The organism is Frederiksenia canicola, from assembly GCF_011455495.1.
Classification (GTDB): Bacteria; Pseudomonadota; Gammaproteobacteria; order Enterobacterales; family Pasteurellaceae; genus Frederiksenia; species Frederiksenia canicola.
The window spans coordinates 57,672-115,342 of sequence record NZ_CP015029.1 but is presented as its reverse complement, the minus strand read 5'-3'; the positions used below and the strand labels follow the sequence as shown (position 1 = coordinate 115,342).

The window sequence follows — 57,671 nt, the reverse complement described above, 5'->3', positions numbered from 1 at the left end:
GGCGATTTAACCCTAACTGCAGTCCCTGCCAAACATAATACTGCACGAGGGGTATTTGATAAGAATAAAACCCTATGGGCAGGCTATGTTTTCCAAACTGCTCACGAGCAAATTTACTATTCGGGCGATAGTGCATTCGGTGATGGATCTCATTTTCGCCACATTGCCGAGCGTTTTGGCGGCTTTGATTTAGCTTTTGTCGAAAATGGACAATACAATATTGATTGGATTGATAACCATATGTTGCCGGAACAAACAGCCAAAGCTGTTGAATTGCTCAATACTAAGCGTTTTATGCCGGTTCATTGGGGGGCTTATCCACTTTCTATTCATGGTTGGCATGATCCAGTATTATGTTCAATTCCGCTTGTGGAACAAATAGGAGTAACACCAGTCACACCATTGCTAGGCGAGGTTTTTAATAAAGAAACGGTAACTACGTATTGGTGGAATCATCTTGACGGATCATAAGTGTAAAATAATTGTAATGATTGACTAGGCAAAACTCAACTAAATCGGTACAATCAAACGCTTGTATTTTTTTGTAAAAAAGATGCGTAAATAGATTTTCTTGGAGAGAATTATGTCGTGGAATGAATCAGGCAATCAGCAAGATCCTTGGGGTAGACCTGGGCAGAAAAAGCCTGAACAGCAACAAGGCTCATCAAATTCAGAGCAAGAGCCTAAGCATAAACAAAATGATCAGCAACCGCCTGATCTAGAAGAAATTTTTAATAATTTGCTCAAAAAAATGGGTGGTGGAAACAAGGGAAATGGTTCAAGTTCTAACCGTAATTCGCCTTCGTTTCCAATAAATAAACTACTGCCAGTTGCCCTTGTGTTAGGTGCTATTGTATGGGGTGCTTCTGGTTTTTATACCGTACAAGAAGCAGAGCGTGGAGTGGTGACACGCTTTGGGAAATTGAATGATATTGTTCAACCGGGCTTGAACTGGAAACCAACGTTTATTGATAGTGTGATCCCTGTGAATATTGAGCGGATTTCGGAACTCAATACTAGTGGTTCGATGCTAACCAAAGATGAAAACATGGTTCGTGTTGAGATGACAGTACAATATCGTGTAGAAGATCCAGCTAAATATCTGTTTAACGTGAGCAAACCCGACGAAAGCCTGAAACAAGCAACAGATAGTGCTTTACGCTATGTGATCGGTCATATGACGATGGACGATATTTTAACTACAGGACGTGCCGTTGTGCGTGAAAAAACGTGGAGTGCGTTGCGGGATATTATTAAAACCTACGATATGGGGTTATTAGTAACAGACGTGAACTTCCAGTATGCTCGCCCACCAGAAGAGGTGAAAGCGGCATTTGATGATGCGATTAAAGCTCAAGAAGACGAACAGCGTTTAATTCGTGAGGCGGAAGCCTATGCCCGTGGTCAAGAGCCAATTGCTCGTGGTCAAGCACAACGTATTTTAGAGCAAGCTAATGCCTATAAAGAGCAAGTGGTATTAAATGCACAAGGGGAAGTAGAACGTTTCATCAAACTTCTTCCTGAATACAAAGCAGCACCTGAAATTATGCGTGAGCGTTTGTATATTCAAACGATGGAAAAAGTGATGAAAAACACGCCAAAAGTGATGATGGACGGGGCAAATAGCAATAACTTGACTGTGTTGCCAATAGACAAACTTTTGCAAAATAATCCATCAAACCAACCGCTTGTTACGGAGCAACCAAGAGTTACCGTGCCAGTTTATCAACAGCCAACACAATCTGTTCCAACCATTACAAATGGTTCAACAAATGTTGTCGAAGAAGTTGTCGTGCCAGCACGTAAAGGGAGATTTTAACAATGCGTAAACTGTTATTTCCAATTTTAGCTGTGGTGGCGTTTGTCCTGTTTCAGTCGATTATCGTAGTGCAAGAAGGGCAACGTGGCATAATGTTACGTTTTAATAAAGTGCATCGTGACGCAGACAATAAAGTGGTGGTTTATGAGCCAGGTTTGCACTTCAAAGTGCCAATGATTGATCAGCTGAAAACCTTAAGTGCCCGTATTCAAACGCTCGATGGTCAAGAAGACCGCTTCGTCACTGTTGAGAAAAAAGACTTGTTGGTAGATTCCTATGTGAAATGGAAAATCAGTGATTTTGGTCAATTTTACACCGCAACGGGTGGAGATTATCAAAAAGCCTCTGATTTGTTACGCCGTAAAGTCAACGACCGTTTGCGTTCTGAAATCGGTTCTCGCACCATTAAAGACATCGTGTCAGGCTCTCGTGGCGAATTGATGGCAGGTGCGCAAAAAGCCTTGAATGCAGGCGAAGATGGTGCAGAAAAACTGGGTATCGAAGTGGTCGATGTACGAGTGAAGCAGATCAACTTACCGAACGAAGTGTCTTCTTCTATCTACCAACGGATGCAAGCTGAACGTGCTGCGGTGGCTCGTGAACACCGTTCCCAAGGCGAAGAAAAGGCCGAATTTATTCGTGCAGATGTCGATAGAAAAGTGGTCCTAATTTTAGCCAATGCAAATAAAACTTCCGAGGAATTAAAGGGTCAAGGTGATGCTCAAGCAGCGAAAATCTACGCCGATGCTTTTAACCAAGAGCCAGAGTTTTATCGCTTTATTCGTAGTCTAAAAGCCTATGAAGAGAGCTTCGCCGAAGGCAAAAATAATATGATGCTACTTAAACCGGACAGTCAATTCTTCCGCTTTATGCAAGCACCAACAAAATAGTTGTATCCAAGACCCGAGTAATCGGGTCTTTTTATCTTGAATTTACGCTATCTTCGTAGGGTGGGTTTGACCTACCATTCGTACGTTAATTATTGGGTGGGTCTTGATCCACTCTACCTAATCTGACAAGTGGTCATTTTCCGCAAATATTTTGCAAATGACCAACATTTTCAAACAAGAGGCATTTTATTATGGGTAAAAGTGTAGCGATCCTTGGGGCACAATGGGGTGACGAAGGGAAAGGCAAAATAGTTGATCTCTTAACCGATCGCGTGAAATATGTCGTGCGTTATCAGGGCGGACATAACGCAGGACATACGTTAATTATCAACGGCGAGAAAACGGTTCTCCGTTTAATTCCGTCTGGCATTTTGCGTGATAACGTGACCTGCTTAATCGGTAACGGTGTGGTGCTTTCACCTGTGGCATTAATGCAAGAAATGGGCGAGTTGGAGTCTCGTGGTATCAACGTACGTGAGCGTTTGAAAATCTCTGAAGCTTGCCCGTTGATTTTACCTTACCACGTAGCGATGGATCATGCACGTGAAATGGCTCTCGGTAAAAATAAAATCGGTACAACGGGGCGTGGTATCGGCCCTGCTTACGAAGACAAAGTCGCTCGTCGTGGCTTACGTGTTAGCGATTTATTCAATCGAGAAGCCTTTGCGGAAAAATTGAAAAACATTTTGGATTATTACAACTTCCAATTAGTTCACTATTACAAAGCGGATCCGGTTGATTTCCAAAAAACGTTAGATGAAGTATTTGCCGTAGCCGACATTATTACTGGTATGGTTGCTGACATCACCACAATGTTGCACAACGCTCGTGAAAAGGGTGACAACATTTTATTCGAGGGAGCACAAGGTACGATGTTAGACATCGACCATGGTACTTACCCATTCGTCACCAGTTCCAACACTACCGCAGGTGGTGTGGCGACAGGTTCTGGCTTTGGTCCACGGAACTTGGACTATGTGTTAGGTATCATCAAAGCCTACTGTACTCGTGTCGGCTCAGGTCCATTCACCACAGAATTATTCGACGAAGTAGGGGCTGAAATCGCCCGCAAAGGTAACGAATTTGGGGCGGTAACTGGGCGTCCACGCCGTTGTGGTTGGTTTGATGCAGTAGCGGTTCGCCGAGCGATTCAAATCAACTCAATTTCAGGCTTCTGTATGACCAAATTAGACGTATTAGATGGCTTTGATGAGTTAAAAATCTGTGTCGCATACAAAATGCCAAACGGCGAAATTGTGAAATACGCCCCAATGGCGGCGGCAGACTGGGAGGGTGTTGAGCCAATTTACGAAACCTTACCAGGTTGGTCAGAAAATACCTTCCGTGTGACCAAAATGGAAGATTTACCGCAAAATGCGATCAACTACATCAAACGTGTGGAAGAAGTACTGGGCGTACCTGTCGATATTCTTTCAACGGGTCCAGATCGTGTTGAAACGATGATCTTGCGTGATCCATTCGCCGCGTAATTAAATAAGTCAAACGCATCGAAAAGGTGCGTTTTATTCATCAAAATGGGTAAAAAACAGCTCGGATCTGACCGCTTGCTTGCATTTAGCGGTTCAGGCTTGGCTTGAAAGCGTGTAGAATGTCCCCGTTTTTAATCTAGATTCAGAGGAAAAGAATGAAAAGAGTTGTGATCACCGGTTTAGGTATTATCTCAAGCATCGGGAATAATAAAGAAGAAGTATTGGCTTCGCTACGTGAAGGCAAATCAGGTATTGAGTTTATGCCAGAATTCAAAGAAATGGGTATGCGTAGCCAAATTGCAGGAACAATCAAGTTAAATCCCGCGGAATTGATTGATCGTAAAATTTACCGCTTTATGGGTGATGCAGCAGCCTATGCCTATCTTTCAATGAAAGAAGCAATTGAAGATTCGGGGTTAAGCGAAGATCAAGTCTCAAATGATCGTACAGGTTTAGTCATTGGAGCAGGAACAGGATCGGCTCGTAGCCAACTCATTGCTTGTGATGCAGTGCGTGGTCCACGTGGTGTAAAAGGGGTTGGTCCTTATGCGGTGACCAAAACCATGGCGTCAAGTGTTTCTGCCTGTTTAGCAACGCCATATAAAATTCGTGGAGTAAACTACTCAATCAGTTCTGCTTGTGCGACTTCTGCTCACTGTATCGGTCACGCAATGGAGTTGATCCAATTGGGTAAACAAGATGTGGTTTTCGCTGGCGGAGCGGAAGAACTTTCTTGGGAATGTGCAACCGAATTTGATGCGATGGGAGCGGTTTCAACCAAATATAACGACACACCAACTAAAGCAAGCCGTGCTTATGATGCTAACCGTGATGGCTTTGTTATCGCAGGTGGCGGTGCGGTGGTCGTGGTTGAAGAACTTGAACATGCACTAAAACGTGGTGCGAAAATCTATGCAGAAATCGTGGGTTATGGAGCAACCTCTGATGGCTACGATATGGTGGCTCCAAGCGGTGAAGGTGCGGTGCGTTGTATGAAGCAAGCCCTTGCCACCGTAAATGGCGAAGTTGAATATATCAACGTACACGGCACATCAACGCCAGTGGGCGATGTGAAAGAACTTGGTGCGATTCGTGAAGTGTTTGGTGATAAATCTCCAGCGATTTCATCAACTAAATCAATGACGGGACACTCATTGGGCGCAGCAGGTGGACATGAGGCGATCTACTCATTATTGATGTTAGATAATGATTTCATTGCACCAAGCATCAACATTGAAACTTTAGACGAGCAAGCTGAGGGCTTAAATATCGTTACCGAACGTCAAGACAAAGCCTTAACCACAGTGATGTCAAACAGCTTTGGTTTTGGCGGAACTAACGCATGTTTAGTGTTTCAAAAATATAACGGTTAATTGATTTTTATTTGAACGTGGGGCGGGTCGTTCCACGTTTTTTTGTCTTTGTGAAATGGAGTAACTCTATGAAAATTAAAGCTTTATTTTCTGTTTTATTACTGGCTTTTTCCACCATCTCAACGGCGAATGTCATGATGGAAATGTTTCAAATGCAGCGTGAAATGGGGACGTTATTGCGTGCAGAGTCGGCTGAAAAATTCCAACAAGGTGCGGAAAACTTTTTAGTTGCGGCGAAAAAAGCCCAGCAAACGATGCCTATGAGCCTCGATGAAGACCAAGAAAAATTCAAAGGCTACCAAGCGGGTATGCAAGATGTGATTGATGTGGTAGAACAAGCCAAGGAACTTGCTGCAGCTGGCAAGTTAGATGAAGCAAAAACCACGGTGAGTAAGCTCAATAAAATGAAAGCAAGCTATCACGCCGAGTATAAATAATGTTTACAAGCGATCAGATCTGCAAAATTTTTTGCAAATCTGACCGCTTGTATAAGGAATCTTATGCAACAATCTCCTTCGATTGCACGTATTTTGGTGACGATGGCAGCAATAGTGATTATTTTAGCAGGTGTGAAGCTAGCCGCTGAAATAGTTATTCCATTTTTGCTGTCGCTGTTTATTGCCATTATCTGCTCACCGCTAATTAAATTCATGACAGGTCGGAAAATACCGTTATGGCTAGCGATTACGTTGCTTTTTGGGCTTTTTATGGTCGGATCATTTTTTCTCGTTGGTCTGATTAACAGTACGGTAAAAGAATTTACGGCTTCAATTCCAACGTATAAAGTTTTACTTGGTCAGCGAATGGCGTTGATCTTGCATTATTTGGATAAATGGCAAATTCCTATTCCACAGGATTTAGTCACAAATAATTTCGATCCAGGTCGAATTATGAATTTAGTCAGTAATTTATTATTGAGTTTCTCGGGTGTAGTCACAGACACTTTTGTGCTGATTTTGGTGGTGGTATTTATGCTGTTGGAAGCCCCAACGGCTAAGCATCGTTTTGCGATGATTTTAAGCCCAAATAAAAGCGAAATTCATAGCACAGAAATGCAGCTAAACCGAGTTTTACAAGGGGTCATTAGCTATTTAGGTGTTAAGACAATTACCAGTTTGATAACAGGGTTTTGCGTTTGGCTGTTACTTGAAGTAACAGGTGTGCAATATGCGGTATTGTGGGCCACATTGAGTTTCTTGTTAAACTATATTCCAAACATCGGTTCCATTCTAGCCAGTGTGCCAATCATTGTTCAAGCGTTGCTGCTCAATGGATTTTCAGTCGGTTTTGGTGTCGCAATTGGGGTGATTGGAATCAATATGGTAATCGGCAATGTGCTTGAACCGAAAATGATGGGGAGAACCTTAGGGCTTTCGACCTTGGTGGTGTTCTTGTCGTTACTCTTTTGGGGATGGATTTTAGGTACCGTTGGAATGTTACTGTCAGTGCCACTTACCATGGCGTTAAAAATTGCATTGGAGTCTAGCCCGAGAACGGTACGGTATGCACTGTTACTTGGTGATGTACCAGAAGAAAAATTGGTGTAGTTGGATAAAAAAATCAGGGCATTGCCCTGATTTTTTTTGTTTGGATTAAAGATTACGTAACGCTTCAATACGTTTTTCTAACGGCGGGTGACTCATAAAGAGTTCTTTGCGTGGACCGTTGATCATAAAGGCTGCCAGTGAACCTTGCATTTCTTCTGGCTGGTGAACACGCTGTAGGCGTTGTAATGCAGCAATCATTTTCTCTTTACCGACTAAGTTTGCTGAACCTTCATCAGCACGGAACTCACGGTAGCGAGAGAACCACATCGCAATAATGGTTGCCAACACACCAAATAATATTTCCAACACCATTGACACTAGGAAGTAAATGCCAGAACTCTGGCTTTCTCCGCCGTTATCATTACGGGTGCTCGAAACGGCCGTTGCAATCATTCGAGATAAGAAAATCACAAAGGTATTCAGCACGCCTTGTAATAACGTCATCGTGACCATATCGCCGTTGGCAATGTGGGCCACTTCGTGAGCGACTACTGCTTCGGCTTCATCTTGGGTCATGGTATTGAGTAAGCCAGTACTTACCGCAACTAACGAGTTATTTTTCGTCGCACCGGTTGCAAAGGCATTTACGTCAGCCGAGTGGTAAATTGCCACATCTGGCATTGGAATACCGGCTTGTTGTGATTGGCGTTTAACGGTTTCCACTAGCCAACGCTCTGCATGATTGCGTGGTTCAGTGATAATTTCTGCCCCTACTGAACGCAATGCCATCGTTTTGGATAAAAAGAGTGAAATCAATGAGCCAGCAAAACCAAATAGCAACGACATAATCAAAATGCCGCCAGTACTATTGCCGGCAATGCCGGTTACGCTCAAAATAATTCCCAAGACGAACATCACTGCAAAGTTAGTCGCAAGGAAAAGGACAATTCGCATCATAATAGGTTATTCTCCTAAGATAGAAATAAAAATGTTGTGTTAAAAAAACGGTGAATAAAGTGGCGACAATTTACCAAATTTCAAGACTTCGACAATAGCTTTGACAAATTATTCCCATAAATTTAACTGTTTTGTCACTTTTTTCTCGGGAAAGTGAACATTTAGTCCAATAAGTCGTACTTTTCGCCCATTTCTACGTATCCAAATTTGTTCGAGCAACGCGAGAAAACAGCCGATTTTCAAGCCTTCGCCGTTGCGTTCTAGGGTAGTTTGGCTGAAATCGTCAAATTTGAGCTTAATCCCCACTTTTTTAAACGCTTTGAGTGGGGTATCGCCCCAGTTACGTTGCAGGCGAAACAGCAATTTTTGAAACTGTTCTTGTACAACAATTTCGGCATCGCTTAATTCGCTAATATCTTTGAGTAAGGTATTTTCAACGGCTAACGACTTGCGTGGACGATTGACTTCGACTTTTCTCGGATCCAGACCGTGTGCAAAATCCCACAGTCGCAGTCCAAATTTGCCGAATTGCTGAAAAATCTGTGATTTGTCCGCTTGTTGCAGATCGCCACAGGTTTCAAAACCAAGCTGTTTGAGCTTCTCATTGGTTACTTTACCCACCCCTGGAATTTTTTTGAGTGGTAAATCAGCAATAAAAGCGGTCACTTTTTCAGGGGAAATCACAAATTGCCCGTTTGGTTTATGTTGATCAGAGGCGATTTTGGCAAGAAATTTCAGCGGTGCTACACCTGCAGAGGCAGTTAAATGCAGTTCATTCCAAATTGCTTGACGAATTTCTTCGGCAATCCAAGTGGCTGAACCAAAACAGTGCGTACACTCGCTCACATCTAAATAGGCTTCGTCTAACGAAAGGGGTTCGATGATGTCGGTATAACGGCGGAAAATTTGATGAATTTGAGCCGACACACTTTTGTATAACGGCATATTAACAGGTAATAAAATCAAGTGGGGGCAGCGTTTTAACGCTTGAGCAGTTGGCATTGCACTGTGCAAACCGAATTTGCGGGCTTCGTAATTGCAAGTCGTCAGCACCCCCCGTTGCGATGGACTGCCGCCCACTGCCACAGGTTTGCCTTTTAGAGCTGGATTTTCCCGCATCTCAACTGCTGCGTAGAAACAATCCATATCAATATGAATGATTTTTTGCTGTGTTGCCATTTGCAAAACTTTCTTAGGAACTGACCGCTTGTATTGAAGAGAATAACATATTTTACTGTATATAAAAACAGTTTATTTGCGTTGGTTTGTTGTTAAAATTTCGCCTTAATGAAAAAAGGAGAAATTATGCTTTATGGATTGATGATTGCGTTTGTGCCGCTATTTTTAGGCTATTTATTTCGTCTTTCAAATCAAAAGATTTTACTGTGGAATAACCGTATTGTGACTTATTGCCTTTATTTGATCTTGTTTGCAATGGGGATCGCAATCGGTCAGTTGGATGATCTCACGGAAAAGCTACCGCAAATTGGCTCTATCGCATTAGGAATGAGTGTGATTTTGCATCTGTGTAACATTAGCTTTTTGATGATATATGACAAGCTCTATCCAATGAAACGTCAAATTTGTGCAGAAAATAAGCCGATGTCTCGCTGGAAAATGTTACTTGACTCATTATTGTTATGCGTCACTGTTTTTGCGGGGGGGCTGTTCGGCTATGTGATCAAAGGAACGCTGAATTTTCCATTGCATACAAGTACGTATGTGTTAGTGGTGATGATTTTTTGTGTTGGTGTACAGCTTCGCAACAGTGGGATTCCAATCCGAGACGTTTTTTTGAATAAACGGGGGATTATTGTGTCTCTCATCTTTATGGCAAGCGGTCTCTTTGGGGGCGTAGTTTGCAGCTATTTACTTGATTTACCGATGATTCGCTCGCTTGCTTTGGCTTCGGGCTTTGGTTGGTATTCTTTATCGAGTGTGCTGCTTAATGATGCGTGGGGAGCCGTTTACGGCAGTATTGCCTTTTTTAACGATCTTTCTCGTGAGATTTTCTGCTTGTTTTCTATTCCATTTTTTATGCGAATGTTTCCTTCCACCGCGGTCAGTTTAGGCGGTGCTACCTCCCTGGATTGTACTTTGCCGATTATCCAAAAATCGGGTGGAATTCAAGTCGTGCCGTTAGCGATTAGTTTTGGGTTTATCATCAATTTAGCGGTACCTGTTTTATTAGCATTTTTCATCGGATTGAGTTAAAACAAGAAAACACTATCTATTTACGGAGTGGCTTTTTTTGTCTCTGACAAGCGGTTAGAATAGCTGAGTTTTTTACAATTTTATGGATTGAAAATGTGGGTTGAGCTCGGCTATTTTTGTTTGATTTTACTTGTGGGAACTTCAGCAATACAAGTACTGGTTTCGCTGTGGGGCGAAGTGGTGCAACAGCCGAAATGGCTATCGCTCAATCCTTTTTTAACCGCCGTTCAAACGCTGCTCGCACTCGGGGCATTTGGGGTGCTTGCTAATGCCTTTATTCAAGACGATTTTAGCGTGAGCTATGTCGCCGCTCATTCCAATAGCCAGCTTCCTCCTTTTTTCAAGTTTGCCGCCACCTGGGGCGGGCACGAAGGATCAATGCTGTTTTGGCTTGCCGCTCTTGCTTTGTGGACAGGCGTTTTTTGCATTTTTTCTCGCGGAACTGACCGCTTGTTTGCCAACCGAACCCTTGCGGTGCTTTCCTTAACGATTTTCGGCTTCGCTTTGTTTATTGCGTGGGTGTCGAACCCCTTTGAGCGAGCTTTTCCTGCCCCTCCTGAAGGGCGAGATCTTAACCCGATGTTGCAAGATATTGGGCTGATTTTTCACCCACCGTTGCTTTATTTAGGTTATGTTGGATTTGCGGTGAGCTTTGCGATGACGGTTGCAATGCTGCTCGGTGGCGTGTTTGATTATGCGATTGCCCGCTGGATTCGCCCTTGGACGATGATCGCTTGGGGCTTTCTCACTGCAGGCATTATGCTTGGTGCGTGGTGGGCATATTACGAACTCGGCTGGGGCGGTTGGTGGTTTTGGGACCCTGTGGAAAATGCGTCCCTAATGCCTTGGCTGCTTGGCACGGCGTTGCTACATAGTCTGATTGTGAGTGAACAGCGGGGTATTTTTAATTACTGGACGATCTTACTCGCCATTTTTGCTTTTGCGTTGAGTTTGCTCGGCACATTTATCGTCCGTTCGGGCGTGCTGACCTCCGTTCACGCCTTTGCGGTGGATGCTGATCGAGGCATTGCCTTGCTGATGTTATTCTTCAGCCTAAGTTTTATCGCCTTGGCCTTGTTTGCCCTGCGTGTGAATTTATGGGCTGGTGAGGTACGTTTCCGCTTGTTTTCCAAAGAGACCGCTTTTTTATTCATCAACGGCTTATTTGTGTTGGCATGTTGCGTGGTCGTGCTTGGCACTTTTTACCCAATGATTTTCTCCGCCATGGAATGGGGTTCAATTTCTGTCGGGGCACCTTATTTCAACTTCGTATTCACCCCGTTGGGGTTGCTATTGTTGAGCTTGATGGGCTTTGCCGTGGTGTTACGTTGGAAACAGTTGCCACGGAAGAAAATATTAGGGCAGTTAGCGTGGTTGCCGATTGCGGTGGGGGTAAGCTTCGCCATTGTGCTGCATACCCTTGAACGCAGCACCGCCTATCAAATTCAGTGGCTGCCAACGGTGTTCATCAGCTTTGCGGTGTGGATCATTCTCACCCATTTGCCTTATCGCAAATTTATGTGGCAAATCCGACCGCTTGCAATGCGGCTCGCCCATATTGGCTTTGCTGTTTGTGTGATCGGGGCGATGATGAACAGCTATTATGGCGATGAAGTTGGCGTGCGAATGAAGCCGAGCGAGCGAGCCGAATTGGCAGGATTTTGGTTTGAATATGCCGCATTCGACCACGAAATTGGGCAGAACTATACGGCTGAGCGAGCCACTTTTCATTTGTATGATGAGCAAGATCGCCTTATCGACACCCTTCACCCTGAACGCCGTTATTATGATGTCCGCACAATGACGATGGCGGAAGTCGGTTTGGCACACAACGGCTTGGACGATATTTACATCGTAATGGGCGACAAACTCGCCCGCCACGAATACGCCTTTCGTCTTCACTATAAACCTTACATCCGAGCCTTATGGCTTGGCGGCATTGTAATGGTCTTCGCCGCCCTGTTGGCAGTGGTTGGACATAGACGCAAAAAGGTTAATCATCGTGAATAAACTGGAGCAAAAATGAAGAAAGCCTTACTTTTTTTACCGCTTACGGTGCTTTTAGCCGTGGTGTTTTTCTTGGTGATGCAGTTGAAAAATCCTGATGCGGTTTCGCCGAGCGAAGATTGGCGGGGCAAGCCGTTTCCAGAATTTAGCGGGCGGAATTTGTTGGATGCTCACGTTACCTTAAGTAAACAAAGTTTGCCGAAAGAGCCGTTTATTGTGAATGTATGGGCGAGCTGGTGTACTTGGTGCATTAAAGAGTTTCCGCAATTGCTTGAATTAAAAGCAAAAGGCGTAAAAATTGTCGGGCTGACTTATGTGGATAAACCCGATGATGCTCGTGCAGCATTGAAAAAATGGGGCAATCCGTTTGAGCTGATAATTGACGATGCACAGCACGATTTTTTGACACAGACACTGAAAATTAATTCTGCCCCGACAACCTATCTAGTTGATCATAAAGGTATTATTCGTTATCAACAAAAAGGTTACAATCCAAATCTTATCCAAGATTTTAAATTTCGTTTAGATGATCTACGAAAGGAAATACGATGAAACTTGTCAAACAAGCGGTCATTTTAGGGCTATTTTTTGCGATGTCGGCTCAAGCGGAAATGGTTGATACGTTCCAATTTCACTCTGATGCGGAGCGGGTACGGGCGGTGGCGTTGGCGAGATCCTTGCGTTGCCCGCAATGCCAAAATCAGAATTTGGTCGAGTCGAATGCGACCCAAGCCTACAAGCTGCGGTTGGAGGTGTATGAAATGGTCAATCAAGGCAAAAGCAACGAGGAAATTGTGCAGATGATGACCACTCGTTTTGGTGATTTCGTCAATTATCAACCGCCAGTGAATCCGCACACGTGGCTGCTGTGGGGCTTGCCGTTTGGGTTGTTGGCGGTGTTGTTGGCGGCGATTGGCTGGCGTGTAGCAAGGAAAAAACGATGAAACGAGAACAATTAAACGCCTATTTCTATCAGCAAGCGGTCAGATTTGCCGACAATTTTGCAGATCCCGAGCGGGAGGAGTTTCTTTCGGAAACCGCAGACCGACAAGCCTTTGAGCAGGAGCTATTGGCAAAACATCATGTGCAAAATGTTTCGCTAAAACGACCGCTTGTTGCAGGCAGTTTATTGTTGGCGGCAGTGCTGGCAGCGGGCTCCGCATTTTATTGGCAGACGGGGCGTTATCAACAAGTGCAACAAGGCGAGCAAGCATTACAGTCATTTTTGGAACAGAAAGCCGAAGAAAGTAGTGAGCAACGCAACGATCGCTACATTATCAATCTGCAAAATCAGCTCCGCCAAAACGCCAACAATGGTGATTTATGGTTTGAGTTAGGGCAAGCCTATTCACTGAATAACGATTTTGATGCGGCTATGATTTGCTACAACAACGCCTTGAGGGTACTCGGGCGAAAAGCCGCGGTAATCGGAGCGATGGCAACTGCCGAGTATTATCGCAATAAACAGATGCTCTCTCCCCAAGCGAAAGCGTGGATTGACGAAGCTTTGCAGCTTGATCCGAAAGAGAGCTCTAGTTTACTGCTACTCGCCTCCGATGCATTTTTGAATAACAATCCACAGCAGGCTCGTGAGTATTGGTTGCAAGTTTTAGACGGAGAGAACCAAGCTATTGATCGCCGTGAGATTATTCAAAGTATTAAAATGGCAGAGCAAATGAGCCGAGCATTGGATAAGTAAACGATTGCGTTAATGATCCAAATAACAATGCTGCTGAATGCCAAGAGGTAAATTCACTTTTAAATGGGCTAATTTACTTGTGCTAGTGCGATAAATATAAAAGTTTTCGCGATCTTGTTTCACATCTTTCGACAAAATAATGGCGTCATCATATTTCGCTAACACATAATACATTTTGTGATTGACTTCGAGCATATCAAAGTGATAAGTAAAATGGGGTTTAGCGTAACCAAGCAAGAATGCAATAAGCACAAAATAACTATATAAAAAAATCATAATATAGTTTTGCATACGGTTTAAATAACGAGTAATCGTGCGGTAATTTGCATTTTCAAAATAGTTTTCAAGAGCATCTTCAATATATTCTTTAAAGATAACGGTGAAAACAATCACGAGAATGGCATAACTAATAATGAATGAAGAGTGCAGTTTACCAATTAAAATAAAACTGCTCATAACAATAGGTAGCCATAAAATGGCACTAAGCACAAAGGCTCTGAATAGATTTAAGTAGAACTTATTGAGAAAGGGTTTAATTTTACGAACAAGAAATAGACTGAAAACAGAAAAGAGTAATAACGTGAGTGTTGCAAATAAGACATAGCCAATACTTCGAGCAATATTTCCTGTATTAATTTCTACATACCACCATGGATAGCCATAATAATAAGATCGTCCCCATTCATATGCATAGGCAATAGACCAACTGAGAATGACCATAAATGCCATCGAGACGGAAGAAATAATCATATTTCCAACATTTTTTAACATCGCAGCTCCTTCTATAAAAAATTGGGGCGGCAATTGTAATTATTTTTATTTGTTGGCTGGTACGATCTGTTTAAGAAATAAAGTTAAGTGATAAAAAGATAGACGTATTGTTAATTTTTTAGCCAATTTCGCAGGATTTGTTCTCCATATTCAGTAATAAAGGATTCAGGGTGAAATTGTACGCCATAAATGCGTAAAGACGGATGTTTCACTGCCATTAGCACATTTTGATCACAAAATGCGGTGGCAACAAGCGGGGTGTTCAGCAGAGAGTTTTGCGAAATGGCCCATGAATGATAAAGCCCGATATTAAAGGTTTGAGGCAGTGCATCAAACAGTGGGTTAGCACTCGTTTGGGTGAGTAAACGTTGTTGTCCATGGCGAACATTGTTCAAATTATATAATTCCCCACCAAAAAATTCGCAAATGGTTTGATGCCCTAAGCAAACCCCCAAAATAGATTTGGTTTGATGATAACGTTCCAACATTTCAAACAGTTGTGGGTAAGCTCTCGGTACATCCGGCCCCGGGGAAATCATAATGTGGCTGAAGTTTTCTACGGCATCAAGATCTAAATTCTCAACGGATATTACTTCCGTTTTCACACCGATTTTCCGCAGTAAATCGACTAAATTGAAAGTAAAGGAATCGTGATTATCAATCAGCAGTAACATCTTGTTGCTCCTGTTCTGTTGGTTTTTCGGCAATCAATTGTAAACGGTTCGTATCCCAATCGGTTTCAAGCAGTTCCACTCGCGGGAGTACTTGGCTTGCTTTATTTGATAGTTGCTGGAACCGTTCTACTTTACCAACTAGCCCTTGGCGTCCAACTAAGGCGGTGACCGTTTGATTATATTGGTTGCTTGCGGTACTCAGTGTACTGCCCAATTTTGCCAGCCGTTCGGCTATCATACAAACTTGGTTGTAAATATCGCCCGCTTTTTCACTGATTTCTCTGGCTTCTGCATGGCCTCGCTCAATTCGCCATAGGTTCGCCACGGTGCGTAAAATTGGCATTAGTGTGGTATGCGAGACCATAATCACATTGCGTTCATAGCCGTAATTGAACAGTTGTGGATCGTGTTTCATCGCCTCAATATAGGCAGGTTCAATCGGGATAAACATCAATACAAAATCAGGACTTTTAATGCCTATTAGACGGCTATAATTTTTCTTAGACAGCCCATCAATATGGGTTTTTAATGATCGGCAGTGTTCATCAAGCGCTTTTTGAATTGCAAAATGTTCATCGGATCTGACCGCTTGATCATAGGCTAATAGAGAGACTTTACTGTCTAAAATCAAATGTTTTTGGTCAGGAAGTTTCACCACAAAATCAGGTGCAAAGCGTTTACCCTCATCATCACGATAGCTTTCTTGTGCAACATAGTGGTCACCAGCTAGCAATCCCGCCATTTGCAACGCACTTTCTAACTGAATTTCGCCCCAGTTACCTGCGACTTTATTGTTACCTTTTAGGGCAGTAGTCAGATTTTGTGCTTCTTGTGACATCGATAAGCCAATCTCCAGTACGCGTTTAATTTCAGCTTCTAAGTTGGCATTGCCTTTAATCGCTTCTGAATGGACTTCATTCACCCGCTTTTGGAACCCTTCAATCTGTTCTTTGAACGGTTTTAGCAATAAATCCAATGCCGATTGATTGGTTTGAGCAAAGGATTTGCTTTTCTCGTCCAAAATTTGTTGAGCTAAATGTTGAAATTCCACATTGAGTTGCTGGCGAACCTCAACAAAATTCTGCTGTTGCTGCTCAAAATTTGCCTGTTTTTCCGCAAGAGTCGTGCGAAGTTCCGCAACATCTTGTTGCACTTTAGAAAGCTGTTGTTGTAGCGTTTGATTTTCTTTTTCTTTTAAATTCAACTGGTTATTTTTAGTGTGCAGCTGCTCATCTAAACTCTCGGCTTTTGCCTGAGCCGCACCTACTCGTTCTTTCAACTCATTGATGTAACCTTCTAACTGGTTTTCTTGATTTTCTGCGAGTGTGATCTTTTGCTGTAGTTGAGCAATGGTGGAATCACGTTCATTTAACCGCTCTAAAGTCGATTCCGCTCGAGTTTGCTGTTGAATGGCAAATTGTTCAATTTGCCTGTTTTCTGCAGAAAGTTGTTCATATCTGTGCTGAACGTGCTGCCAATTTTGCTGATGTTTTGATTGCAGAAAAAACAGAAAAATAACTAAGCAACTCAATATTGCTAACGTCACATAGAACCAAATGTCTTCAATAACCATAGTCTAAATATACTGTAAAAAATTATAGGTATTTTACACATTTCAACTCAGTGAGAGAAGTGCAAGCGGTCAGTTCCGCCGAATTTTTTGCGAATGAAAAGGCTGAATGGGTGAACATTCAGCCTTGTTGGTATATAACCAGCCTTGACTATAAGGAGGAGTTCATCTTGCTATTTTTATTACGCTTTCGGTTTAATTATCGCATAACATACGCCAGTCACCAGTGAGCCAACGGCAATCACGCCTAAGTAAAGCAACGGATCTGACACAAATGGAATGACGAATAAACCACCATGTGGAGCCTGTAGGCTGATACCTAGACCAAGTGAAAGTGCACCTGCGGTTGCACCGCCTAGGATCGACGAGGCAATCACACGCACTGGATCAGCCGCCACGAACGGCAACGCCCCTTCAGAGATAAAGCACAGACCAAGCACGAACGATGCTTTTCCTGCGTCACGTTGGTTGGTGGTAAATTTTTTGCGAGCGATCCAAGTGGCAATTGCCATGCCAATCGGTGGCACCATACCAGCCGCCATTGCCGCAGCCATCGGGGTATTTACGCTTGATGCTAACATGCCTACCGAGAAGGTGTACGCCGCTTTGTTCACGGGGCCGCCCATATCAGTACACATCATTACGCCTAAAATAATACCAAGTACAACTGCATTTATGTCGCTCATGGATTTCAACCAGCTCGACAAGGATTCCATAATCGCTGCCACAGGCGGGTTGATGATATAAACCATTGCCAAACCAACGATTAAGCTGCCAAATAGCGGTAAAATCAAAATCGGTTTAAGTGAGGCGAGACTTGGCGAGAGCTGGATTTTGTCGTTCAAAAATTTCACCACATAACCAGCGAGAAAACCCGCGATAATACCACCTAAAATCCCTGCACCAGCGTTCGTTGCCAACATACCGCCAATCAAGCCAACGGCTAACCCTGGGCGATCGGCAATAGAGAACGCCACATAACCCGCAAAGACTGCAATCATCAAGTGGAACGCCGCACCGCCACCGATGTCCATCAAGGCTTTCGGTAAGCCACCTGCGATAGTATCGTCTTTGAAGGCTTCAATACCGAACATAAAGGACATGGCGATCAGTAATCCACCAGCTACCACCAGCGGCAACATATGCGATACGCCCGTCATCAAGTGCTTATAGATGCCTTTGCGTTCGCCTTTCGTGTTTTCCACTGCGGCTTTGCTTTCACTCTTACCGCCCGTGTAAACAGTGGCTTGTTTGAAGGCTTTATCAAACTCTTGAGCCGTTTTCTTCAGGGCTAAACCTGTGGACGTGCGGTACATCGGCTTGCCTTCAAATTTGCTCAAATCTACATCAATATCGGCTGCCACGAAGACTAAATCAGCCGCTGCCACCTCTTCAGGCGTGATCAAATTGCCCACGCCCACTTGCCCACGGGTTTCCACTTTCACGTTCCAGCCCTGCGTTTGTGCGTAAGTGGCAATCGCTTCGGCAGACATAAAGGTGTGTGCCACGCCTGTTGGACAAGCGGTGACCGCCACGATATTTTTTACGCCAGCGTCTTTACTCGCCGCCACGGTGGTGGCATTTGCAAATGTTTTGCTGGAACTGACCGCTTGTTGTAGCACTGCTTCTGGCTGGGTAAAGGCGTGCTCAAGGCTCACCACCGCTCCTTGCTTACCTACCACATTTGCTGGCACTTGCTCATCAAACAGCACGACAAAATCCGCTTGCTCAATGGCAACGACGTGATGCCCTTGCTGTTTGGCGGCGGCGGTTAGCACTTCATTCACAAGGAAAGCTCTCGCTTTGCCAAGCTGTGCTGGGAAGATAAATGACATGTTCATTGTTGGTTCCTATATAAAATGGTTGTTTGGTATTGTTTTGTGTAAGGACATACAGGTTTGCCCTACAAATCTTTTGGAAATCAAGCGATTATCTTGATCTGAACGTGATCCAAAATATGTGCTAATGCCGCCCGATCACTCACGCCCACATTACTTTGTGAAACGGCAAGGGCGGAGATGGCACTGGCGAATTTGAGGGTGTTCGCTTTGTTCCAGCCTTGCGAGAGGCCGTAGATCAACCCCGCAACCATAGAATCGCCAGCCCCTACGGTGCTGACTACATTCTCGCAACGGGGTGGCTGAGCTTGGAGTACGCCTTCGCTATTGAGCCAGAGCGAGCCTTTTTCCCCCATTGAGACGATCACATTTTCAATTCCTTTTTCTCGTAATTGTTGAGCGGCGGCGATGATCTCGTCTAGCGTTTCCAATGGGCGACCCGCCCAAACTTCAAGTTCTCGGCGGTTAGGTTTTACTAACCAAGGCTGTGCTTTTAAGCCGTAAGTGAGTGCTGCGTTGCTGCTGTCGAGTACTACTTTCAAACCTTGATCTTTTAAGGATTGCAACCAGTCGGCGAACTGTTCAGGAGTGACACCACGAGGCAATGAGCCGCATACAGCGACTAAATCAAACTGGGTATGCCAACGCTGAGACAGTGCAGTGAATTTTCGCCAACTGTTTGTACAGACCTCAAAACCCAAAAAGTTGAGATCCGTTACGTCCGCTTCAGTTTCGGTGATTTTGACGTTGATCCGCGTTTTGCCGTCAATGCGATAAAACTGATCGTCTAAGCCATTCTTTTGGAAGGCTTGCACAAAGTCTCCTTGATTTTGCTCGCCTAAAAAGCCTGTTACGCTCAAATGTACGCCCAAATCTGCCAATACTTTGGCGACATTGATGCCCTTGCCCGCAGGATAAATGCCGAGCGTTTCCACTGTGTTCACTTCACCGATTTCAATCCGAGCGAGCCGCCCGACCAAATCAAAGGCTGGGTTGAGCGTCACGGTGGCGATGCGTAATTGTTGTGCCATTGCTATTCCCCTAAGCCATTCGCAATCGCTGCACCAATGCCGTCCAAGGCTTGTTGGGCTTGTTCGCCCGTTGCCACGAAACGAAGACGATGCCCTTTTTGCACGCCCAACGCCACAATTTTCATCAAACTTTTGGCACTCACAAGTGGACTTTCTCGGTCTACATTTTGCACTTGAATGGTGGCGTTGTATTTCTTCACTTCATTGACCAACACCGCACTTGGACGGGCATGCAAGCCGTGTTCATTTTTTATTGTGAAGGTCGCTTCGAATTCGCCCGTCACTTCAGGCGAAGCATTTGCAAAATGTTGCTCAGAACTGACCGCTTGTGCCGCTGCTTCGCCTTGGAGAAGAGTGAGGATTTTTTCGGTTGGTGCGATAGTGAGCTGTTGACGGAATGCTGTTTTGGTGAGTTTGGCAAGTTGTGGTTGCAAACTATTGTCCGTTGCCGCCACAGTGATCAGGGTTTTGCCTTGCGGATTACGAGCGACCGCAATACCGTTGGCTAGGTTGCCTTTGGCACTGTCGATAACATAGAGATTATTGCCGAGAGAAAGCGGAGCATGACTGATAACATCACTCACAAAAGTTTGATTAGCATAGCCTTTCTCCTGCAAAGCCGCGGCGTTAATCGCAGAAAGTGTGAGTAAGCTGTCGCTTTGAATATTGAGAGAAATGAGGTCTTGAGAAAGGGGAGGAAGTTGTGATTTGCCACTGAGTAGGGTGATAAACTGGTCGAGATCTTGCGTCTTAGCGAGAGTTTCTACTACCTGCTCATCGCCTAAAATCGCCGTGAGCTGACGCAATAAATCCAAATGTTCATCGGATTTCGCTGCAATGCCAATCACCACATAAGCGGTATTGCCTTCACCCCATTCTACACCGTTCGGGAATTGCAGCACTTGCACACCAGTATTTTGCACTAAATGGCGAGTGTCTAGTGTACCGTGGGGAATCGCAATGCCATTACCTAAAAAGGTTGAGGTCTGCGTTTCACGAGCTAACATGCCAGTTTCGTAACCTGCCGCCACATTGCCATTTGCTACTAAGCCTTCTGCCACAAGGCGAATTGCCTGATGCTTATCGCTAGCCGAGACATTTAACCGAACATTTTGAGACGATAAATTTAGCATTTAAACTCCTTATGAATTTAATTTGAGAAATAAAGTAATTGTATGAATTGTACTCTATTTTGTTGCTAAAACGATCTAGCAACTCCAAAAAATATAAAAAAAATCCCATTTTGTGATCAATCTCACAAAATGGGATTTAAAAAGAGAGAAATTGGTTATTTCATAATGTCACTTGGGCTGAAAAAATAGGCAATTTCTCGTTTTGCTGAGTTTTCTGAATCAGAACCATGCACCGAATTTTCTCGATAACTCAACGCATAGCGGTCACGAATAGTGCCTTTTTCGCGTTTTTCAGGATCCGTCGCACCCATCAATGTGCGATAGCGTTCAATCGCGTTTTCTCCTTCAATCACTGTCACCACGATAGGTCCAGACATCATAAATTCGACCAATGGTTCAAAAAATGGCTTACCTTGATGCTCCGCATAAAACCCTTCCGCTTGGGCTTGGTTTAATTGCACCATTTTTAACCCTTTGATTTTGAAATTATTCTGTTCAAGAACCGCTAAAATTTCCCCCACCAGATTGCGTTTAGTCGCATCGGGTTTAATGATTGAAAGTGTTTGTTGGATCATAATTTTTCCTTAGTTTTTATTCTTTCGATGGCATCACGACTAATTTGACGATCTTCACTCTTGGTCATCGCAAAGCTTTTCTTGCCTAACTCTTTGAGCGAAGCACCCATGTGAAAAACCATTGTCCACTTATTTCACCTGCATTCCAGCAGTCACACCTGCATCTGCAGAGAGCAAGAACAAGTCGCTACCGCCGGTGCCTGCGGATAAAATCATACCTTCCGACATACCGAACGACATTTTGCGTGGGACGAGGTTGGCGATCATGATCACAAAGCGGCCTTCTAAGTCTTCAGGTTGATTGTAAGCGGCTTTGATGCCTGAGAACACTTGGCGGGTATGATCGCCTAAATCGAGTTCAAAGCGGAGCAATTTGTCTGATTTCGGCACCGCTTCGCATTTCAAGACTTTGGCGACACGCAAATCGAGTTTGGCAAAGTCGTCAATGGTGATTTCAGGGGCGATTGGTTCAACTTTGGTTTCGCAAGCGGTCATTTCCTTTCCTTTTTTTGCAATTTCAGCTTTGTTCGCTTCAGCAAACAAGGCTTTGGTTTCGTCAATCACGGCATCGATCTGTTTTTTATCTAAGCGTGAGAACAACGCTTTGAACGGAGCAATGTTGTGGTTAAATAATGGTGTATCGATATTATCCCAACGCAATTCGGTTTGTAAGAAGCTTTCCGTTTTGGTGGCAAGATGTGGCATAACGGGTTTCAAATAGCTCATTAACACACGGAACATTTCCAAGCCCATTGAGCAAACCGCTTGTAATTCAGCATCTTTACCTGCTTCTTTGGCGATCACCCACGGGGCTTTATCGTCAATGTATTTGTTAGCTTTGTCGGCTAACGCCATGATTTCACGGATCGCTTTGTTAAATTCACGGCTTTCGTAATAAGCGGCGATTTGCTCCGATTGTGCGGTAAATTCGCCGAAAAGCTGCGGATCATCGAGTTCAGCCGCCAATTTTCCTTCAAAGCGTTTATTGATGAAACCTGCGGTACGAGAGGCAAGATTCACCAGTTTATTTACGATGTCACTGTTCACTCGTTGTACGAAATCTTCAAGGCTGAAGTCGAGATCTTCAATGCGGTTATTCAATTTTGCCGTATAGTAGTAACGCAAACATTCGGGATCGAGATGTTTGAGATAGGTGCTGGCTTGGATGAAGGTACCACGGGACTTCGACATTTTTTGACCATCCACAGTCACATAACCATGGGCGAAGACATTGGTTGGTTTGCGGTAGCCGCTGCCTTCCAACATCGCTGGCCAGAACAAGCTGTGGAAATAAACGATGTCTTTGCCGATGAAGTGGTAAAGTTCGGTTTTGGAATCTTTGTGCCAGAACTCATCAAAATTCAGCCCTGTGCGATCGCATAGATTTTTGAACGACGCCATATAGCCGATCGGTGCATCAAGCCATACATAGAAGAATTTATTTTCCGCGTCAGGAATTTCAAAACCGAAGTAAGGTGCATCACGGCTGATGTCCCATTGTTGCAAGCCACTTTCAAACCACTCTTGCATTTTGTTGGCGATTTCTGGCTGTAATGAGCCTGAACGTGTCCATTCTTTTAACATCCCTTCAAAACTAGGTAAGTCAAAGAAGAAATGTTCTGATTCTTTCACCACGGGTGTTGCCCCCGAAACGGCTGAACGTGGATTGATTAAATCCATTGGGCTGTAAGTGGAAGCACACACTTCACAGTTGTCGCCATATTGATCTTCTGCTTTACATTTCGGGCAAGTGCCTTTTACAAAACGATCTGGCAAAAACATGTTTTTTTCAGGATCGAACAGTTGTGAAATGACTTTACTTTTAATAAAACCGTTTGATTTCAAAGTGTTGTAAATGCTACGTGTGATTTCACGATTTTCTTCGCTGTGGGTGGAGTGGTAGTTATCAAAACTGATATTAAATCCCGCAAAGTCGGCAATGTGGTCGGCTTTGGCTTTTTCGATTAACTGTTCTGGTGTGATGCCAAGTTTGTCGGCATTGAGCATAATCGGCGTGCCGTGGGCATCATCGGCACAAACAAAATGTACTTGGTTACCACGCATCCGCTGAAAACGTACCCAAATATCCGCTTGAATATGTTCGAGCATATGCCCTAAATGGATTGCCCCGTTTGCATATGGTAGGGCACAAGTCACTAAAATTTTACGTTGTTGATTCGACATTTTTTATTCCGTTCATCAAAGCTAAAATGGCTGAATTGTAACGGAAATGGCAGGGATTGTGTAGGGAAAGCGGCAACAAGCGGTGAGATTTATAGAAAGTTTTGCAAATTTGCAAAACTTTCTACGGAAGTGACCGCTTGTAGGGGGGATTAGCGGAACAGATTGCGTCCTTTTGTAGCACGATTGCGTTTGAACTGGCTTATGGCGACAACAATCAAAATCACAAGGTAAGTCGCAAAAATGCCAATCAACCATTGCGGCATACTTAGCTCAAAGAGTTTCCAAGTGATTTTGGCACAATCCACACTTGTGGCTTCAAAGAGGTTTGGAAACCATTTATTTAGCGGTAATGTTTCGGGGAATTCTACAAACGGTGAACATTGGTTCCACGGTGCGGGATGCAGCTGGTAATCAGTATGTTTGAGGGCTAAATTTAACCCTTTAATGGCACCGAACAGACCGATCAAAATGGCAATCCAACGCACCAATGCAGAACGGGGAGCAAGAAAGCCTATCAGCCCTGAAACGAGAATAGCAAACAGTGCTAAACGTTCATAAATGCACATCACACAAGGGTTTAACCCCATTCCATGTTGGAAATAAAGTGCAATGCCTTCTAAAACAGCACAACTTAACGCAAGCAATAACCATGCCCCACGACGAAGAGAAAGTGCTTTAAAAAAGTGCAACATAGTGATCCTTAGCGGAGAATAATCCAGCCCCAATCAAGTAATAGATGCGTAATTGGTGTAAGTAAGAATTCCATTGTGACAAAGCCAACCACGGATAAGACGATGGTGTAAGGCAACGCCATATAAACCATTCTGCCATAAGATAAGCGAATCAATGGAGCAAATGAGGACGTGAGTAAGAACAAGAATGCAGCTTGTCCGTTTGGCGTAGCAACAGAAGGCAAGTTTGTTCCTGTATTGATTGCAACCGCAATGAGATCGAACTGACTACGATCAATCGCACTTGATGCCAGGGCTTCTTTGGCTTCGTTGATGTAAACAGTACCGACGAAGACGTTATCTGAAATGGCAGAGAGTAAACCATTGAAAATGTAGAACAGGGCAAGTTGCGACTCCTGTTCGGCGGATAACACAAAGCGGATAATTGGCTCAAACAGTTTTAAATCAATAATGACAGCAACCACGGAAAAGAACACGACCAATAATGCGGTAAATGGCAAGGACTCTTGGAAGGCTTTACCGATAGCGTGTTCATCGGTGATGCCACAGAAGGCGGTACAAATAATGATGATGGTTAAACCGATAATTCCAACGTCAGCTAAATGTAACGCTAAACCAATAATTAACCACACACCAGCAATCGCTTGGACAGCAAGTTTCAAGCGATCCTGATTAGTCATTTTCTTCTCTTTTTGAATGTTGTACTGAGCAAGAACAATCCAAACTTTACGAGGTAAACGATCTCCATAACCAAATAGTTTATATTTTTCAAGTAAGTAGCACGTTGTGATACCACAGATAAGAACAGGAATACTGATTGGTGCAACCCGTAAGAAGAATTCGCCAAAGCTCCATTCTGCTTGGGCGGCAATGATTAAGTTCTGAGGTTCTCCAACCATCGTCATCACACCGCCTAATGCACTACCAACGCCTGCGTGCATAAGCAAACTACGTAGAAAACCACGGAACTGTTCTAAAATCTGTTTGTTATTCTCAATTTTCTCATCATTCGTGATATCGGTAGAGTCTTCGAAACTATTGCCCGATGCAACTTTGTGATAGACACCATAAAAACCAACGCCAACACTAATAATGACGGCAATAACTGTTAAGGCATCAAGGAATGCGGAGAGAAAAGCAGAGCTAAGACAAAATGCAAGAGAGAGAATTTTTTTGGAATGAATTGCGATAATGAGTTTAGTGAAGAGATAAAGTAGCAATTGTTTCATAAAGTAAATGCCTGCTACCATAAACATCAGAAGCAGAATAACATCAAAGTTTGCCATAATCTCTTGTTTGATGTGGTGAGGGCTTGTCATGCCAATTACGACAGCTTCAATCGCCAGTAATCCACCGGGTTGAAGAGGGTAGCATTTTAACGCCATCGCAAGGGTAAAAATAAACTCTGCGACTAATACCCAACCGGCAACAAATGGACTAATAAAGAAATAGATCAACGGATTAATGATTAAGAACGCTAAAATCGCCACTTTGTACCATTCTGGCGTATGGCCTAGAAAATTTTTAAAGAAAGCTTCAGAATGTTTCATAGATTATGATTTTTCAGACAAGATAAAAATGGTGAGATTGTAATATACTTTGGATTGAACGATAATATAGAAAAACATAATTTTCGTGTAGTAAATTTGATTTTTGATAACTAAGTCACATTTTAGTCACAATGTATGGAGTTTTGCTTCACCTTGGTGGGATAACATAAATGGAAAAATCAGAGATTTTAAAAGCTCAAAGTCCGGCGGCATTGGCAGAAGAATACATTGTCAAGAGCATTTGGAATAATCATTTCCCTGCGGGGTCAGATTTGCCCGCTGAACGTGAATTAGCGGATATTATTGGGGTAACTCGTACAACGTTGCGTGAGGTCTTACAGCGTTTAGCTCGAGATGGTTGGTTAAATATTCAACACGGGAAGCCAACCCGAGTGAATAACGTCTGGGAAACCGCTGGGCCTAACATTATCGAAACAATGATTAAGCTAGATCGCTCAACGATTCCGATGATTATTGCTAATGTTGTGTCGCTTCGTACTCGAATGGGGGAGTATTATATTCCGGAAGCCATTCGTTTAGATGCCACAAAATCATTGGGGTTGTTTGCGGAATTAGAGCGTTTAGAAGACAATGCAAAAGCCTATGCCGAGTTTGATTACAATCTTTACCGCAGTTTTACCTTTGTGGCAGAAAAGCCTATTTATGGCTTAATTTTGAACAGCTTTAAAGATCTTTATCATCAAATTGCATCTCTATTTTTCTCTGATGCAACGTCTCGTCAGCTCACTCGCCATTTCTATCATCAACTGAAAGCCGCCTGTGAACAAAAAAATTATCATATCGCGGTGGATTGTATGGCAGAGAATCGGCAACGCAGTACGGTAATTTGGAGTGAGATGTTGAAAAACTTACCTGAAAATTTACAGTTTTAAGTCAAGCCTCCTTTTCTATCTAGTGCAAGCATTCGCTTGCACTTCTTTTTTCTCCTTTCTACTCTTTTTTAGATTTGTAAAAAATTGTTCGGAACTGACCGCTTGCTAATGTGCATAAATGAACAAACTGCTTGCCCGTCTAAACCTAAACGGATAAAATTTGTCTATTTTAGTGGTGAAAAGTGGTGTTTTGTGGTGAAAAATAGTAATCACAGATGAAATCATTTTTAAATCAATGGGTTATTTTCAAAAGGCATGAGCTATGTTTCGTGGTGCGGCATCAATCAGTTTAGATAGCAAAGGGCGGTTGGCGATCCCAACTCGCTACCGCAAGGCATTGATCGAAAATCACCAAAGCACTTTGATTTGCACCGTTGATATTCGTCAGCCTTGCTTGCTCTTGTATCCACTGCATGAATGGGAAGTTGTTGAGCAGAAACTGCTGGCACTTTCTAATTTTGATCCAACCCAACGCCGAATTCAGCGCGTCATGCAAGGTTTTGCCACTGAATGTGAAATGGATTCTGCAGGGCGAATTTTACTCAGCCCAGTGCTTCGCCAACATGCACAGCTTGAACAACAGATTATGTTAGTTGGGCAGCTCAACAAATTTGAAATTTGGCAAGAAAAACAGTGGCAAGCACAAATTGCGGAAGATCTTGCTCTTGGTAGCTCCGCTGAATTGCTGGATTGCGAAGCCCTAAAAAATCTCTCTTTATAATTTAATTAAACGGAAAGTAATAATGACAGACGCTCCCAAACATATCACCGTGTTACTCAACGAAGCCGTTGATGGCTTGGCACTCAAGCCAAATGGCATTTATATTGATGGCACTTTTGGTCGTGGGGGACATTCACGTTTAATTCTTAGCAAACTTGGTGCAAACGGTCGTTTAATTGCAATTGATCGCGATCCACGTGCGATTGCCGAAGCCAACACCATTTCCGATTCTCGTTTTCAAATCGTCCATTCGGCGTTTTCCGCTATTCCTGAAATTTGTGAGAAATTAGGTTTAGTTGGCAAAATTGATGGAATTTTGCTCGATCTTGGTGTTTCTTCCCCACAACTTGACGAAGCAGAGCGTGGCTTTAGTTTTATGCGAGATGGACCGCTTGATATGCGAATGGATACGACTAAAGGCTTGTCAGCAGCAGAATGGCTGGCTCAAGTCACCGCTGATGATTTAGCGTGGGTGTTGAAAACATTTGGTGAAGAACGTTTTGCCAAACGCATCGCACAAGCGGTCGTTTCCCACAATAAATTTGCAAATCCCAAAATTTCTCGCACGTTGGAATTGGCGAAAATCATCGAAGAAGCAGTGCCGTTTAAAGATAAGTACAAGCACCCTGCAACCCGTTCATTCCAAGCGATCCGCATTTTTATCAACAGTGAGTTAGATGAACTGGAGAAGGCGTTAAATTCTGCGTTAAGTGTTTTAGCTCCGCAAGGGAGACTGTCGATCATCAGTTTCCATTCTCTTGAAGATCGTATGGTCAAGCAATTCATGCGTAAACAAAGCAAAGGCGAAGCCGTGCCGAAAGGTTTGCCGATTTTAGAAAGCGAGTTAAACAAAAATATTCCGCTAAAAACCATCGGTAAGGCGATGATGCCAACAGATGCGGAAATTCAAGCTAACCCACGCTCACGTAGTGCGGTGTTGCGAGTTGCGGAGAAACGCTAATGTCGAATGAACGCTATCCACTACGCCAAGTGATTTTAGACGATTTAACTAATCACAATAAAGTGGCTCTCCTGTTGTTATTTTTGGTGATTCTTTCCGCAGTTGCAACGGTTTGGATAACACATCAAACCCGTTTATTGACGAGCGAACAAAGTAAATTGACGGTGGCGAATCAGAAATTAGAAAACCAATACATTCATTTGCAATTAGAAGAAAATTCCCAAAGCCAAAAATCACGAGTGGAAGCCGTTGCGGAGAAATTGGGATTGCAAGGAACAAAAAAAGAGCAAGAAGTGATTTTAGTGAGATAAATGATGAAAAAAGCGGTGAAATTTAATCCGAAGAAAGAGACTTCGAAAAGTGAATCCTTGGCAAAAAATATTCCCAGTTTTATGCCAAGCCGCTTTGTGATGGTCTATTTGCTTATTGCGGGATTAGCACTTGCTTTATTGGCTCAAAGTGCTTACTTGCAGATTACTGATTCCGATCGTCTCATTAAAGAAGCGGACAAGCGGTCACTTCGGGCGAATGAATTACCATTTACTCGGGGGAAAATTTTAGATCGCCATGGTCGAGTGCTTTCCACGAGTGTTCCGATGTATTCGATCACTATTGATCCTAAAGAATATTTTGATACCCACTTTCGTCGTAGTAAAGAACGTTGGCGGAAACTTGCCATGGAAATCGGGGGATCTGCTAGTAAAATTGATGCAAAAGTGAATGCATTCCTGAAAGAAAAAAACAATGGCAAGCAGAAAAAATATGATCCTCGCTCCCTTTTTAATTTGAATAGTGAAGATTATTGGACGCTATTAGCTCGCTCGACGGGCTTGGATTACCACACATTAGTCGAAAAAGTCCGAAATAATCCAAACTCAGAATTCCTGCAAATAGAAGCAGATGCCATTGCCCTTGCAAAAGAGAAAATGCAAGCCTTGGCTAAGAGCATTGATCTTAAATATCACGTATTAATGGACAAACTCTATGCCGCTTCAGAACAACGTTTTTTATATATTGCTCGCCACCAGTCTGATTCCGTTGGAGAGTATGCCAAGGCTCTCAAAATTGATGGGCTAGTGCTGAAAAGTGAATCTCGCCGTTTTTACCCATTGGCAGAAGAAGTCGCTCAATTGGTTGGTTTTACAGACCAAGACGACAGAGAAGGTGCTGAAGGCTTAGAGCGGAGTTTTAATTCACTACTCATCGGCAAAAACGGTAAGCAAGTTATTCGTAAAGATGCGAAAGGTAACATCATTGAAAGAATTCGAGATGAAAAACAGTACGATCCTCAAGATGTTATGTTGAGCATTGATGAAGAGTTGCAATCAATGGTTTACCGTGAAATCAAAAAATCGGTGATTGAAAATAAAGCGGAATCAGGTACTGCCGTGTTAGTGGATATTCACACGGGGGAAATTTTGGCGATGGCCAATGCGCCTTCATATAATCCAAATAACCGTAGCGATTTCAAACCTGAGTTAGCTCGTAACAGAGCGATTACAGATACCTTTGAGCCAGGTTCAACGGTAAAACCACTGGTTGTACTTACTGCGTTGCAGCATAAAGCGACTTATCCAAACGAAGTGATTAGTACGCGTCCATTTACGGTGAATGGACACACCATTACGGATGTTGCTCCACGCGAGAGCCTAACGCTCACGGGAATTTTGCAAAAATCGAGTAATATCGGTGTGAGTCGTTTAGCGTTAAGAATGCCTTCAACGGCGTTAGTGGATACTTACAGTAAAGTCGGTTTTGGTAAAGATACAGGCTTAGGTTTAGGCGAAGAACGAGGTACCAACGGTGATCGCAAACGCTGGTCAGATATTGAACGTGCTACTATGGCGTATGGCTACGGCCTAAATGTGACTCCGCTGCAGTTAGCTAGAGCCTATGCAACCTTGGGTAGCTTTGGTATTTATCGCCCGCTTTCCGTCACCAAAGTCGATCCGCCTGTCATCGGGGAGCGAGTGTTGCCTGAGAAAATTACCCGTGATGTGGTGCATATGATGGAAAGTGTTGCCCAAAAAGGCGAAGGTGGACATCGTGCAGCGGTCGATGGTTTCCGTGTAGCAATTAAAACTGGGACGGCACGCAAATTAGAAAAAGGCAAATATGTTGAAAAATATATCGCCTACACCGCAGGCATTGCCCCAGCAAGCGATCCTCGCTTTGCCTTAGTGGTACTCATTAACGAGCCAAAAGCGGGCGTTTACTACGGTGGTGCGGTTTCGGCACCACTGTTCTCCAGCATTATGGGCTATACCTTAAAAGCAAGAAACATCAAACCTGATAATGTGACGGAAGAAAGCCGTAACGCCATCCGTGAAATTAAACCGAACTTAACCAATTAAGAGACTGAGTATGAACCGTTTACTGCCGTTTTTCCCTGAATTGCCAATTTGGGCGGAGCTCAAAACCTTAAACCAAATGACCCTAGATAGCCGCCAAGTTCAGCAAGGCGATCTGTTCGTGGCATTAAAAGGGCATCAAGTCGATGGTCGTCAATTTATCACAAAAGCGATTGAGCAAGGGGCGGCATTAGTGTTAGCTGAAGCGGATGAGGGGATAAGTGAGCCAGAACTCGCCAGCGAATTTGCAAAATGTAACCTAAATCGTACCGCTTGCAAGGTCATCAGCGTACCGAATTTACCGAAAATGCTATCGGCAATCGCCAATGTGTTTTACGCCGAGCCATCAAAAAAACTGACATTAGTCGGCATTACGGGCACCAACGGCAAAACCACAACCGCCCAACTATTCGCCCAATGGCGAAACTTGCTGGGCGGAAAATCGGCAGTGATGGGCACGATCGGCAACGGCTTATACGGACAAGTGCAAGAAGCGGTGAATACTACGGGCTCAGCGATTGAAATCCAACGTAATTTAGCGGATTTCGTCACACTAGGAGCGGATTTCTGTGCAATGGAAGTTTCTAGCCACGGATTAGCACAGTATCGCACTGAAGCCTTGGATTTTGACTTGGCGGTGTTCACCAATTTAAGCCGTGATCACTTGGATTATCACAACACAATGGAAGAATACGCCGCAGCGAAATTCCGCCTGTTTAGCGAACTTTCCACCAAACAACAGGTGATCAACGCCGATGATGAAATCGGGAAACAATGGCTTGCCAAACTGCCACAAGCGGTGGCAGTAAGCATCAACCCTACGGAAACACTCAACCAAACTCGCTGGTTACAAGCGAAAAATGTTTCTTATACGCTACAAGGGGCTGAAATTGAGTTCGCTTCTTCGTGGGGCAACGGCAAATTAGACAGCCGCTTAATCGGTGCTTTTAACGTCAGCAACTTGCTCACCGCTTTCGCAGGCTTGCTTGCTCTCGGTTACGAGTTGCAAAAATTGCTTGAAACCGCACCGCTTTTAACGGGCGTTTGTGGACGAATGGAGTGCTTAGTCAGCGAAGAAGTGCCGCAAGCTAATCCAATGGTGATTGTCGATTACGCCCATACCCCAGATGCCCTTGAAAAAGCCCTACAAGCCGCCCGTTTACACTGTGATGGCAAGCTCTGGTGCGTTTTCGGTTGCGGTGGTGATCGTGATACGGGCAAACGTCCGCTAATGGCAAGCATCGCTGAACAATATGCAGACAACGTGATCGTGACTGACGACAACCCAAGAACCGAAGATCCTGACATCATCTTCGCTGACATTATGCAAGGCTTCAAAAAACCGAAAAACGTGCAGAAAATGCATATTCGTCAATATGCAATTGAACAAGCGATCTCCCAAGCAGACAGCAAGGATGTGGTGTTAATCGCAGGCAAAGGTCACGAAGATTATCAGATTATTGGCACGAAAAAATATCATTTTTCGGATCAGGAAGTGGCGAAGGAGTTTTTGGGGTAATTATTATATCTATAATTGAAACTCCAACGACTTAGTCGAGTATTTGGGCTTGTGTAAAATGAACTTTCAATTGATTTTTGAAGAATTGAAGCAACATCAAGATGTTGAATTAGCTCAACAAATGTCCGCATATATGAAAGACAAATTTGTTTTCTTAGGTGTGAAGAAACCATTAAGAGATAAAATTTGTAAACCTCATTTTAATGCTGCTAAGTTATTGCCTATTGATTGGCAATTTATAGCAGACTGTTGGAATGCTAATTATAGAGAAATGCAATATGTTGCCACGGATTACTTGCGATTTAATAAGAAAAAATTGTGTCCTGAAGATATCCCACAACTATGTTCACTGATTAAATGTAAGTCTTGGTGGGATACGGTAGATAGTTTAGATCAAACAATAGGTGAGATTTCATTTAATTATCCAGAGACGAAATCTATTTTATTGGAGTGGAGTAAATCGGAAAATTTTTGGTTAAGAAGAATCGCAATTGATCATCAGTTATTGCGTAAAGAAAAAACAGATATTCCATTATTAGAAGAAATTTTGATTAATAATTTAGAACAAACCGAGTTTTTCATAAATAAAGCAATGGGATGGGCATTAAGAGATTTTTCTAAAACTAACCCTGATTGGGTCAGCCGTTTTATTGATAGATACAAAAATAGAATGTCTAAATTAACCATTCGTGAAGCTAGTAAATATTTAAAATCAGAGCAATAAAATGATAAAAACAACAACAAGCCAAATCGCCGAAATTCTAAATACCAAACTTATCGGCAGTGGTGATACTCTCATCGAAAACATTAGCACCGACACGCGTCAAGCGGTTGAAAACGGGCTATTTTTTGCATTGAAGGGCGAGAAATTTGATGCTCACGATTATGTTGAAAAGGCGATTGAGCAAGGCTGTGTAGCCTTGGTGGTGGAACGCGAATTGAATGTCAGCGTGCCGCAAATTGTGGCGGCGGACACCCGTTTGGCGTTGGGCGAGTTGGCGAAATGGTTGAAAGCTAAGCTTAATCCGAAAACGGTAGCGATGACAGGATCTTCGGGCAAAACCACGGTAAAAGAGATGGTTGCAAAAATTTTGCAGAAACTCACCGCTTGCGATGATGAAGTGCTTTATACTTTTGGTAATCTAAACAATGAATTAGGTGTGCCATTGACCTTATTACGTTTAACCGAAAAACACAAATTTGCGGTAGTGGAGCTGGGAGCAAACCATATCGGTGAAATCGCCTACACCACAGCGATTGCTCAACCTGATGCCTGTTTAGTCAATAATGTGGCGGCTGCACATTTAGAAGGCTTTGGTTCATTGGCAGGTGTGGCACAAGCGAAGGGTGAAATCTATCGTGGCTTGAAAGCAGGGGGGACGGCAATCGTTAATTTAGCCCATTATTATCCGCAATGGCAGCAAGACATCGGCAATCACGACATGCAATCCTTCTGCTATACGGGTGAAGACAAAGACAGTTATGCCGATTTTTGGGCGGAAGATGTTGAATTGTTGCTGAATGGCTCTCGCTTTACGTTGCATAGCCCGCAAGGTGAAATTGCGATTAACTTGCCTTATTTGGGCGAACATAATATCAGCAACGCCTTGGCGGCAGCCTCATTGGCAATGGCGGTAGGGGCGGATCTCGCCACAATCAAAGCAGGCTTAGAGCAGCGTTCAGCGGTCAAAGGGCGGCTCTATCCAATTGAAATCAATCAACATTTATTGCTGATTGATGACAGTTACAATGCAAATGTGGACTCGATGAAATCTGCCGTTTCAGTGCTGAAAAATTACCCAGCATTCCGCATTTTTGCGGTGGGTGATATGGCAGAATTAGGCAAAGAAAGTGCCGCTTGTCATCAAGAAGTGGCGGATTTTGTGGCACAAGCAGGGTTGGATTTGGTCGTTTCGTTCGGTAAAGAGAGTGCGGTGATTAGCCAAAACGAAGCTTATCATTTTACCGACAAAGCGGCGATGGCAGAATTTTTAACGCAACTTATTTTGCAAAAAAAAGCGGAAAATCAACCGCTTGTGTTATTAGCGAAAGGCTCTCGCAGTCAAAAAATGGACGAGCTGATTGCGATGTTGTGTCAGGCTTTTAATGTTTCTTTTTAAGGATTTCAGATGTTAGTTTGGTTAGCTGAATACTTGGTGCAATTTAACACCGTTTTTAACGTGGTGTCATACATCACTTTCCGTTCAATTATGGCATTGTTGACTGCGTTGATTATTGGGTTGTGGATTGGTCCAACGGTAATCCGCCGTTTGCAGATTTTGAAATTTGGGCAAGAAGTACGGAATGACGGCCCGGAAAGCCATTTCAAGAAACGCGGTACGCCAACGATGGGCGGGATTATGATTCTGTTCTCGATTGCGGTCAGTACGCTGATCTGGGCAGACTTACGTAACCCGTATGTGTGGTTCGTACTGTTTATTCTGCTTGGCTACGGTATGGTTGGCTTTGTCGATGATTATTGGAAAATTGCTCGCAAAAATACCGATGGTTTGATTGCTCGCTGGAAATATTTTTGGCTATCAGTAATTGCGTTGATTACCGCATTTGGAATGTATGCGATTGGCAAAGATACTGCCGCTACGCAGCTAGTAGTGCCGTTTTTCAAAGATGTCATGCCACAACTCGGTTTATTCTACATTGTTCTGACCTATTTTGTGATTGTCGGCACCAGTAACGCCGTAAACCTAACTGACGGCTTAGACGGCTTGGCGATCGTACCGATTATTATGGTTGCAGGGGCATTCGCCCTGATTGCATGGGCAACGGGAAACTATAATTTTGCACAATATTTGCACATTCCTTATATCAAACACAGTGGCGAATTGGTGATTTTATGTACCGCTATCGTGGGGGCGGGGCTAGGTTTCTTGTGGTTCAACACTTACCCAGCTCAAGTGTTTATGGGGGATGTCGGTTCGCTTTCTCTTGGCGGGGCATTAGGCGTGATTGCGGTACTCGTTCGCCAAGAATTATTACTGGTCGTAATGGGCGGGGTGTTTGTGGTTGAAGCGTTGTCGGTTATTTTGCAAGTGGGTTCTTACAAACTCCGTCAAAAACGCATTTTCCGAATGGCACCGATTCACCACCATTTTGAACTCAAAGGGTGGCCAGAACCTCGTGTGATCGTTCGCTTCTGGATCATCACCTTGATGTTGGTATTGATCGGATTGGTGACATTGAAACTACGCTAACAAGCGGTCACTTCCCGTCGACATTTTGTAAATTATAGAGAAAAGAAAATGTATCAAGGCAAACAGATAACCATTATTGGCTTAGGCACAACGGGGCTTTCTTGTGTGGATTTTTTTGCGGATAAACAGGCAAAGGTGCGGGTGATTGACACTCGCCAATATCCTGCGGGTGCAGATAAATTGCCAAAAGCGATCCCACTACATACGGGTGGGCTAAATCTAGAATGGTTGCTCACTTCCGATTTAATCGTGATTAGCCCAGGGCTTGCACTGGCGACCCCCGAAATTCAACAAGCGATTGCAGCAGGCGTGGAAGTGGTTGGCGATATTGAACTGTTTTGCCGTGAAGCAAAAGCCCCAATCATTGCGATTACTGGCTCAAATGGCAAAAGTACGGTAACCGCTTTAACGACTGAAATGGCGAAACAGGCGGGAGTGAAAGTGGGAATGGGCGGCAACATTGGTGTGCCTGCGTTGAGTTTGCTCAAAGACGATTATGAGCTTTATGTGTTGGAGTTATCCAGCTTCCAGTTGGAAACAACTCATTCGCTCAAGGCGAAATCGGCAACGATTTTAAATATCAGTGAAGATCATATGGATCGCTATAACAGCCTTGAAGATTATCGCCAAGCCAAGCTGAAAATTTATCAACATGCCGAATGTGTGATTGTCAACGGTGAAGATCGTCAAACTTACCCTGAACAAGCGGTCAAAAACCTGAAAAGTTTTGCAGAACATAATGCCGATTACAGTTTGCGTAATGGGGCATTATTTGCTGGCGATGAAAAAATAATTGAGACTGCCGACATGCAAATTAAAGGTCGTCATAATGAGATGAATGCGTTGGCTGCAATGGCATTGGCAGACATGGCTGGCGTAAGCCGAGTGGGGATTGTCAACGCGTTGCAACGCTATTCGGGCTTAGATCACCGTTTTCAACCCGTGCCGACTAACGATGGTGTGCGTTGGATCAATGATTCCAAAGCGACCAACGTAGGCAGTACTGTAGCGGCATTACACGGTTTACAGGTTGATGGCACGCTCTATTTATTACTCGGTGGTGATGGTAAAGGTGCCGATTTTTCGGAACTTAAGCCATTGATCAATAGAGAGAATATTGTCTGCTACTGTTTCGGGCGAGATGGGGCAGAATTAGCGAAACTAACGCAGAACAGCGTGGTGGTTGAAACTATGCAACAAGCGGTCGAAGCTATTCGTCCACAATTAAAAGCAGGCGATATGGTTTTACTTTCCCCAGCTTGTGCAAGTTTAGATCAATTCCCGAATTTTGAAGTGCGGGGAAAACAATTCGCCCAGTTGGCTCAAGGAGTAGCAATTTAATGCTCGAAATGATCAAAAAAGAGTGGGATAAATGGACAAGGTTAACCCCCGTTAATGCGTTGTATGATCGTACTTTGATTTGGCTGTTTATCGGCTTGTTGGTGATTGGCTTTGTGATGGTGACTTCGGCATCTATTCCAGTCAGTACACGTTTATATAAAGATCCGTTTCACTTTGCTTTACGGGATGCTGTGTATGTGGTTGCTGCGATATCCGCCTTTTTATTTTTTGCGAATATTCCAAGTAAAAACTGGGAAAAATGGAATGGGTGGTTTTTTATTGGCTCTTTGCTGCTTTTACTTGCCGTTTTAGTTTTGGGTAAAAATGTCAATGGGGCGACGCGCTGGATCCCAATTGGGCCAATAAACTTTCAGCCAGCAGAATTAGCAAAATTAGCCGTGATTTGTTATTTTTCAAGTTTTTATGTCCGTAAGTTTGAGGAAATGCGTGTCAAAAGCTTGAGCTTTATTCGCCCAATGATCATTCTTTTATTGTTTAGTGGACTCCTATTATTACAACCTGACTTAGGGAGCACGGCTGTACTGTTTGTGCTGACTTTTGCGATGCTATTTATTATGGGAGCCAAGAAATTACAATTTTTATTACTTGGTGCAGCAGGTGGAATTGCATTTGTGTTTTTAGTTTTAACGTCAGAGTATCGCTTAAAACGAGTGACTTCTTTTATGGATCCTTTTGCAGATGCGTATGGCGATGGTTTCCAACTCTCCAACTCGCAAATGGCATTCGGACAAGGTGAATTTTGGGGTCGTGGCTTAGGTAACTCTATTCAGAAACTCGAATATTTACCTGAAGCCCATACCGACTTTGTTATGGCAGTGGTTGGCGAAGAGTTTGGTTTATTTGGCATTAGTGTCATTGTGATATTATTGTTGGCATTAACCTTAAGAGCATTAAAAATCAGTAAACAATCGCTTATTTTAGAACAACGCTTTAAAGGATTTTTTGCTTTCGGCATTGGCATTTGGATTTTTATTCAAGGCTTTGTAAATTTAGGCGTAGCATCCGGATTATTGCCAACTAAAGGTTTAACTTTTCCATTAGTGAGTTATGGTGGTTCAAGTTTGGTGATTATGGCGATTGCGATTTCAGTATTATTGCGAATTGATCACGAAAACAGAGTGGAAAAAATTGGGCACGCCACCTTAAAAGACGATTAGGACAGAGAATGACAAAAAAATTATTAGTAATGGCAGGTGGTACAGGTGGGCATGTTTTTCCTGCGATTGCTGTTGCTCGAGAATTACAACAGCAGGGCTGGGAAATTCGCTGGCTCGGCACTAAAGATCGGATGGAAGCAGATTTGGTGCCCAAGCATGGTATTCCGATCGAGTTTATCGAAATTTCGGGGTTAAAAGGTAAAGGCATTAGTGCCCTATTGAAAGCCCCATTTGCTATTTTTAAAGCCGTTTTACAGGCACGCAAAATCATCAAAAATTATCAGCCTGATGCGGTACTTGGTATGGGGGGATATGTCTCTGGACCGGGTGGCGTGGCAGCAAAATTATGTGGTGTGCCGATTATTTTACACGAACAAAACGCGGTGGCAGGGCTAACGAATAAATGGTTGTCCAAAATCGCCAGTCGCACTTTACAAGCTTTCCCAATGGCATTCATAGAGGCAGAAGTAGTTGGCAACCCGGTACGTCGAGATCTTTTTGAGATCGCCCCCCCGGAATATCGCTTTGCTGGAAAAGGCTACCCGATCAATATCTTAGTGATGGGGGGAAGCCAAGGGGCAATGGTAATTAACCACACGGTTCCTGAAGTTGCCAAACAGCTCGGTAGTCAAGTGTTCATTAGCCACCAAGTCGGCAAAGGCAAATTGGCTGGCGTAGAAGAAGTCTATCAAAGCACAGGCAATGGTATTGCGAGTGAATTTATTGATGATATGAAAGCCGCATACGAATGGGCGGATTTGGTTATCTGTCGCTCGGGGGCATTGACCGTCTGCGAGATCGCCGCAGCGGGCTTACCAGCGATTTTTGTGCCGTTCCAACATAAAGATCGTCAGCAATTTCACAACGCAGAATATTTAGCGAAAGCAGGTGCTGCAATCATTCTGGAACAGACGGATTTCAACCCAGAAAATTTATTGCGAGTATTACAACCACTGTTGGCAGATCGTGCAAAACTCACTGAAATGGCAGTAAACGCTCGAGCTAAAGCCTCACCATTAGCGGCTAAACGTGTGGCAGACGTGATTGTGCAAGAGGCAAATTAAGCTTTGTTAACGAAAAAATAGGGGGACTTGCCCCTCTATTTGCAAAATTTTTGAAGAATCTGACCGCTTGTTGTGGTCATGGTGGGGTAAAGCCCACTCTACCTTGAGAATATAAACCAATGAAAAACTATCAAGATAAAGTCAAAAAATTAGTGCCAGAAATGCGTCGTGTCAGCCAAATTCACTTTGTGGGAATTGGCGGTGCGGGGATGAGCGGGATTGCAGAAGTTCTACTCAATGAAGGCTATCAAATCAGTGGCTCAGACATTGCCGATGGTGCCGTAACGCAACGTTTAGCCAAAGCAGGGGCAAAAATTTTCTTTGGACATCGAGGCGAAAATATTGAAGGGGCAAGTGTGGTGGTGATTTCTAGTGCGATCACCGAAGACAATCCTGAGGTTGTGGCGGCCAAGGAAGCCCGTATTCCTGTTATTCAGCGGGCACAAATGTTGGCGGAAATTATGCGTTTCCGCCACGGTATTGCGGTAGCAGGAACCCACGGAAAGACGACAACAACTGCAATGATTTCAATGATTTATACTGAAGCGAAACTAGACCCAACTTTCGTAAATGGTGGTTTAGTTAAATCTGCAGGCAAAAACGCCCACTTAGGGGCGAGCCGTTATTTGATCGCCGAAGCGGACGAAAGTGATGCGTCTTTCTTACATTTGCAGCCGATGGTATCGGTGGTCACAAATATCGAGCCTGACCATATGGACACTTACGGCGGCGATTTCGAGAAAATGAAGGCAACCTATGTGAAGTTCTTGCACAACTTGCCATTTTACGGCTTAGCGGTGATGTGTGCTGATGATGAAGTGCTGATGGGGCTTGTACCCAAAGTAGGACGCCAAGTGCTGACTTATGGCTTCAGCGAAAAAGCGGACTACCGCATTGAAGACTATCATCAAACAGGTTTCCAAGGGCATTACACTGTGGTTTGCCCGAATGGCGAACGGATTGACGTGTTGCTGAACGTACCGGGAAAACACAACGCCCTGAATGCCACGGCAGCATTAGCGGTTGCCAAAGAAGAAGGTATTGCGAACGAGGCCATTTTAGCTGCCCTTGCCGATTTCCAAGGTGCTGGACGTCGTTTCGATCAGCTCGGCGCTTTCATTCGTCCGAATGGTAAAGTGATGTTGGTCGATGATTATGGTCATCACCCAACGGAAGTGGATGTGACCATCAAAGCTGCTCGCCAAGGCTGGGAGAACAAGCGAGTTGTGATGATTTTCCAACCGCACCGCTATTCACGCACTCGCGATCTGTTTGATGATTTCGTCAATGTGCTGTCGCAAGTGGACGCATTAATTATGTTGGACGTTTATGCGGCAGGTGAAGCACCAATTGTTGGGGCAGACAGTAAGGCTTTATGTCGTTCGATCCGCAATCTCGGCAAAGTGGATCCGATTTTGGTTTCGGATACTAGCCAGCTTGGTGAAGTACTGGATCGTATTATTCAAGATGGTGATTTAGTATTGGCACAAGGTGCTGGTAATGTGAGCAAGCTCTCCCGTGATTTAGCAGAGAGTTGGAAGAATTAGGTCGGGTGGGTTTTACTCCACCATTTGCAAAATGTGAGAAAAATCTGACCGCTTGTAGTGGTCATCGGTGGTTGAAAACCACCTGTAGGGAAATATGATGAGCTTAAAAAACGAAAAAATTGCGGTGTTATTTGGTGGTGTGTCGGCGGAACGGGAAGTTTCGCTCAATTCTGGAGCGGCGGTGCTTGGTGCTCTGCAGAGCTTAGGTTATAACGTGGAAGGCATCGACACTAAATTCTTCCCTGTGGAAAAACTGAAAGAAAAAGGCATTCAGCGGGTGTTTAACATTTTACACGGCGGCATTGGTGAAAATGGCGTGCTACAAGGGGCGTTGGAACAGATGGGCATTGGTTATACGGGGTGTGGCGTAATGGCATCGGCGATTACCTTGGACAAATTCCGTACTAAATTACTTTGGAATGCGGTCGGTTTGCCAACAGCGGACATGGTCGTTGTTCGCCGTGGACAAGCGGTCAGTTGCGATGAAATTATTGCAAAACTGGGGTTACCCGTTTTCGTGAAACCCGCTAGTGAAGGATCGAGTGTTGGCGTGAGCAAGGTCAAAACAGCCGAGCAACTGCTGCCTGCGATTGAAGACGCATTGAAATATGATGCGATTGTGTTGGTTGAAGAAAATTTGGCGGGGGCGGAATACTCAGTGCCAGTACTAGATGGCGAAGTGTTACCTGCGGTGCAGATCATTCCAGATGGCGAGTTTTATGATTACCATGCCAAATATGTGTCGGATAACACTCAATATATTTGCCCCGCGTTAAGTGATGAACGCCAAGCGGAAGTCGCGAAACTAGTTAAGCAAGCGTACGATGTGGTCGGCTGTCGAGGCTGGAGTCGCATTGATGTGATGGAAGATAGTGATGGTAATTTCCGTTTAGTTGAAGTTAATACGAGTCCAGGTATGACAAGCCACAGCATTTTCCCGAAATCTGCGGCGACGGTTGGTTATAGTTTTGAGCGTTTAGTTGAGCGAGTGTTGGAGTTAAGCATCTAATGGCTAGATTTTTCCGCAGTAAGCCTACTTCGGTGATTCGGACTTCCGCAAGCAAGCCGGAAACGCCGCGCGATTGGCGAAAATATCTTAAACCTGCGGCGGTGTTTTTGCTGGTGGTGTTTGGCTATGTAGTGTACAGCAATTGGTCGAGTTGGCTAGAGTCGTTAGATAAAACGCCTATCAGAGCCTATGCACTAACTCATAAAACCCAGTTCACCACGAATGCGGATATTCGCGAAGCTTTGTCGAAAGATCCTGCGTTAAAAGGGTATTTTGGACAAGACATTCAAGAGATTAAAGAGAAATTTTTAACAATTTCTTGGGTTAAAGATGTGGCTGTGCGGAAAGTTTATCCTGATCGGTTGAGTATCACCTTGGTTGAACACCGGCCTGTTGCGATTTGGAACGATACAGGCTTAGTTTCTGATCAAGGTGTGGTATTTAGCTTACCAAAAAATCGTTTTGAGAGAACAGGATTGCCGGTATTGTACGGACCAGATTCCGAAGCAAAAAAAGTGCTGGATGCTTGGTATAAAATCCAAAAAGATTTACAATCTCGCAATTTAGGATTGATGTCTGTGGCGACCGATATTCGTGGTTCTTGGACAATCACGTTAGATAATCAGGTTCAACTGCGTTTAGGGCGTGGTGATTGGTTGCCAAAGATTGACCGTTTCGTCACCATTTTTCCTGAGATTGATGTGCCAGATGGTAAGCGTTTGGCTTATGTTGATTTACGTTATGAACACGGAGCCGCTGTTGGATTCCGCCCACAATAATTTTATTTTTAAGTATTAATAGTATGACAAAAGTAGCAGAGTCAAAAATCGTTGTTGGTTTAGAAATCGGTACACATAAAGTGGTGGCCGTTGTGGGTGAAGTGTTGCCTGATGGTGTAATCAATGTAATTGGTTCAGGTGTTAGCCCATCGAAAGGTGTGCAAGGCGGGGGAGTTGTTGATTTAGATGCCACAGTAAGTTCCATTCAACGAGCGATTGAAGAGGCTGAATCGATCTCGGAATGTAAAATTATGGGGGTGACATTAGCATTATCAGGGGCACATATTGTTGGATTAAATGAAAATGGCACCGTACCACTTTCAGGTACGGTGACAAATGATGATTTAGATAATGCAATTCATATTGCCCGTTCTATTAAATTACCTGACGGATTGGAAACACTTCATATTATTCCGCAAGAATATAAAGTTGATCGTCTTCCTGCGACGAAAAATCCAATTGGATTATCGGGAATGCGATTAAATGCTCAGGCCCATATTATTGCGTGTCACAATGACTGGCTACGTAATTTAAAAAATGCGGTTGAGAGAAGCAAATTAAAAATTGATCAAATTGTTTTCTCTGGCTTGGCCTCAAGCTATTCTGTTTTAACAGAAGATGAAAAAGAGTTAGGCGTTTGCTTAATTGATATTGGCGGCGGCACAATGGATATTTTAGTTTATACCGACGGAGCATTACGATTTAGTAAAGTAATTCCATTCGGGGGGAATAACGTAACCGATTATATTGCTCAAATATTTACCACTTCTCGTCCAGATGCAGAAAAAATAAAAGTACAATATGGCAGTGCAATGTCTCCACCAACCAATTTCCCTGAGAAAAAAATTGAAATGGCGGGATTAGGTGGACGAACACCGCGAACTTTTACAAAGGCTCAGTTGTCAAATTATACTGCACAGTGTTATCACGATTTATTAAGTGTTGTAAACAATGAATTAATACAATTACGTAACGAATTGTATCAAAAAGGTATAAAACAAGAATTAATTGCAGGAATTGTATTAACGGGTGGTGGTTCTCAAATAGAAGATATTGTAGAATGTGCAAAATCTGTCTTTGGTTCACAAGTCCGAGTCGGTTATCCGCTCAATATCACAGGATTAACTGACTATGTAAGTAAACCGCAATATGCCACTGTACTAGGGTTATTACAATATAGCCACTATAACGATTCAGAATCGGGTGCAAGCGGTGAAATTAGTGAAACGTTCGGTAGTATCTTTGATAAGTGTCGCCGTGGCGGGAAAAAATTAGTTAATTTTTTAAAATCCAATTTTTAATTGAGTGTGATTAGGTAAGCACTTCAGGAGAATCAAAATGTTTGAACCTATTTATGAAGCAACGCAAGATGCGGTAATTAAGGTTATCGGTGTCGGTGGCGGTGGCGGTAATGCCTTAAATCATATGGTTACCACCCAATCAGAAGATGTGGGGAGTGTTGAGTTTTTTTCAGTAAACACAGATGCACAAGTTCTGCGTAGTAGTACTGTTCGTAATACGATTCAGATTGGTGCAACAGTAACTAAAGGTTTAGGGGCAGGAGCCGATCCTAATGTAGGTCATCAAGCAGCAGAAGAAGATCGTGATGCATTAACAAATATGCTAGCTGGTGCGGATATGGTGTTTATTGCTGTTGGCATGGGAGGTGGTACTGGTACTGGTGCTGCCCCAGTGATTGCAGAAATTGCAAAAAGCCAAGGTGCATTGACAGTCGGTATCGTGACTAAACCGTTTTCTTTTGAAGGACGAAAACGCTCAAGCTATGCTGAACAAGGCATTAAAGAGCTAGCTAAACACGTTGATTCTCTGATTATTATTCAAAATGATAAATTATTAAAAGTCTTACCTAAGAATGTAAAATTTAATGAAGCTTTTGGAGTGGCGAATGATGTATTGCGTAATGCAGTTTTAGGCATTACAGATATGATTACTTCAGAAGGTTTAGTAAACGTTGACTTTGCTGACGTAAAAAAAGTGATGTCAGAAATGGGGCGTGCAATGATGGGAACTGGAATTGCTGAGGGCGAAAATCGAGCAGAAAATGCAGCAAAAGAAGCAGTGGCAAGCCCATTATTAGAAGATGTGGATCTTTCAGGAGCAAAAGGGATATTAGTAAATATTTCATCAGGTTTTGATATTGAACTTGCAGAAGTCAATACGATTATGGAATATGTAACCAGCTTTGCAGATCCTGATGCGGCAATTATTTTTGGTTCTGCGTTCTATCCAGAAATGGAAGGCAAAATTCGAGTGACATTAGTTGCAACGGGCATTGGTCAACCTGAAGAAATTGCACCACCTAAAATGGTAGGTTATCCACAGCATCAAGCGAGTATGCAATCACAACAAGTTGCACAACCAGCACAAGTAGCAGGTCAGCCTCCTTTTATGAACACGATGGGTGGCTATCAACAACCGAGCCAGTTTGGTCAGCAGCAACAAGCCACATCAAAACCACAACAAGTGGATCAACAACAAATGTGGTCGCCAAATTCAATTCCTGGATTTATGCGTAATGGGCAGTAATCCGATTAAGGGATAAGGAAACGATATGATTAAACAAAGAACACTGAAACAAGCTACGAAGGTAACTGGTATCGGTTTACATAGCGGTAAAAAAGTAACCTTGACTTTGCGTCCAGCTCCTGCAAATACAGGGATTATTTACGCACGCACTGATCTTGATCCTGTCGTTTACTTTCCTGCAAGTGCAGATGCTATCCGCGATACCCAACTTTGCACCTGTATGATTAACGATGAAGGGGTACGTATCTCAACCGTTGAGCATCTAAATGCAGCAATGTCTGCATTAGGTTTAGATAACTTAATCGTTGAAGTAGATGCCTCTGAAATTCCGATTATGGACGGAAGCTCAAGCCCATTTATTTATCTCTTACTAGATGCAGGTATTGAAGAACAAGATGCGGCGAAAAAATTCATCCGCATCAAAGAAACTGTTCGAGTAGAAGAAGGCGACAAATGGGCGGAGTTTAAACCTTACAATCACGGTTTAAAATTAGATTTCACTATTGATTTTACTCACCCAATGATCACTAAAGAGGTGCGTAACTATAAGATGGATTTCTCTGCACAGCACTTTATTCAACAATTAAGCCGTGCGAGAACATTCACCTTTATGAAGGACGTGGAATATCTGCAATCTATCGGTTTAGCGTTGGGGGGCAGTTTAGATAACGCCATCGTACTAGATGAATACCGCATTTTGAATGAGGACGGTTTACGCTTTAAAGATGAACTAGTTCGCCACAAAATGCTTGATGCGATTGGTGATTTATTTATGTGTGGCTACAACATTTTAGGTGATTTTTCCGCCTATAAATCAGGCCATGGCTTAAATAATAAATTGTTGCGAGCGGTACTTGCTAATGAAAATGCTTGGGAATTTGTGACATTCGACGACAAAGCCACTGTTCCACAAGGTTACCAAGTGCAGGAACAAGTATTTATCTAACCACTTCTTAAACCTATTTAAATAACAGAAATCCGATTAGTTGTTAATCGGATTTTTCATTTCTGTGATGTTACTTCAATAAGGCCTCATACCGCTCATCTGTTAGCGTTTTTAAAAAGGCTTCTAATGCATCAATTTCTGCATCGCTCAATGCTTTGGCTTTTAGCTTGTTATGGGCGACGGTTGGGGCGTATTCTGGCTCGCTCCACAAGCGGTCAGTTTCGGGATTAATTTTGCGAATGGGATTGTTGTAATGATCCAAAAACAGCAGCACGGTTCGCAGTTCTTTAAACACGCCATTGTGCATATAAGGTGCGGTTACAGCGACATTGCGGAGCGTTGGTACTTTGAATTTGCCTTTTTGCATTTCATCGCCCTTCACTTTCGGATTGGCAAACAAACCGAGATCGACAAATTCATCAGACAGTTGATTGTGGCTCAAAAGCCGGCGATTTTTCGGTACACCAAGGTTGTAATAGCGATAATTGGTAAACGTTTCTTCAAAATGCCCCACATGTTGCTGCAACTGATGACAGCTCGCACAATTCGCACCCTGAGAATCGAAAAACAACTCTCGCCCTTGTTCTTCTTGCTCGGTTAATGCCGCTTTGCCTTGCAGAAACTTGTCATACTTGGCATCGAAAGGCGCGAGTAGTTGCTTCTGCTGCTGAAAAGTCGATATTGCCTCTTCCATTGCCGCATAAACTGTTTCTACGCTTTTCCACACATCCTTTCCATAATGTGCAGTTAGCAAATTGACGTACATCGGCGTTTGCCATAATCGTTTGACGACCTCTAATTTATCAGGCATCGCCATTTCGAGGGGATCAAGCGGTGGGTTTCCTGCCTGTTCTTGCAAATCTGCCGCACGTCCGTCCCAAAATTGCCCACCAACATATTCTTTCGCTTGTTCATCAAAATGAAAGGCAGGCGAGAATTTGGCATACATCATCGTGGGGCTGTTACGATTGCCGAATTTGTGCGGATCATCGCCTTGTGACACCATTCCCTGTGCTGATGTTTCTCGTACATCGACAAAAGCGTGGTCGGGGCTGTGGCAGCTGGCACAATTTAAGTTGCCAGTAAAAGAGAGATTTTTATCAAAAAACAAGATTTGTCCAAGCAATGCTTTATCAATCGTGGGCGGCATCGTGCGGGGTTCTGGCTCAAGGGCCGCGGTTTGGGCGGAGAGACAGATAAGCGGGAAAACAAGCGGTAAGATTTTCATCATTTTTTGCAAAAGAAAATGGCACAATATTGCATTGTGCCGCTGAATGATTACGAACGTTTCATCACTTCAAAAAACTCGTCGTTGGTTTTGGCAACCATCAATTTGTCGATTAAAAACTCCATCGCTTCCACTTCACCCATCGGGTTAAGAATTTTACGGAGAATCCACATTTTTTGCAGCTCATCTGGGCTGGTGAGTAAGTCTTCTTTACGGGTACCTGAGCGGTTGAAATCAATCGCTGGGAACACACGACGCTCCGCAATTTTACGCGATAAGTGTAATTCCATATTACCCGTTCCTTTGAACTCCTCGAAAATCACCTCGTCCATTTTTGAACCAGTATCGACAAGGGCAGTTGCAATAATAGTGAGGCTGCCGCCTTCTTCCACATTACGTGCTGCACCAAAGAAACGTTTCGGACGATGTAAAGCGTTTGCGTCCACACCGCCCGATAAAATTTTGCCTGAAGCAGGGGTCACGGTGTTGTATGCACGAGCTAAACGAGTGATCGAGTCGAGCAAAATCACGACATCTTTTTTATGTTCCACTAAGCGTTTGGCTTTTTCGATTACCATTTCTGCGACTTGAACGTGGCGAGTGGCTGGCTCATCGAAGGTCGAGGCAATCACTTCGCCTTTCACAGAACGCTGCATTTCTGTGACTTCTTCTGGACGTTCGTCAATCAGCAATACGATCAACACGCATTCTGGATAGTTGTGGGTGATGCTTTGGGCAATATTTTGTAATAACACCGTTTTACCCGCTTTTGGCGGAGCTACGATCAAACCACGCTGACCTTTACCGATTGGCGAGGCTAAATCCAAAATACGAGCGGTTAAATCTTCGGTTGAACCATTGCCGCGTTCCATACGCAAGCGAGAATTGGCGTGAAGTGGGGTTAGGTTTTCGAAAAGGATTTTACTGCGAGAAACTTCAGGGCGGTCATCGTTTACTCGATCAACCTTGAGCAGGGCAAAGTAACGTTCACCTTCTTTAGGCGGGCGGATTTTACCTTCAATCGAGTCGCCTGTTTGTAAGTTAAAACGGCGAATTTGGCTCGGTGAAACGTAAATATCATCAGGTCCTGCCAAGTAAGAACTGTCGCCCGAACGTAAGAAACCGAAGCCGTCGGGTAAAATTTCCAACACGCCTTGCCCGAAAATGTCTTCTCCGCTTTTAGCATGCTGTTTAAGAATGGCGAAAATAATATCTTGTTTACGTAAGCGAGCTAGATTTTCTAAGCCCATTTGTTCTTCACCGATACGGACAAGCTCCGATACGGGTGTGTTTTTTAATTCTGTAAGATGCATAGAAATGTTTATGTATGTGTAAAATTGATTGGATTAAAAAGAAATTCTGTGGATTTTAATTCGGAATTGAGTGGCGAAGAATACAGCAGAACCGCTGATTTTGCAAATTTTTTCGCAGAACTGACCGCTTGTTTGGCGGTTTGCCTTGAAAACGGGTAAAATTGCCGTCATTTAGTTCTCCTTGTTGCTTAAAGAGGGGAGCTTGACTGAGAGGAAATGATGAAACACGCCAACGAAACGGATGATGTTCGCCTTGACAAATGGCTGTGGGCGGCTCGGTTTTATAAAACCCGAAGCATTGCCAAAGCGATGATCGAAGGCGGCAAGGTGCATTACAATGGTCAGCGTGCCAAAACCAGCAAAATCGTTGAAATTGGTGCAGTGATTAAACTGCGGCAAGGCAACGATGAAAAAGAAGTGGAAGTGTTAGCCTTAAGCGATCAGCGTCGTGGGGCTCCAGAAGCTCAACGGCTCTATCAAGAAACCGAAAAAAGCATTGCGGAGCGAGAAAAACTGGCGTTTGCTCGCAAAGCGAATGCGTTATCCATGCCACATCCAGACCGCCGACCAAACAAAAAGGAACGGCGTGATCTGATTAAATTTAAACATATCAACTCGGAAACTGTATGAATTACACACAAGACAACGACAAACTTTATCGCTTTTTATTCCAAAATCGTGCCGTTCGTGGCGAATGGGTGAGATTAAATAACACTTTTACTGAAACATTGAACACGCACCACTATCCAAAAGCGGTGCAAAATTTGTTGGGCGAAATGATGGTTGCCACCAGTTTGCTCACCGCCACCCTAAAATTCGATGGCACAATCACGGTGCAAATTCAAGGTGATGGGGCATTAAAATTGGCGGTGGTGAATGGTAATGATCAACAACAATTTCGAGCGTTAGCTCGGGTTGACGGCGAGATCACGGATGATGCGACGTTACACCACATGATTGGCAACGGCGTGCTGGTGATTTCGATTATGCCAAATCAAGGCGAACGTTATCAAGGCGTGATTGGCTTGGATAAACCAACGATCAGCGAATGCTTGGAAGACTACTTTGCCCGCTCGGAACAACTTGCCACTCAACTGGTGATTCGTGTTGGCGAATTTGACGGGCAAGCGGTTGCAGGCGGTACATTATTGCAAATCGTGCCAGATGGCACGGGTACGCCGGAAGATTTTGAACATCTCGCTACGCTCACGAGCACCATCAAAGACGAAGAGTTATTTGGCTTAACGGCAGAAGAGTTGCTTTACCGCCTATTCCACGAAGAAAGCGTAGAAGTTTTCCCGCCACAAAATACCGAATTTAAGTGTGGCTGTTCACGGGAACGTTCAGGAGCAGCCATTATGTTGTTGCCAGATGATGAAATCACCGACATGCTTGCTGAGAAAAATGGTGTGATTGATATGCAGTGCGAATGCTGCGGCACACAATATTTCTTTGATGAAAAGGCGATTGAGGAATTAAAGGCAAATAGCTAGCTCTTGTTTTCCACGCAAAACGGGGAAAGTACTGCCGAAGGCAAGGGAGAAGGATTTGCAAAAAATCGGTAAAATCTGACCGCTTGTTCCTCCTTCGGTTTCGCTACGCTCAACCGCCCCACTTTGTAAGGGCAGGATTAAAGGATCACAATGAACGAACAACCAATACAACGCCAAGTGGTGTTGGATACGGAAACCACGGGGATGAACTTCAATGGTGCCCCGCACATTGGACATAACATCATTGAAATCGGGGCGGTAGAGGTGATTAACCGACGTCTCACGGGACGGACTTATCACGTTTATATCAAGCCGCCTAGAGCCGTAGATGAAGATGCTGTGAAGGTTCACGGCATTACCGATGAAATGCTGGCGGATAAACCAACTTTTGCCGAAATTGCCCCTGAATTTTTAGAATTTATCAAAGGGGCAGAATTGGTGATCCATAATGCCCCCTTCGACGTAGGCTTTATCGATCACGAATTTTCTTTCTTACCTGAGCCGCCACCGAAAGTCGCAGAAATGTGCCAAGTGACCGACAGCTTGCAGCTCGCCCGCAAAATGTACCCAGGTAAACGCAATAACCTAGATGCATTGTGCGACCGTTTAGGTATTGATAACAGCAAACGGGTATTACACGGTGCATTGCTGGATGCCGAGATTCTGGCTGACGTTTTCTTAATGATGACGGGCGGGCAGATTGCGTTGTTAGCCGATGAAGATACAGAAACACAAGCGGTTAATGAAGAGGTCTTTATTGCCACAACGGCCTTTGATGCCTCGGGGTTAGTTGTGTTGCCATTGAGTGAAGAAGAAGCGGAAGCTCATCAGGCATATCTAAAACTATTGGATAAAAAATCTAAAGGAAACTGTTTGTGGAAGGGGCGAGAGCAGTCAGATACGCCAGTTGTGAATTAAAAATCATCGACTTGGAGAGAAAAAAAGCAGTTGTAAGATTTTTTCAAAAAAAGTGTTTGACGGCTTAAGGCGAAATCATTATTATACGTCCCGTTCGCTGCGGAGTGGTAGTTCAGCTGGTTAGAATACCTGCCTGTCACGCAGGGGGTCGCGGGTTCGAGTCCCGTCCATTCCGCCAACTAATTTAAACGTCATAATATACCTCCTTAGTACGTTAATAGGAAAAAGCCTTCGAGAAATCGAAGGCTTTTTTCTTCTTGATTTATTTGCGTTAGAGTTAAAAAGGATTGAATGTGTTGCATTCAATCCTTTTGTCTTTATTGGTAAATATCTTCCCCGTTTTTGCGGGTTTTGAGTAAACGTAAAATCCAGACATATTGTTCTGGGTGTTTGGTGACGAAATACTCAATCACTTTATTCATTTCCCTTGCGGATTGCTCTGGCGAACCGTTAAACTCCATTGGCGGTAGGATTTCAATTTGATACACGCCTTTTTCTGCGTTGTAGATCGGGAACATCGGGATCACTTCTGCATTCGCCACTTTTGCCATACGATTTAGCCCTGGGAGCGTGGCTTTTTCGGTTGCAAAGAAATCGACATAAACACTTAATTCTTCGCCGTAATCTTCATCAGGCAAGAAATAACCAAGTTCGCCTTTGCGGACATCGGCCAAAAACGGTTTGATCCCATTTTGACGGGCGTGCATTTTTCCGCCGAAACGTTCACGTGTCCAGTTCCACAGCCAATCGACCAACGGATTGCGGTGCGGGTTATACATTGAGGTCATCGGCATTCCAAGCGTATGCATCACGACGCCAGAGGCATCAATAGACCACGTGTGCGGCACAAGCAAAATCACATTTTTACCGTGAGATCGTGCCTGTTTTACATAATCTAAGCCATAAAACTCGCTGCGTTTTTGCAAGTGTGAAATGGGACGAATAGCCGTTTCGCCGATAGATAACATGGTTTGTGATACAGTGATAAACATGTTTTCGATGACTTCCGCCCGCTTATCTGCTGACCATTCAGGAAAGCAATAACGTAAATTAACATCGGCACGGTGATACTGTTTTTTACGGTTAGATTTCAAATAACGAAATACGATTTTACCAATACCAGCTGCTAATTTGTCTCGCAAGCGGTAAGGAACATACGCCAAAATACAAAGGGCGAAAACCCCTAGCCATACGCCCCAATACTTCGGGTGTAAAAAGGCTTTGGAAAATTGATGTTGATAGCCAACTTGAGCGGTTTCTCGTTCCATTTGTTCTCCAATTATTTGCGTTTTTTGCGATGATCAATCAGGTTTTTCACCGCTAAAATGAACCCTAAACCGATAAATGCCCCTGGAGGCAAAATTGCGAGCAGTAAGCCTGAATCAAGATGCAATAAGTCGATTTTTGCTCCTTTCGCCCAATCGCCTAGTAACAAATCTAAGCCGTCAAATAGTGTGCCGTTACCGATGACTTCTCGCAACGTACCAAGTAAGACAAGACTGAGCAACATTCCTAAGCCCATTGCAAATCCGTCAAAGGCGGAATGTAGCACGCCATTTTTGGAGGCAAAGGCTTCTGCCCTCCCGATCACGATACAGTTAGTGACAATCAGCGGGATAAAAATCCCTAAAGATTGATAAACGGGGTAGGCAAAAGCGTTCATTAGCAGCTGAATGGTGGTTACCGCCGTGGCGATAATCATCACATAAATCGGAATGCGAATATCATGTGGGATCCATTTTCGGAATAGCGACACTACGGTATTTGTCATCACTAACACTAGCAGTGTTGCCAGCCCCAGTCCAAGGGCATTGGTGACATTATTCGACACTGCCAATAATGGACACAGCCCAAGTAGCTGCACCAAAGCACCATTGTTTGACCAAATGCCTTGGGTAAATAACGTTTTCCACATTGATGGGGGTTGCAGTTGCACATCAACTTGTTGAATAGGAATTTGGTTTTCTACTGACATTGTATAAATTTCTCAAGCATTTCAGGTTTGGTATTTAATTCACTCACAACCCACTTGGCGCTGTTTCGTACCATATTTACCACGGCTCTTGGGGTAATGGTAGCACCCGTGAATTGGTCGAATTGTCCACCGTCTTTTTTGACTGCCCATTGCAGTTCGCTTTCTAGACTGAATTTTTTACCGTTGAAACGGGTAATCCAGTCAGAAACTCGAGTATCGATTTTATCACCAAGCCCTGGGGTTTCTTTGTGTGCTAGCGTTCGTACGCCAAGCACCGTACCATCGGGTTGAATCCCGATTAGCAATACAATATCACCCGAATAGCCGTCTGGCGCGGTAGTTTGAATGGCGTAAGCGGTCAGATTTCCCTGTTTTTTTGCAACAAAAATTTTGTTGAGGAATTGCTGCTTTGGCATATCCAACACTTTGCAAGTTGCCAGCAAATCATTATCAAAATAGCGTTGTGGCACAACTTCTAACAGCAATTTACGTTGCTGTTCAGCAGTAACGGCATCAATGCGGGCTTGGGTTAGCCAAAACACCGCCGTGGAAAGCGCTGTGCAAAGCAGAGCAACTGTCCCTAAAATCAACGCATAGCGAGTTGTAATAACTGATGTTTTCATCCTTTACCGCCTAATTTTGTGCCGTATAAACGTGGTTGGGTATAGTGATCAATCAGCGGTACGCAAATGTTTGCCAGTAATACGGCAAACGCCACCCCGTCAGGGTAATTGCCGAAATAGCGAATGAGATAAACGAGCAGTCCTACTAAGGCTCCGAAAATCAATTTGCCTTTTGGTGTAATTGAAGCAGAGACAGGGTCTGTTGCAATAAAAAATGCTCCGAACATCATCGCTCCGCTAAATAGTTGCAGTGGCATTGTCCACGCCGAATGGGTGAAAATATCAGTCATGCCACTGAGAATTACAAAGGTTGATAACATCGCTGCGGGAATTTGCCAGTGAATAATGCGTTTATAAATCAATAAAATACCACCAAGCAAAAAGGCCAGATTGAGTTGCCCCCAACCGCCTAGTAAAACATGTTGATAAAGCAGATCTGCAAGACGATGTGCTTCAGCAAAATCGTTTTTTGCCAGCGTGGTTTTCGCACCATCTAGCACCGTGGCAGAAGTAATACCATCTACGCTGCTAATCAGTTGGTGAATGCTAAAGCCATCGGTGGTGACACCCGTAAAAATCAGTGAAAAGCTATCCGCAAAGGTTGGTGGTTCACTTAATAGATCAAGCGGTGGTAACCAAGCGGTCATTTGCAATGGGAAAGAGACCAACAGCAACGCATAGCCGATCATCGCAGGGTTGAACAAATTTTGCCCCAAACCGCCATAGACGTGCTTTGCTAACAACAATGCAGCTGCTATACCAATTAACGTTAACCAATACGGTGAATAAGGCGGAATAGACATCGCTAAAATTAATGCGGTCAAAATGCCCGACATATCTGCTAAGTAGAAAGCGGTCGGTTTTCGGCGAAGTTTTGCCACGCCAATTTCAATTCCAATCGCCAAGCCCACTGCCACGGCGATTTGTATTAACACGCCATAACCAAAGAAATACCATTGCACCAACAACGCAGGCAACATCGCCGCAATCACCCACAGCATAAAGTTGGCGGTGAGATTGCTCGAATGGGTATGAGGTGAGCTGATCATTTTGAACATCAAGATATCCTTCTTAATCAATTCTTTTTTATTCAAATAAACTCAATGGGGAAAACACCAATTCAATTGCTACTAATACTACATCGCCAGCCAATGTTATTGGTGTCATCGTAATTTTCTCAATCAACTTTATAGGATCAACCTCACTCGATGTTTTGCCAACCTGAATGGAAATGGGGAGTGCCGTTTCAAACTGATAATGATGGTTGATTTTTTTACTAGAACGATAGATTTTCCCTTTCAAATCGTAGTCTTTTTCATACAGCCCTGGTTTTTTAGTTGAGCTAAAGCCTAATGCTTTTAACACGTTCTTTTCATTGTCATTTTGTGGTTCATAATATAGGGTGAAACTTGAACTAAACGATTGAGCATCGTCTGCCAATAGCACCTTAAAAGGCTTATTATTTGGGGTAGAAAAAGCTTTTGGTAGTTTGGTATTTAGCACTTTTAATAGTTCTGCCGTATTTCTTTCATCAATAAAATACCAATAGGAATCGCCAATCATTACTAGCTGTTCGTTATTTTTAGCCTGTGTTTTGCCAAACGCTCGTACAGTATCCATTGCCGATTGTTCATAATATGTATGACTACGGACAGCAGGATCGTGTGACCAAAGAAAAATGGTGCAGCTGGAAAGTAAAAGTGACAAACCAACTAAACAAACTTTGACTAAGTGCTTCATAAAAAATTCCTTATTAGACTTTAGGTAAGTGCAAATTATAGCGAATAGTGAACATTCGGATTGCAATTACGGTAGTCACCGTTGCGACATCTATCCAATTGCTTTCAAAACCAGCATCACGGAATAGGATAAAAATAATTCCACCGATAAGGCTTGCAGTTACATACACTTCTTTTTGCAAAATAATCGGTACTTCGTTGCGTAAAATATCGCGAATTAACCCGCCAAAACAGCCTGTCACGCCACCGAGAGCAATGCAAATCAGTGGATGTAGTCCGAAGTCGATCCCTTTTTGTACACCAATTACGGTAAATACGCCAAGCCCAATCGCATCAAAGATCAACAAGCCTTTTTTCCAGTAAGCACGGTCAATTTGATTACGCAAAATAGCGACTAAAATCACAGCAATAGAGATCATTAGCACATAAATTGGCTGTTTCATCCAGAATACAGGTGTGCTGCCGATCATCACATCTCGCAGAGTGCCGCCTCCCACGCCAGTAACAAATGCCAGCACAAACATACCGAAAATATCCATTTTGTGCTGGCGAGCGGCGATCGCCCCCGAAATCGCAAATACGATGGTGCCGATGAGATCTTGGATAAACAAAAACGACCACGGAAATGCCGGGAAAAGATCGTTTATCATGGGGTTTCTCCTTGTTGGGCGGCTTTTTTCGCCTTCGCCCGTGCAATCGCCGCAGCCACGGCGGCTTTGCGTGGATCAACGTTTTCTGCCGTTTCAGTCGGCTCGACCTTTGCAAAATGTTGCTCGGCACTGACCGCTTGTTGAGCCGCTTTCTTGGCTTTAGCTCTAGCGAGAGCCGCAGCCACGGCGGCTTTGCGTGGATCAACGTTTTCTGCCGTTTCAGTCGGCTCGACCTTTGCAAAATGTTGCTCGGCACTGACCGCTTGTTGAGCCGCTTTCTTGGCTTTAGCTCGAGCGAGAGCCGCAGCCACGGCGGCTTTTCTTGGATCGGCGTTTTCACTCTCACTTGCTTGTACGAGAGGCTCGGATTCTTGTGGTGGAATGCCACTAGCATCGGAGAGGTGGCCTTGTTCCGCTTGTTTTGCCAAGCGTCTTGCTCGGCGTTGTGCCATTAAATCGCGGTTATCAGGTTCGCCGTTGGCTTTAACGGTTACGCTATTGCTTTCGCTAGTCTCGGCAGAATTCTGTTTTTTTGCTTTCAAACGGGCGAGAGCGGCTTTTACTGGATCTTCACCTTCGCTGTTTGCCACTTCTTCTCGGCGTTTTTCTGCTGCCTGTTGAATGCGGGCGGTGCGAGCTTCTTTCTCCTTGTTGAGCCTTGCTTCTCGGGCTTCAAAACGTTGTTTGGCTTCTTCGGCTTTGCGGGCTTTTTCATCCATGTCGGCAATTTTCGCTTTTTCTTGGCGAAAATATTGAATGAGTGGAATGTAGCTTGGGCAGACGTAGGCACAAATGCCACATTCAATGCAGGCATCGAGATGATATTCTTTTGATTTATCGTGATCTTCCGAGCGGGCGAACCAATAAAGTTGCTGTGGCAGTAAGCCTACTGGGCAAGCATCAGAGCAAGCAGAACAGCGGATACAACTGCGTTCAGGTTGTGGCGGGGCATACTCAAAATGATCAGGGGCGATAATGCAGTTGGCCGTTTTGGTGACGGGTGACTGCAACGACGGGAGAATAAAGCCCATCATTGGTCCACCAAGGAAAACAGGAAAACGCTCGTCCGCTTGGTAATCGACTTGCTCAAGCAGATGCAAAATCGGTGTGCCGAGACGAGCCCAAACGTTACCTTTATTGCGGATTTTATCGCCCGTGAGAGTAACGACCCGTTCGATCAGCGGCTCATCATCAATTACCGCTCGTTTCACCGCAAATGCGGTACCGACATTGTGCATCACAATGCCCATTTCGATGGTGCGTTTGCCTTGCGGGATTTCTAAGCCCGTTAGTACTTGTACCAACTGATCACTCGCTCCAGATGGATATTTCGTCGGGATTATTCGTACGCTGATGTCGTTTGCCCCTTTCAAGGCGTTTTGTACCGCTTTAATCGCTTTCGGTTTGTTGTCTTCAATCGCCAGCACCACTTCTTCAGGGCGTAGCACATAGCGTAAAATGCGAATACCTTCGAGCATTTCAGCGGTGTAGTCTTGCATTAAGCGATCATCGCAGGTGATGTACGGCTCACATTCTGCACCATTAATAATCAATAGCTTACAGCGTTTGTCGGCGAAATCGAGTTTGCTCGACGTTGGGAACACGGCACCACCCAAGCCAGCAATACCTGCTTGGTAAACTTTTTCGATAATCTGACCGCTTGTAAGCTGCAAGAAATTATCAATCGGCTGGCGTTCGCACCATTGATCT

At 43.9% G+C, this 57,671-nt stretch carries 54 protein-coding genes, 1 tRNA gene and 1 pseudogene (2 of these 56 cut by a window edge); 34 read left to right on the top strand and 22 right to left on the bottom strand.

From position 1 onward, the window contains the following. From A4G17_RS00545 to A4G17_RS00515, 7 genes are all read left to right on the top strand, one after another. Positions 1-471, top strand: the 3' portion of a protein-coding gene (locus tag A4G17_RS00545; RefSeq protein ID WP_236941011.1) for an MBL fold metallo-hydrolase. The gene continues 558 nt to the left of window position 1, outside the view; the window shows 471 of its 1,029 coding nt (coding positions 559-1,029); the start codon falls outside the window, past its left edge; the stop codon is at positions 469-471. Between the two features lie 112 nt (positions 472-583). After that, positions 584-1,819 carry an FtsH protease activity modulator HflK gene (gene hflK, locus A4G17_RS00540; protein WP_123955575.1) on the top strand — a complete coding sequence of 412 codons (1,236 nt, stop codon included), beginning with the start codon at positions 584-586 and terminating at the stop codon, positions 1,817-1,819. A gap of 2 nt (positions 1,820-1,821) precedes the next feature. After that, positions 1,822-2,709 (top strand): protease modulator HflC, encoded by an 888-nt coding sequence (gene hflC, locus A4G17_RS00535; RefSeq protein ID WP_123955576.1) that lies wholly within the window; start codon positions 1,822-1,824, stop codon positions 2,707-2,709. A gap of 191 nt (positions 2,710-2,900) precedes the next feature. Continuing rightward, complete coding sequence (gene purA / locus A4G17_RS00530) at positions 2,901-4,199, top strand: adenylosuccinate synthase (RefSeq protein WP_123955577.1); 1,299 nt, start codon at positions 2,901-2,903, stop codon at positions 4,197-4,199. Between the two features lie 155 nt (positions 4,200-4,354). Then, the gene (gene fabB, locus A4G17_RS00525) at positions 4,355-5,572 is read left to right on the top strand and encodes a beta-ketoacyl-ACP synthase I (RefSeq protein ID WP_123955578.1); all 1,218 of its coding nucleotides are present in this window, start codon (positions 4,355-4,357) and stop codon (positions 5,570-5,572) included. 68 nt (positions 5,573-5,640) lie between these two features. Continuing rightward, a complete protein-coding gene (locus A4G17_RS00520; RefSeq protein WP_123955579.1) occupies positions 5,641-6,009 on the top strand; it encodes a cytochrome b562 in 369 nt (122 codons plus the stop codon). Positions 6,010-6,072: 63 nt separating this feature from the next. Then, the gene (locus A4G17_RS00515; RefSeq protein ID WP_123955580.1) at positions 6,073-7,119 is read left to right on the top strand and encodes an AI-2E family transporter; all 1,047 of its coding nucleotides are present in this window, start codon (positions 6,073-6,075) and stop codon (positions 7,117-7,119) included. A 45-nt stretch (positions 7,120-7,164) separates the two neighbouring features. On the opposite strand, the gene htpX is transcribed toward A4G17_RS00515, so the two are convergent. Together htpX and dinB are read right to left on the bottom strand one after the other, a co-directional pair. Next, entirely contained in the window at positions 7,165-8,019 is an 855-nt protein-coding gene (gene htpX, locus A4G17_RS00510) for a protease HtpX (RefSeq protein ID WP_165894276.1), read from the bottom strand. 105 nt (positions 8,020-8,124) lie between these two features. Next, on the bottom strand, positions 8,125-9,195 hold the full coding sequence (dinB, locus tag A4G17_RS00505; RefSeq protein ID WP_123955582.1) for a DNA polymerase IV: 1,071 nt from the start codon (positions 9,193-9,195) through the stop codon (positions 8,125-8,127). A gap of 126 nt (positions 9,196-9,321) precedes the next feature. Here dinB and A4G17_RS00500 point away from each other — a divergent pair, with 126 nt between their 5' ends. The 5 genes from A4G17_RS00500 (at position 9,322) to A4G17_RS00480 (ending at position 13,936) form a co-directional block, all read left to right on the top strand. Continuing rightward, positions 9,322-10,230, top strand: coding sequence for a LysO family transporter (locus tag A4G17_RS00500; protein WP_123955583.1), 909 nt, complete (start codon positions 9,322-9,324; stop codon positions 10,228-10,230). Between the two features lie 93 nt (positions 10,231-10,323). Next, positions 10,324-12,240 (top strand): heme lyase CcmF/NrfE family subunit, encoded by a 1,917-nt coding sequence (locus tag A4G17_RS00495; RefSeq protein WP_123955584.1) that lies wholly within the window; start codon positions 10,324-10,326, stop codon positions 12,238-12,240. Between the two features lie 12 nt (positions 12,241-12,252). Then, positions 12,253-12,789, top strand: coding sequence for a redoxin family protein (locus A4G17_RS00490; protein ID WP_123955585.1), 537 nt, complete (start codon positions 12,253-12,255; stop codon positions 12,787-12,789). Continuing rightward, on the top strand, positions 12,786-13,181 hold the full coding sequence (gene nrfF, locus A4G17_RS00485; protein ID WP_123955586.1) for a heme lyase NrfEFG subunit NrfF: 396 nt from the start codon (positions 12,786-12,788) through the stop codon (positions 13,179-13,181). The genes A4G17_RS00490 and nrfF overlap by 4 nt, the downstream gene beginning before the upstream one ends. Continuing rightward, the gene (locus A4G17_RS00480) at positions 13,178-13,936 is read left to right on the top strand and encodes a TPR domain-containing protein (protein ID WP_123955587.1); all 759 of its coding nucleotides are present in this window, start codon (positions 13,178-13,180) and stop codon (positions 13,934-13,936) included. The genes nrfF and A4G17_RS00480 overlap by 4 nt, the downstream gene beginning before the upstream one ends. Positions 13,937-13,945: 9 nt before the next feature. Here A4G17_RS00480 and A4G17_RS00475 read toward each other — a convergent pair whose 3' ends face one another. The 10 genes and pseudogenes from A4G17_RS00475 to nhaB form a co-directional block, all read right to left on the bottom strand. Continuing rightward, the gene (locus A4G17_RS00475) at positions 13,946-14,707 is read right to left on the bottom strand and encodes a hypothetical protein (RefSeq protein WP_123955588.1); all 762 of its coding nucleotides are present in this window, start codon (positions 14,705-14,707) and stop codon (positions 13,946-13,948) included. A 110-nt stretch (positions 14,708-14,817) separates the two neighbouring features. After that, the gene (locus A4G17_RS00470) at positions 14,818-15,381 is read right to left on the bottom strand and encodes an anthranilate synthase component II (protein WP_123955589.1); all 564 of its coding nucleotides are present in this window, start codon (positions 15,379-15,381) and stop codon (positions 14,818-14,820) included. Next, positions 15,365-16,954 (bottom strand): DNA recombination protein RmuC, encoded by a 1,590-nt coding sequence (locus tag A4G17_RS00465; protein WP_123955590.1) that lies wholly within the window; start codon positions 16,952-16,954, stop codon positions 15,365-15,367. Before A4G17_RS00465 ends, A4G17_RS00470 begins: the two co-directional genes overlap by 17 nt. A gap of 179 nt (positions 16,955-17,133) precedes the next feature. Beyond that, positions 17,134-18,792: a fructose-specific PTS transporter subunit EIIC gene (locus A4G17_RS00460; RefSeq protein ID WP_123955591.1), complete on the bottom strand. Its 1,659-nt coding sequence runs from the start codon at positions 18,790-18,792 to the stop codon at positions 17,134-17,136. A gap of 80 nt (positions 18,793-18,872) precedes the next feature. Next, on the bottom strand, positions 18,873-19,820 hold the full coding sequence (gene fruK / locus A4G17_RS00455) for a 1-phosphofructokinase (RefSeq protein WP_123955592.1): 948 nt from the start codon (positions 19,818-19,820) through the stop codon (positions 18,873-18,875). A 5-nt stretch (positions 19,821-19,825) separates the two neighbouring features. Further along, positions 19,826-20,953: pseudogene (gene fruB, locus A4G17_RS00450) on the bottom strand (fused PTS fructose transporter subunit IIA/HPr protein); the annotation flags it as partial. Between the two features lie 155 nt (positions 20,954-21,108). After that, on the bottom strand, positions 21,109-21,528 hold the full coding sequence (gene ndk, locus A4G17_RS00445; RefSeq protein WP_123955594.1) for a nucleoside-diphosphate kinase: 420 nt from the start codon (positions 21,526-21,528) through the stop codon (positions 21,109-21,111). 129 nt (positions 21,529-21,657) lie between these two features. After that, positions 21,658-23,712, bottom strand: a complete 2,055-nt coding sequence (gene metG / locus A4G17_RS00440; RefSeq protein WP_123955595.1) for a methionine--tRNA ligase — start codon at positions 23,710-23,712, stop codon at positions 21,658-21,660. 149 nt (positions 23,713-23,861) lie between these two features. Beyond that, positions 23,862-24,404, bottom strand: a complete 543-nt coding sequence (gene dsbB / locus A4G17_RS00435) for a disulfide bond formation protein DsbB (protein WP_123955596.1) — start codon at positions 24,402-24,404, stop codon at positions 23,862-23,864. A gap of 8 nt (positions 24,405-24,412) precedes the next feature. Next, positions 24,413-25,954: a sodium/proton antiporter NhaB gene (gene nhaB, locus A4G17_RS00430; protein ID WP_123955597.1), complete on the bottom strand. Its 1,542-nt coding sequence runs from the start codon at positions 25,952-25,954 to the stop codon at positions 24,413-24,415. A gap of 170 nt (positions 25,955-26,124) precedes the next feature. Between nhaB and fadR the strand changes: the two genes are divergently transcribed. The 18 genes from fadR to lpxC all read left to right on the top strand — a co-directional run bounded on the left by fadR (position 26,125) and on the right by lpxC (position 46,022). Beyond that, positions 26,125-26,847: a fatty acid metabolism transcriptional regulator FadR gene (fadR, locus tag A4G17_RS00425; protein WP_123955598.1), complete on the top strand. Its 723-nt coding sequence runs from the start codon at positions 26,125-26,127 to the stop codon at positions 26,845-26,847. Between the two features lie 262 nt (positions 26,848-27,109). After that, on the top strand, positions 27,110-27,568 hold the full coding sequence (mraZ, locus tag A4G17_RS00420) for a division/cell wall cluster transcriptional repressor MraZ (RefSeq protein ID WP_123955599.1): 459 nt from the start codon (positions 27,110-27,112) through the stop codon (positions 27,566-27,568). 22 nt (positions 27,569-27,590) lie between these two features. Beyond that, a complete protein-coding gene (gene rsmH, locus A4G17_RS00415) occupies positions 27,591-28,529 on the top strand; it encodes a 16S rRNA (cytosine(1402)-N(4))-methyltransferase RsmH (RefSeq protein WP_123955600.1) in 939 nt (312 codons plus the stop codon). Beyond that, positions 28,529-28,840, top strand: coding sequence for a cell division protein FtsL (gene ftsL, locus A4G17_RS00410; RefSeq protein ID WP_123955601.1), 312 nt, complete (start codon positions 28,529-28,531; stop codon positions 28,838-28,840). The genes rsmH and ftsL overlap by 1 nt, the downstream gene beginning before the upstream one ends. A 3-nt stretch (positions 28,841-28,843) precedes the next feature. Beyond that, entirely contained in the window at positions 28,844-30,883 is a 2,040-nt protein-coding gene (locus tag A4G17_RS00405; protein ID WP_123956655.1) for a penicillin-binding transpeptidase domain-containing protein, read from the top strand. Between the two features lie 10 nt (positions 30,884-30,893). Next, complete coding sequence (gene murE / locus A4G17_RS00400; RefSeq protein WP_123955602.1) at positions 30,894-32,399, top strand: UDP-N-acetylmuramoyl-L-alanyl-D-glutamate--2,6-diaminopimelate ligase; 1,506 nt, start codon at positions 30,894-30,896, stop codon at positions 32,397-32,399. A 58-nt stretch (positions 32,400-32,457) separates the two neighbouring features. Further along, positions 32,458-33,123 carry a DNA alkylation repair protein gene (locus A4G17_RS00395; protein WP_123955603.1) on the top strand — a complete coding sequence of 222 codons (666 nt, stop codon included), beginning with the start codon at positions 32,458-32,460 and terminating at the stop codon, positions 33,121-33,123. A gap of 1 nt (position 33,124) precedes the next feature. Next, complete coding sequence (gene murF, locus A4G17_RS00390) at positions 33,125-34,519, top strand: UDP-N-acetylmuramoyl-tripeptide--D-alanyl-D-alanine ligase (protein ID WP_123955604.1); 1,395 nt, start codon at positions 33,125-33,127, stop codon at positions 34,517-34,519. Between the two features lie 9 nt (positions 34,520-34,528). Further along, positions 34,529-35,611, top strand: coding sequence for a phospho-N-acetylmuramoyl-pentapeptide-transferase (gene mraY / locus A4G17_RS00385; protein WP_123955605.1), 1,083 nt, complete (start codon positions 34,529-34,531; stop codon positions 35,609-35,611). Between the two features lie 48 nt (positions 35,612-35,659). After that, positions 35,660-36,952, top strand: coding sequence for a UDP-N-acetylmuramoyl-L-alanine--D-glutamate ligase (gene murD / locus A4G17_RS00380; RefSeq protein ID WP_123955606.1), 1,293 nt, complete (start codon positions 35,660-35,662; stop codon positions 36,950-36,952). Beyond that, on the top strand, positions 36,952-38,130 hold the full coding sequence (ftsW, locus tag A4G17_RS00375; RefSeq protein ID WP_123955607.1) for a putative lipid II flippase FtsW: 1,179 nt from the start codon (positions 36,952-36,954) through the stop codon (positions 38,128-38,130). The genes murD and ftsW overlap by 1 nt, the downstream gene beginning before the upstream one ends. An 8-nt stretch (positions 38,131-38,138) precedes the next feature. Then, positions 38,139-39,194 carry an undecaprenyldiphospho-muramoylpentapeptide beta-N-acetylglucosaminyltransferase gene (murG, locus tag A4G17_RS00370; protein WP_123955608.1) on the top strand — a complete coding sequence of 352 codons (1,056 nt, stop codon included), beginning with the start codon at positions 38,139-38,141 and terminating at the stop codon, positions 39,192-39,194. Between the two features lie 119 nt (positions 39,195-39,313). Further along, a complete protein-coding gene (gene murC / locus A4G17_RS00365) occupies positions 39,314-40,741 on the top strand; it encodes a UDP-N-acetylmuramate--L-alanine ligase (protein WP_123955609.1) in 1,428 nt (475 codons plus the stop codon). 97 nt (positions 40,742-40,838) lie between these two features. Beyond that, positions 40,839-41,750 carry a D-alanine--D-alanine ligase gene (locus tag A4G17_RS00360; protein WP_123955610.1) on the top strand — a complete coding sequence of 304 codons (912 nt, stop codon included), beginning with the start codon at positions 40,839-40,841 and terminating at the stop codon, positions 41,748-41,750. Further along, positions 41,750-42,529, top strand: a complete 780-nt coding sequence (locus tag A4G17_RS00355) for a cell division protein FtsQ/DivIB (protein ID WP_123955611.1) — start codon at positions 41,750-41,752, stop codon at positions 42,527-42,529. Before A4G17_RS00360 ends, A4G17_RS00355 begins: the two co-directional genes overlap by 1 nt. A 23-nt stretch (positions 42,530-42,552) precedes the next feature. Then, positions 42,553-43,830: a cell division protein FtsA gene (gene ftsA, locus A4G17_RS00350; protein ID WP_123955612.1), complete on the top strand. Its 1,278-nt coding sequence runs from the start codon at positions 42,553-42,555 to the stop codon at positions 43,828-43,830. 37 nt (positions 43,831-43,867) lie between these two features. Then, positions 43,868-45,076 (top strand): cell division protein FtsZ, encoded by a 1,209-nt coding sequence (ftsZ, locus tag A4G17_RS00345; protein ID WP_123955613.1) that lies wholly within the window; start codon positions 43,868-43,870, stop codon positions 45,074-45,076. Positions 45,077-45,101: 25 nt separating this feature from the next. Next, a complete protein-coding gene (gene lpxC, locus A4G17_RS00340; RefSeq protein WP_123955614.1) occupies positions 45,102-46,022 on the top strand; it encodes a UDP-3-O-acyl-N-acetylglucosamine deacetylase in 921 nt (306 codons plus the stop codon). 70 nt (positions 46,023-46,092) lie between these two features. On the opposite strand, the gene A4G17_RS00335 is transcribed toward lpxC, so the two are convergent. From A4G17_RS00335 to A4G17_RS00325, 3 genes are read right to left on the bottom strand one after another with little or no spacing between them, the layout of a single operon-like run. Continuing rightward, positions 46,093-47,253: a cytochrome-c peroxidase gene (locus A4G17_RS00335; RefSeq protein ID WP_123955615.1), complete on the bottom strand. Its 1,161-nt coding sequence runs from the start codon at positions 47,251-47,253 to the stop codon at positions 46,093-46,095. Between the two features lie 47 nt (positions 47,254-47,300). Next, the gene (gene rho, locus A4G17_RS00330; RefSeq protein ID WP_123955616.1) at positions 47,301-48,563 is read right to left on the bottom strand and encodes a transcription termination factor Rho; all 1,263 of its coding nucleotides are present in this window, start codon (positions 48,561-48,563) and stop codon (positions 47,301-47,303) included. A gap of 33 nt (positions 48,564-48,596) precedes the next feature. Further along, positions 48,597-48,734, bottom strand: a complete 138-nt coding sequence (locus tag A4G17_RS00325) for a hypothetical protein (protein WP_165894244.1) — start codon at positions 48,732-48,734, stop codon at positions 48,597-48,599. 48 nt (positions 48,735-48,782) lie between these two features. Between A4G17_RS00325 and hslR the strand changes: the two genes are divergently transcribed. The 4 genes from hslR (at position 48,783) to A4G17_RS00305 (ending at position 51,152) form a co-directional block, all read left to right on the top strand. Beyond that, on the top strand, positions 48,783-49,193 hold the full coding sequence (gene hslR, locus A4G17_RS00320) for a ribosome-associated heat shock protein Hsp15 (RefSeq protein ID WP_123956657.1): 411 nt from the start codon (positions 48,783-48,785) through the stop codon (positions 49,191-49,193). Beyond that, on the top strand, positions 49,190-50,056 hold the full coding sequence (hslO, locus tag A4G17_RS00315; RefSeq protein ID WP_123955617.1) for an Hsp33 family molecular chaperone HslO: 867 nt from the start codon (positions 49,190-49,192) through the stop codon (positions 50,054-50,056). Before hslR ends, hslO begins: the two co-directional genes overlap by 4 nt. Positions 50,057-50,206: 150 nt before the next feature. After that, positions 50,207-50,974 carry a DNA polymerase III subunit epsilon gene (gene dnaQ / locus A4G17_RS00310; protein WP_123955618.1) on the top strand — a complete coding sequence of 256 codons (768 nt, stop codon included), beginning with the start codon at positions 50,207-50,209 and terminating at the stop codon, positions 50,972-50,974. Between the two features lie 101 nt (positions 50,975-51,075). Beyond that, a tRNA-Asp gene (locus tag A4G17_RS00305) sits at positions 51,076-51,152 on the top strand. Between the two features lie 139 nt (positions 51,153-51,291). Here the strand turns inward: A4G17_RS00305 and lpxM are convergent. The 7 genes in view from lpxM to rsxC are tightly spaced (at most 28 nt apart) and all read right to left on the bottom strand, a layout consistent with a single transcriptional unit that may run on beyond the window. Beyond that, a complete protein-coding gene (gene lpxM, locus A4G17_RS00300) occupies positions 51,292-52,242 on the bottom strand; it encodes a lauroyl-Kdo(2)-lipid IV(A) myristoyltransferase (RefSeq protein WP_123955619.1) in 951 nt (316 codons plus the stop codon). 11 nt (positions 52,243-52,253) lie between these two features. Beyond that, positions 52,254-52,949 carry an electron transport complex subunit E gene (locus tag A4G17_RS00295; RefSeq protein WP_123955620.1) on the bottom strand — a complete coding sequence of 232 codons (696 nt, stop codon included), beginning with the start codon at positions 52,947-52,949 and terminating at the stop codon, positions 52,254-52,256. Continuing rightward, positions 52,940-53,572: an electron transport complex subunit RsxG gene (rsxG, locus tag A4G17_RS00290; protein WP_123955621.1), complete on the bottom strand. Its 633-nt coding sequence runs from the start codon at positions 53,570-53,572 to the stop codon at positions 52,940-52,942. The genes A4G17_RS00295 and rsxG overlap by 10 nt, the downstream gene beginning before the upstream one ends. Then, positions 53,569-54,630: an electron transport complex subunit RsxD gene (rsxD, locus tag A4G17_RS00285; RefSeq protein ID WP_123955622.1), complete on the bottom strand. Its 1,062-nt coding sequence runs from the start codon at positions 54,628-54,630 to the stop codon at positions 53,569-53,571. Before rsxD ends, rsxG begins: the two co-directional genes overlap by 4 nt. A 28-nt stretch (positions 54,631-54,658) precedes the next feature. Then, on the bottom strand, positions 54,659-55,312 hold the full coding sequence (locus A4G17_RS00280; RefSeq protein ID WP_123955623.1) for a hypothetical protein: 654 nt from the start codon (positions 55,310-55,312) through the stop codon (positions 54,659-54,661). Between the two features lie 13 nt (positions 55,313-55,325). Next, positions 55,326-55,961 carry a trimeric intracellular cation channel family protein gene (locus tag A4G17_RS00275; RefSeq protein WP_123955624.1) on the bottom strand — a complete coding sequence of 212 codons (636 nt, stop codon included), beginning with the start codon at positions 55,959-55,961 and terminating at the stop codon, positions 55,326-55,328. After that, positions 55,958-57,671, bottom strand: partial view of an electron transport complex subunit RsxC gene (gene rsxC, locus A4G17_RS00270; RefSeq protein ID WP_165894243.1) — the 3' portion only. 350 nt of this gene lie beyond the right edge of the window; the window shows 1,714 of its 2,064 coding nt (coding positions 351-2,064); its start codon lies off the right edge, out of view — the gene reads right to left on this strand; it ends in the stop codon at positions 55,958-55,960. The genes A4G17_RS00275 and rsxC overlap by 4 nt, the downstream gene beginning before the upstream one ends.

Bases quoted from the DNA above. Each gene is read 5' to 3' on its own strand.
- hflK (WP_123955575.1), top strand. From the start codon at position 584: ATGTCGTGGAATGAATCAGGCAATCAGCAAGATCCTTGGGGTAGACCT.
- hflC (WP_123955576.1), top strand. From the start codon at position 1,822: ATGCGTAAACTGTTATTTCCAATTTTAGCTGTGGTGGCGTTTGTCCTG.
- purA (WP_123955577.1), top strand. From the start codon at position 2,901: ATGGGTAAAAGTGTAGCGATCCTTGGGGCACAATGGGGTGACGAAGGG.
- fabB (WP_123955578.1), top strand. From the start codon at position 4,355: ATGAAAAGAGTTGTGATCACCGGTTTAGGTATTATCTCAAGCATCGGG.
- A4G17_RS00520 (WP_123955579.1), top strand. From the start codon at position 5,641: ATGAAAATTAAAGCTTTATTTTCTGTTTTATTACTGGCTTTTTCCACC.
- A4G17_RS00515 (WP_123955580.1), top strand. From the start codon at position 6,073: ATGCAACAATCTCCTTCGATTGCACGTATTTTGGTGACGATGGCAGCA.
- dinB (WP_123955582.1), bottom strand. From the start codon at position 9,195: ATGGCAACACAGCAAAAAATCATTCATATTGATATGGATTGTTTCTAC.
- A4G17_RS00500 (WP_123955583.1), top strand. From the start codon at position 9,322: ATGCTTTATGGATTGATGATTGCGTTTGTGCCGCTATTTTTAGGCTAT.
- A4G17_RS00495 (WP_123955584.1), top strand. From the start codon at position 10,324: ATGTGGGTTGAGCTCGGCTATTTTTGTTTGATTTTACTTGTGGGAACT.
- A4G17_RS00490 (WP_123955585.1), top strand. From the start codon at position 12,253: ATGAAGAAAGCCTTACTTTTTTTACCGCTTACGGTGCTTTTAGCCGTG.
- nrfF (WP_123955586.1), top strand. From the start codon at position 12,786: ATGAAACTTGTCAAACAAGCGGTCATTTTAGGGCTATTTTTTGCGATG.
- A4G17_RS00480 (WP_123955587.1), top strand. From the start codon at position 13,178: ATGAAACGAGAACAATTAAACGCCTATTTCTATCAGCAAGCGGTCAGA.
- A4G17_RS00475 (WP_123955588.1), bottom strand. From the start codon at position 14,707: ATGTTAAAAAATGTTGGAAATATGATTATTTCTTCCGTCTCGATGGCA.
- A4G17_RS00470 (WP_123955589.1), bottom strand. From the start codon at position 15,381: ATGTTACTGCTGATTGATAATCACGATTCCTTTACTTTCAATTTAGTC.
- A4G17_RS00465 (WP_123955590.1), bottom strand. From the start codon at position 16,954: ATGGTTATTGAAGACATTTGGTTCTATGTGACGTTAGCAATATTGAGT.
- A4G17_RS00460 (WP_123955591.1), bottom strand. From the start codon at position 18,792: ATGAACATGTCATTTATCTTCCCAGCACAGCTTGGCAAAGCGAGAGCT.
- fruK (WP_123955592.1), bottom strand. From the start codon at position 19,820: ATGGCACAACAATTACGCATCGCCACCGTGACGCTCAACCCAGCCTTT.
- ndk (WP_123955594.1), bottom strand. From the start codon at position 21,528: ATGATCCAACAAACACTTTCAATCATTAAACCCGATGCGACTAAACGC.
- metG (WP_123955595.1), bottom strand. From the start codon at position 23,712: ATGTCGAATCAACAACGTAAAATTTTAGTGACTTGTGCCCTACCATAT.
- dsbB (WP_123955596.1), bottom strand. From the start codon at position 24,404: ATGTTGCACTTTTTTAAAGCACTTTCTCTTCGTCGTGGGGCATGGTTA.
- nhaB (WP_123955597.1), bottom strand. From the start codon at position 25,954: ATGAAACATTCTGAAGCTTTCTTTAAAAATTTTCTAGGCCATACGCCA.
- fadR (WP_123955598.1), top strand. From the start codon at position 26,125: ATGGAAAAATCAGAGATTTTAAAAGCTCAAAGTCCGGCGGCATTGGCA.
- mraZ (WP_123955599.1), top strand. From the start codon at position 27,110: ATGTTTCGTGGTGCGGCATCAATCAGTTTAGATAGCAAAGGGCGGTTG.
- rsmH (WP_123955600.1), top strand. From the start codon at position 27,591: ATGACAGACGCTCCCAAACATATCACCGTGTTACTCAACGAAGCCGTT.
- ftsL (WP_123955601.1), top strand. From the start codon at position 28,529: ATGTCGAATGAACGCTATCCACTACGCCAAGTGATTTTAGACGATTTA.
- A4G17_RS00405 (WP_123956655.1), top strand. From the start codon at position 28,844: ATGAAAAAAGCGGTGAAATTTAATCCGAAGAAAGAGACTTCGAAAAGT.
- murE (WP_123955602.1), top strand. From the start codon at position 30,894: ATGAACCGTTTACTGCCGTTTTTCCCTGAATTGCCAATTTGGGCGGAG.
- A4G17_RS00395 (WP_123955603.1), top strand. From the start codon at position 32,458: ATGAACTTTCAATTGATTTTTGAAGAATTGAAGCAACATCAAGATGTT.
- murF (WP_123955604.1), top strand. From the start codon at position 33,125: ATGATAAAAACAACAACAAGCCAAATCGCCGAAATTCTAAATACCAAA.
- mraY (WP_123955605.1), top strand. From the start codon at position 34,529: ATGTTAGTTTGGTTAGCTGAATACTTGGTGCAATTTAACACCGTTTTT.
- murD (WP_123955606.1), top strand. From the start codon at position 35,660: ATGTATCAAGGCAAACAGATAACCATTATTGGCTTAGGCACAACGGGG.
- ftsW (WP_123955607.1), top strand. From the start codon at position 36,952: ATGCTCGAAATGATCAAAAAAGAGTGGGATAAATGGACAAGGTTAACC.
- murG (WP_123955608.1), top strand. From the start codon at position 38,139: ATGACAAAAAAATTATTAGTAATGGCAGGTGGTACAGGTGGGCATGTT.
- murC (WP_123955609.1), top strand. From the start codon at position 39,314: ATGAAAAACTATCAAGATAAAGTCAAAAAATTAGTGCCAGAAATGCGT.
- A4G17_RS00360 (WP_123955610.1), top strand. From the start codon at position 40,839: ATGAGCTTAAAAAACGAAAAAATTGCGGTGTTATTTGGTGGTGTGTCG.
- A4G17_RS00355 (WP_123955611.1), top strand. From the start codon at position 41,750: ATGGCTAGATTTTTCCGCAGTAAGCCTACTTCGGTGATTCGGACTTCC.
- ftsA (WP_123955612.1), top strand. From the start codon at position 42,553: ATGACAAAAGTAGCAGAGTCAAAAATCGTTGTTGGTTTAGAAATCGGT.
- ftsZ (WP_123955613.1), top strand. From the start codon at position 43,868: ATGTTTGAACCTATTTATGAAGCAACGCAAGATGCGGTAATTAAGGTT.
- lpxC (WP_123955614.1), top strand. From the start codon at position 45,102: ATGATTAAACAAAGAACACTGAAACAAGCTACGAAGGTAACTGGTATC.
- A4G17_RS00335 (WP_123955615.1), bottom strand. From the start codon at position 47,253: ATGATGAAAATCTTACCGCTTGTTTTCCCGCTTATCTGTCTCTCCGCC.
- rho (WP_123955616.1), bottom strand. From the start codon at position 48,563: ATGCATCTTACAGAATTAAAAAACACACCCGTATCGGAGCTTGTCCGT.
- A4G17_RS00325 (WP_165894244.1), bottom strand. From the start codon at position 48,734: ATGACGGCAATTTTACCCGTTTTCAAGGCAAACCGCCAAACAAGCGGT.
- hslR (WP_123956657.1), top strand. From the start codon at position 48,783: ATGAAACACGCCAACGAAACGGATGATGTTCGCCTTGACAAATGGCTG.
- hslO (WP_123955617.1), top strand. From the start codon at position 49,190: ATGAATTACACACAAGACAACGACAAACTTTATCGCTTTTTATTCCAA.
- dnaQ (WP_123955618.1), top strand. From the start codon at position 50,207: ATGAACGAACAACCAATACAACGCCAAGTGGTGTTGGATACGGAAACC.
- lpxM (WP_123955619.1), bottom strand. From the start codon at position 52,242: ATGGAACGAGAAACCGCTCAAGTTGGCTATCAACATCAATTTTCCAAA.
- A4G17_RS00295 (WP_123955620.1), bottom strand. From the start codon at position 52,949: ATGTCAGTAGAAAACCAAATTCCTATTCAACAAGTTGATGTGCAACTG.
- rsxG (WP_123955621.1), bottom strand. From the start codon at position 53,572: ATGAAAACATCAGTTATTACAACTCGCTATGCGTTGATTTTAGGGACA.
- rsxD (WP_123955622.1), bottom strand. From the start codon at position 54,630: ATGTTCAAAATGATCAGCTCACCTCATACCCATTCGAGCAATCTCACC.
- A4G17_RS00280 (WP_123955623.1), bottom strand. From the start codon at position 55,312: ATGAAGCACTTAGTCAAAGTTTGTTTAGTTGGTTTGTCACTTTTACTT.
- A4G17_RS00275 (WP_123955624.1), bottom strand. From the start codon at position 55,961: ATGATAAACGATCTTTTCCCGGCATTTCCGTGGTCGTTTTTGTTTATC.